Origin of the sequence: Nocardioides jensenii JCM 1364 = NBRC 14755, from assembly GCF_001552535.1 — a bacterium.
Taxonomy (GTDB): domain Bacteria; phylum Actinomycetota; class Actinomycetes; order Propionibacteriales; family Nocardioidaceae; genus Nocardioides; species Nocardioides jensenii.
Genome location: NZ_BCRJ01000039.1, coordinates 1 through 56847, shown reverse-complemented (window position 1 = coordinate 56847; position 56847 = coordinate 1). Strand labels below are relative to the sequence as shown.

Sequence of the window (56847 nt, the reverse complement as noted above, 5' to 3'; positions counted from 1 at the left end):
CGGATGCCCGCCGCTGGGTGGCTTCGGCGTGCCGTGAGCTCGAGCGCTCCGACCTGGTCGACAGCGCCGAGCTGGGCGTCTCCGAGCTGGTCACCAACGCACTGCTGCATGGCGACCCCCCGATCCAGGTCCGGATCCGGGGCACCCGGCGGCACCCCCGCATCGAGGTGCTCGACGGGTCCCGCACACCACCGGCGCCCAACCACCGGATGACGCACGAGGACGAGCTGCTGGCCACCATCGGCCGTGGGCTGGGCATGGTGGCGATGTCGTCACACGCCTGGGGGGCCGAGCTGCTCGACGACGGCAAGGTGGTCTGGTTCGAACCCGCCGACGAGCCGGTCGAGGAGCCCAACCTGGCCGGTCAGGTCTACGTCTCCAACAGTGCGTCCACCGGTCGTCCTCCCCGGGTGCGCATCGGCGACGGTCTCGTCATCGACTACCCCTCGTTCCCGATCGACCTCTATGTCGAGTGGCGGCGCCACTTCCGCGACGTACGCCGTGAGCTGCGGCTGCTGTCCCTGGCCCACGAGGAGGACTACCCCGTGGCCAAGACGCTGACCGACCTGTTCGCCCGGTTCGGCGAGGAGGTCCAGCAGACCCTGGGCATCGACGAGATCCATCGCGCCATCGACGCCGGTGCCCGCACCGCCTCGATCCGGTTGGTGATCGCGCCCGAGGCCTACCGGGTGGTCGAGCAGATGATCGACGTCCTCGAGCTGGCCGACTCCTTCTGCCGGGCCGAGCGGATGCTCTCCCTGGCCTCCACCGACCAGCAGCGCCGCTTCCAGAGCTGGTTCCTCGGCGAGCTCGTCCGCCAGAGCGGCGGCGCCTCGCCGCTGCCCTGGCTGGGCACGCAGAGCGTCGATCGACCCGAGCACACCATCCGTTGAGTCGCCCGCCCCTCACCCCCGCGCACGTCGCGGCCGTCGCCCTCGGCGGCGCCCTGGGCGCCAGCGCCCGTTGGGGTCTCTCGGATCTCGTCCCCGACGGTCTCGGCTTCCCGTGGACCACGTTCGCGATCAACGTCACCGGGTGCCTGCTCCTGGCGCTGCTGCCGGCACTGGCCGTCGTACGCCGTCACCCGGTGCTGCCGCTGTTTCTCGGCACCGGGGTGCTCGGCGGCTACACGACCCTGAGCACCTACTGCGAGGAGGCCCGTGCCCTGGTGGCCGACGGCTCGACCGGGATGGCCGGCGCCTACGTGCTCGGCACACTGGCCGCGGCGATGGTCGCGGTCGAGTTCGCCCACCGCTGGTCGACACCGGCGGCCCAGCAGGAGTTCGACGACGAGGAGGGCGACGAATGACCGTGCTCCTGGTCGCCCTCGGGGCCGCCGTCGGAGCGCCGCTGCGCTACGTCACCGGGCACGTCCTCGACCGCGACCTCCCGATCGGCACCCTGCTGGTCAACGTGGTCGGGTCGTTCGCGCTCGGGGTGCTCTCCGCGCTCGGGTTGACCGGCCACACCATGGCCCTGCTCGGCGTGGGCTTCTGCGGCGGCCTCACGACCTACTCGTCCTTCGCGGTGCAGACCTCGCGGCTCGGCGCCCGCCGCGGGACGACGTACGTCGTGCTCACGCTGGTGCTCTCACTGACCGCCTGTGCTCTCGGGTTCGCGACCCAGGCCTGACCTCGGCTCAGGCGTAGCCCAGGCGGTGCAGCTCGGCCTCACCGATCCCGAAGTGGTGCGCGATCTCGTGCACCACGGTGATCCGGACCTCGTCGACGAGCTCGTCCTCGCTCGCGCACATCTCCTGCAGCGGGTTGCGGAACACGAACACCCGGTCGGGCAGTGCACCGGCGTGGTTGGACAGGCGGTCGGTCAGCGCGACGCCGTCGTAGAGCCCCAGCAGGTCGGGGTCGTCCGCGGGCGGCTCGTCCTCGACGAGCACGACGAGGTTCTCCACCAGGGCGGCGATCTCGTCGGGGATGTCGTCGAGCGCCCGGTCCACGAGGGCCTCGAAGCCGCCGCGGTCGAGTTCGACTCCGCGCGGCTCAACCGGTGATTCTTCGTCCGTCACGGTGCCCACGGTAGGGCAACGAAAAAGCGAGGCCCACGCTTGCGCGTGGACCTCGCATCTGCGACCCCGACGGGACTCGAACCCGCGGCCTCCGCCGTGACAGGGCGGCGCGCTAACCAACTGCGCTACGGGGCCAGGTTGTGCTTGCCAGTCTGCACTGGAAGCGCGCTGAACAATAACCCATGCGGGCCGGTGCCACCCAATCGGGCGAAAACCGCTGCTCAACGAGCACCCCCAACGGGATTCGAACCCGTGCTACCGCCGTGAAAGGGCGACGTCCTAGGCCACTAGACGATGGGGGCTGGACTGCCGATACAGCATAGGGGCAGGCGACGGCAGTCACCAAAGCGATGCACGTTTTCACCGAACCCCCGGGTCTGGGGTAATCTTCTCCGCGGCCCGGCCAGGTAGCTCAGTTGGTACGAGCGACCGACTGAAAATCGGTAGGTCGGCGGTTCGACCCCGCCCCTGGCCACCACTCGAAGCCGCGGTTCCCCCGGGACCGCGGCTTCGTTTCATTTCCGGCCCTCCGGGGGCATCGGGCACTCGATGGTGACCCACAGACCCACCCCACGCCCCGCCACCCCGGCCTGGCCCGGGTCCCACCGAGGACCGTCACAGGTCCGGTGCAGGTCCGGTGCAGGTCCGGTGCAGGTCCGGTGCAGGTCCGGAGCAGGCGAGGGTGGCGACATGACGCGATCATCCCGGTCGACGGCGAGCGGCTACCGCGGCTGAGTACGGCCACTCACCTCGGTTGAGTCGCTCGGACGGGGTGGGAACGGCTCGGGAGAGGCAGGGTGGAGTCATGTTCCGATACGCCGATCCCGAGGCCTGCCCCGTGTGCCGCTCCGTCGTCACCGCCGGCAGCACCGGCTGCGCCCAGTGCCGCACCACGTTGACGGGCTCGGTGGCCCTGCAGCTCTTCGCCACTCTCACCCGCGCCGACACGCTCGTGCGGCAGCTGGCCGAGCTCTCCGCGAACTCCACGGTCGCGCGTACGCCGGCTCGCCCCCACGCGGTGGCAGCAGGCCTGTCCGCGCCCGGCCTCTCGTCACCGGGTCTGGCCGGCTCCTTCTCGGCCGACCTGACGCCCTACCCGGCAGCCCCGGCCGCTCCGCGTCGCGGGGTGGGCAGCGGGATGAGCAGCGCCTCCGTGCCACGGATCCTGCTCGGCCTGGGCGCCACCTGCCTGCTCGTGGCCGCGCTGGTCTTCCTGGCCGTCGCCTGGTCGGCGCTCGGCGTCGGCGGGCGGACCGTCGTACTCCTTGCCCTGACCCTGGCTGCGGCCGGCGGAGCCTGGCTGCTGGCCCGCGCCGATCTCCGGGCCGGCGCCGAGTCGTTCACGACCCTGGCCCTGGGGCTGCTCACGCTCGATGTGTTCGGCGCCCGCTCCTCCGGTTGGCTCGGCGAGATCGACCACGACACGTTCACGTTCGTGATCGGTGCGACGCTGGCACTGGCCGGCCTGGGCGGCGCCCACCTGCTGCGCGCCGGGACGGTCGGCCGGCTGATCAGCGCCCAGCTGATCGGCGGCCTGGGCGTGGTTCTCGGCACCGGCGGCCTGACGTCGACGGTGATCAACGGCGAGGGCCGTGGTCTCGACCTGATCGCGGTGTCGGCGCTGGCATGGTTCGTCCTGCAGGTCGGTGCGGCGTGGGGCTGCCACCGCCTCCGACTCCCGATCGCCACGGTCGTGGTGCTGGTGGGAGCCGGCCTGGCCTGGCTGGAACTGCTGGTCGTGGGTCTGATCCGCATCGACGTCCCGCCCACCGTGACAGGTGTCTGGGGAGGGTTCCAGGTGTGGCCAGCCCTGCTCGCAGCCGGCATCGCAGCATCCGTGGCCCTGCCGGTCGGGCCGACCCGTCGGCTTCCCGAGCCCGCCCGAATTGCCGGGGCCGCTGCCGGCGTTGCCCTGGTCACCGCTCTGGCAACACTGCCGGCCGCCGACGAGTCCGGGACGATCGTGACGCTGGTCGCGCTGACCGTGGTCCTGGTCGCCGCTGCCGCCACCACCCTCCTGGCCCGGGCCTGGCGTCCCGTCGTGGCACTGCCCGCGGTGCTCGCCGGACTCGGACTCCTCGGTTCGGCCACGTTCCTGGCCGGCACCGCGCTCGACGCCCTGATGGTCCACGAGGTCTGGACGGTCCGGGCCGGGCATGCGCTCGAGCGTCCGGACCTGGCCTGGCACTGGCCGTTGCTCCTGCCAGTCGCCACCTTCGGCGTCCTGCTCGCGGGATGGGTCACCGTCAACCAGCTGACCGAGGTGTCGCTGCGGCGAGTCGTGGCTCCCGTCGGCCTGGTCGTCGTGGCGTCACTGACCCTGCTGCCGGCGTTGTACGGCGCCCCACTGTCGGTCATGATCGCCCTGTTGCTGGTGACCGGTTTGGCGTTGTCGGCCCTGAGTGCCCGCTCGGCGGTGGAGCTCGGTACGACGGCGCTCGTGCTCGGTGTCCTGACCGCCGGGCTGGCCCTAGTGGCCTCGTTCCAGAGCGAGGGCCTGACCGCGGTCACCACCGGCCTGTCAACCGTCGCGGCGCTCGCCACGACTACGGCGCGACGGCCGCTCGTTCGGCAGCTGGGCGACCTGGCGTTCGCCCCGGTTGCCGCCGTGTTCCTGTGGACCGCCTTGGACCTGGCCGGCGTGGACGCGACCTGGCGGGCGATCCCGGTGCTGGGCGCCCTCGGAGCCTGGGCGGTGCTCGGCGCCCGCCCGGAGCGAGAGCTCCCGGTCGCCCTGGTGGCGGTCGTGACGGTCGCGGTCTCGCTCGTCGAGGGCTCCGGCGTCGCCCAGACCTGGCTCGCCGTCGACCTCACCCTGGCCGCCGTGCTGGCTCATCTCTCCGCGCTGCTGAACGCCCACCGCCGTGGGCTGGGTTGGCTCGGACTGGGCCTGATGGTGGTCGCCCAGTGGGTGCGCCTCGAGCAGGTCGGTGTGGAGACCGTCGAGGCCTACACGCTGCCCCTGGCCGTCGTACTGATGGCTGTCGGCGTGCTCCGCATGCACCTCGGCGCCCGACACGACCGGCTGCCCAGCCCGCGTGCCCTGGGGCCGGGCCTGAGCCTGGCGCTGGTGCCCTCCCTGCTGGTCGCCCTGACCGATCCCGTCTCCCTGCGTGCCGCGCTGCTGGGCGTCGCCTGCCTGCTGGTGCTCGGCATAGGCATCACCCTTCGCTGGTCCGCTCCGCTGGTCGCCGGCGCCACCGTTGGCCTGCTGCTGGTGCTGCGCGAGGCGACGTACGCCTCGGTCCTCCCGCAGTGGGCGCTGATCGGGACGATCGGTCTCGTACTGACCGTGGTCGGGGTGACCTGGGAGAGCCGGATGCGTGACGTGAAGCGGGCCGCCGGCTATCTGAGCCGGCTGCGCTGATCCACTCGTCGGTCCGCGACCGGCATAGGGTGCAGGGCGTGTGGTCGAGATTCGAGGAGGTGCACCGGAGCCGCCCGGTGAGCCTCGTGGGCCGCGAACGCACCAGCGGCTTCGTCGCCCCGTTCGCCGCCATCGAGGTCGAGCTCTCGACCCACGACGTGGCCGGCCGCGTGGTGGCCGGCTTCGGCGCGGAGGGGTTTCGCCTCGAGGGCTGGTACGACGGCGGCCGGCGACTGGCCGGCGTCGACCTGACCGACCCGGCCGGCCACACCAGCCACCACCGCAGCAGGCGACACGGACGACCGCCCACTCCCCCGGACGCCCTCGGCGTCATGCTGACCGGTCGGCAGGTGACCGTCCTGACCCGTCACGACGACGTCTGGACAGCCCGTGGAAAGGTCGAGCTGGACCACGACGTCGACCCGGCCACGCTCTCTCCCGAGGTGGGGTGGCAGCCGCGACAACGCGACCAGGCCTCCCCGGTCGCCCACTGGCGATCCGGCGCGAGCGGGCAGCTCGGCGTACGCGACGTCCACGTGGTGACGCATGCCGACGGAACGCCGTACGAACGCGACGGACTGCTGTTCCTGGCGCTGACCCATGCCGGGCCCGGGTTCTTCGGCACCGGGCGATGCGGGGTGTGGGCCTTCGACCCGACGACGTTCGCGGTCGAGCACCGCAGCGACCTGTGGTTCCGTCGCGAAGGAGTGGTCCGCGGCGACCACGCCACCCACCTGGTCCGCGACGGCGACCGGTGGCTCGTGGCCACCAGCACCTGGGCGACCTTCGACCACGCACCCGAGGCGCAACGCCGGGTCGGGATCACCCTGGCCATCACCGACGCCGACCTGCTCGAGGGCGAGCACGTCCTCGACTCCGCCCCGGTGAGCCTGCCGGACCACGCGCTGCCCCCGCCGGTGGTCGGCACCTGGGACCCGCACCTGGCCCGGATCGAGGGCCACTGGCACCTCGCCTTCGTCGCGGCGCGCAAGTTCTTCGACTTCTACCCGGCACTGGCCCGCGCCGCGGAGCCCGGTCGGCTGGAGGGGTGGCGACTGCTGGGCGCGGCCACCGACCGGCGCGCCACCGAAGGCACGCTGCTGGCCCGCGTCGACGGCGACTGGCGGGTGCTGGCCAGCGACGGACCACAAGGGCGGCGTGGTCAACGTCGCCGCTTCCCGGTCTTCGATCTCGACCTGGCCGAGGTCGGCGCGCTCGAGGCGGACCACCCCACGAACCTGCCCTGGCCCTCGGTGGTCGAGCTCGCCGACGGCTCCGCCCTGATGCTGACCTTCGACGGTACGACGTACGCCGGCGAGCTGCCCGGCTACGGGACCCACGGAGACTTCGTCGTGTTGCGGGCCTCACCTCCCACGGGGCGAACCGAATCGTCGGCCGGAGCATCAGACCTCACGCCAACGGACGACAGACAGGACCGACCATGAACCGCATCACGACGATGGCCATTGCCTCGGCCGCCGTCCTCGGGATCGTCGGCGGCACCTACGCCGCCTCTTCCGGAATCCTCGAAGGCGACGACCAGGGGGCGAAGTCGAGCAGCGGCTCGACCGAGTCCGGGGGCACCCCCACGACCGGGACCGACACGCCGACGGGTGAGCCGAGCACGACCCCGGACGAAGGTCAGTCAAGCGACCAGGCACCCGACAGCAATCAAGGCGAGCTGCTCTACCTCGAGGGCGGAACCCTCCACGACGGCGACACCGAGGTGTTGGTGTCAGGCTTCAAGGTTGCCGACGTGGTCGGCCTCCATCGAGTTGCCGGCGGTTGGCTGGTCGTGGAGTCGCTGAGTCCGCAGGTCCCCGACTACCGAGCCACCTTCGTCGACCCGGACGGCGCGACGACACCGATCGGCGAGCTCTTCGGGCCCTACGACGTCAACACCGACGGCGACTCCCTCGTCGCCAAGTTCAAGGACGCCGACACCTACCAGGTGCGCGACGCACGCTCGGGCGAGGTGACTGACACCATCGGCGTGAAGGCCAAGGGCGACCCCGTCGGCGGAGCCGTCTTCGCCAACCGCGACGACGTGATCACCACCTGGGCGACCACCACCGCTGACCAGACACTGATCGGCTGGAACCTTTACGACAAGTCGCAGTTCAAGGTCAAGGACGGCTTCAACCCAGCCGGCGCCTCACCCCAGGGCGACCTGGTCGCGTCGGTCGAGACGTTGTCGCCGTGGTGCCTGCACGGAGGCGCGGTGATCGGCGAGGACAAGTGGTGGAAGAACTGCGACATCCGTCCGAACGGAGCTCTCGCGCAGTTCAGCCCCGACGGCACGGAGATCCTCGGCATCCCGCAGCAGACCGAGGGCTTCGGTCCCGTGGAGTTCCTGGTCATCGACTCCTCCACTGGCAAGCAGACCGACCTGATCAAGGCACCCGAGCTCGCCGCGACGGCCGAGTGGGCCACCAACGACGCGATCTTCGTGCACGCCTACAAGGACAGCGACTTCAACGGCGGCGTGATCTACCGCTGCACGCTCAAGGGTGAGTGCGAGGTCGAGGTCGACTCGGACCGGGCCGTCGTCCTCGGCTCAGCCGGCTGATCGACCCGTCGTGAGTTCGACGAACTCACGACGGGTCGGCCCGAACTCACGACGGGTCGACGAACTCACGACGGGTCACTCGTGGGTGCGCAGCAGCGGTCGGACCGCGTTGCGGGCCGAGTGGATGCGTGACTTGATCGTGCCCAGCGGGGTGTCGAGCAGCCGCGAGATCTCGTTGTAGTCGAGCTCCTGCACGTCACGAAGCACCAGCGGCTCGACCAGCTCCGGGTGCGTCGACCCCAGCACCTCGAGGGCCTCCAGCAGGTCGAGCCGGCTGCCGGCGATCACGCTGGTGGTGCGCGGGTCGGCATGCACCGGCATCTCGTCGGTGGGCCGCTCGGCGGCCCGCCGCTTGAGGCTGCGGTAGGTCGACCGCGCGCTGTTCGAGGCCACCGAGTGCAACCAGGTGGTGAACTTGCTGCGGCCGTTGAAGGTGTGGATCTTGGTGGCCACGAGCAGCAGCACGTCCTGGGCTGCCTCCTCGGCGTCCTCCGGATAGAGCAGCATCCGGCCGCAGATGCGGCGTACCCGCGGTTGGATGCCCGCGAGCAGGTCCTCGAGCGCCTCACGGTCACCGGCCGCAGCGCGGACGGCCAGCTCCTCGAGGTCGGGCGGTTCGGCGGTGGTGCTGGACATGCGTTCCCCCTGAAGGCTCCCGGACGGCTTCGTGCGGCACAATACCCATCGTGTCCCTGCCAGAGCGCCTCGGTCGTCTCCAGCGGGTGGGCCGCATCGGTGTCGGTGGGTTCGCCACCGTCTGGCTCTACCACGACGACGAACTCGACTCCGACGTCGCCGTGAAGGCGCTCGCGGAGAACTGGGCCCAGCGCTACGACGTTCGCGACCGGTTCCTGGAGGAGGCGCGCATCCTGCGCCGGGCCGACTCCGACCACGTGGTGCGGGTCTACGACATCGGCGAGGCCGACGGCACGCCGTACTTCGTGATGTCGTACGCCGACCGCGGCTCCCTGGCCACCCTGCTCGAGCCGGGAAGGCCGATGCCGCCGGCACAGGTCATCGATCTCGTCGACCAGGCCGCCGCGGGGCTCTCCGTGCTGCACGGGCACGGTGTGATCCACCGCGACATCAAGCCCCACAACCTGCTGCTCAGCTCACGCGGCGCATCCGTCACCGATACCGGGGCCACCAAGCTGCTGGTCGCCGACCTCGGCGTGGCCAAGGCGATGTTGCACGCCAGCGGCCTGACCCAGGTGGTCGGCACACCGGCCTACATGGCCCCCGAGCAGGCGACCGGCGCACCGCTGGACACTCGCGCCGACGTGCACGCGCTGGGCGCGGTGGCCTACCAGATGCTCACCGGCAAGCTGGCCCGTGAGGGCGGCATCGGCTCGCTGGCCGACGCCAAGGTGCCGGTTGCGCCCTCCGTCCTCGCACCGTTGCCACCGGCGGTCGACAGCGTGCTGGCCCGTGCGCTGGCCGCCGACCCCGAGGACCGCTGGCCGGACGTGGCGTCGTTCTCCACCGCGCTCCGCTCGGCCCTGACCGACCCCTCTGCCCACCGGAGCACGCCGACCACGGCGCGGCAGGCCGCGCCCGCGACCGTCCCTGTGCGCCACGACTCCGAGCCCGGTTCCGGGATGCCCGGCTGGCTGCTGGCCCTGGTCTGCGTGCTCGTGCTGGCCGGCACCTTCGGGGCCGCCTACGGCATCACCGAGCTGGTGCGCTGATCACTGCTCGTTGGATCCGAGCAACTCCATGACCTCGGACTCACGGAAGCGACGGTGGCCCCCGAGCGTGCGGATCGAGCCGATCTTCCCGGCCTTCGCCCACCTGGTCACGGTCTTGGGGTCCACGCGGAACAGGGCAGCGACCTCGGACGGCGTGAGCAGGTTCTCCGCGTCCGACTGGGGGGAGTTCATGAATCCTCTTTCGATGTGAAATGTCCGGTTCACCCGAGAGTTTGCCATAGCCAAACGTCTCTCCCAAGCCGACGGGTCACCGGCGTTTTCGCTGGAGGCGGATGAATTCAATACAGTGGAGTGAGACCTGCGTCACCCTCGCAGGCCCGACCACCGACGGCACCGCACCACCCCCGCGGCGCCACGCACAGAAAGGTCGCCAACCGTGACCCCCACCCCTGACGTGTTCGACTCCGAGCACGAGCAAGTCGTCTTCTGCCACGACGAGCCCAGCGGACTCAAGGCGATCATCGCCGTCCACTCCACCGCCCTCGGCCCCGCCCTCGGCGGCACCCGCTTCTACCCGTACGCCGACACCGCCGACGCGGTCACCGACGTGCTCAACCTCTCCCGCGGGATGTCCTACAAGGCCGCCCTCGCCGGGCTCGACCTCGGCGGTGGCAAGGCGGTGATCATCGGCGACCCGAACACCCTCAAGAGCGAAGCCCTCCTGCGTGCCTACGGACGCTTCGTCGAGTCCCTGAACGGTCGGTACTACACGGCCTGCGACGTCGGCACGTTCAGCGTCGACATGGACGAGATCGCCCGCGAGTGCTCCTACGTCACGGGTCGCACCGTCGCCCACGGTGGCGCCGGCGACAGCTCGGTGCTCACCGCGTACGGCGTCTTCCAGGGGATGCGTGCTGCCGCCGAGGCCACATGGGGCGAACCGACCCTGGGCGGTCGCACCGTCGGCATCGCCGGCGTCGGCAAGGTCGGGCACCACCTGGCCCGCCGCCTCGTCGAGGACGGCGCGTCCGTGGTGGTCACCGACGTCTGGCAGCCGGCCATCGACCGTATCCGTGACGAGCTGCCCGCCGTGACCGTGGTGGAGTCGACCGAGGCACTGGTCGCCTCAGCGCTCGACGTCTACGCGCCGTGTGCCCTCGGCGGGGCGATCACGGACGCCGTCGTCGACGTGCTGTCGGCGACAGTCATCTGCGGTGCCGCGAACAACCAGCTCGCCCACCCGGGGATCGAGAAGGCGCTCGCCGATCGCGGCATCCTCTACGCGCCCGACTACTGCGTGAACGCCGGCGGCCTGATCCAGGTCGCCGACGAGCTCGAGGGCTTCGTCTTCGATCGCGCCCAGCAGCGCGCCAGCGGCATCTTCGACACCACCCGCGCGGTCTTCGAGACCGCACGGACGGACGGCGTACCGCCGGCGATCGCTGCCGACCGGCTCGCCGAACGTCGCATGCGCGACGTCGGTCGCCTGCGCGGCCTCTGGCTGTCCTGAGACACGCCGGTTGAGTGCTCAGGTGATTGCCGAGGCAGCCACCTGAGCACTCAACCCACAGGTGGGTGCGTCAGTCGCGCGAGTCGGACGACCAGTCGTCGTACTCGTCGTCCGACGCTGATTCCGGCGGCTGCTGATTGCTCTCAGCAGTGCTTCCGTGCAGTTCCTGGGCGAGCGCCCCGAAGTCCGTCTCGTGAGTGCGGTACTTCAGGTCGCGTGCGACCTTGGTCTGCTTGGCCTTGGCCCGGCCGCGTCCCATAGGATCGACCCCTTCGCGCGCTTGGCCGGGAACTCACGGCAGTGACGCCGAGACTCCCGGGCTCCTTGGTCTATTTCTCGTGAGGACAACGCTACCCGAGCGGTGGGTGTTCCCGCACACCCAGGTCCATCAAAACCCGATTCCCGCGGGAAAATCACCAACCGGCGTGCTGTCCGACCAGATTCACCGTGCCGTCACCGGCCGCAACCGACCCGGCCACCCAGGCGCGTACGCCGAAGCCGGCCAGCACCTCGATCGCCTTGTCGACGTCGTCGGGGGCGGTCAGGGAGACCATGCCGACGCCACAGTTGAGCGTCTGCTCGAGGTCCGCCTGGGCCACCTCGCCCACCCGGCGGACCAGGTCGAACACCGGCTGCGGCGTCCAGGTGGAGCGGTCGATCGTCGCGGAGAGCTCCGCGGGCATGACCCGGGCCAGGTTCGCGGCCAGGCCGCCACCGGTGACGTGCGACATCGCGTGCGTCTGGGTCTGGTCGGCCAACGCCAGGCAGGCCTTGGCGTAGATGCGGGTCGGCTCGAGGAGCTCCTCGCCGAGGGTGCGGCCGAGCTCGTCGACGTGTCGGTCGAGCTGCCAGCCGGCACCGTCCTTGTTGCCGGCGCCGAGCAGGACGTGGCGCACCAGCGAGTAGCCGTTGGAGTGCAGGCCGGAGGCCTCCATCGCGATCACCACGTCGCCGGGACGGACCCGGCCGGGGCCGAGCAGCTTGTCGGCCTCGACCACACCGGTGGTCGCGCCGGCCACGTCGTACTCGTCGGGGGCCAGCAGGCCGGGGTGCTCCGCGGTCTCGCCGCCGACCAGCGCGCAGCCGGCCTCGACACACGCCTCCGCGATGCCCTTGACGATCGCGGCGATCCGCTCGGGGATGACCCGGCCGGTGGCGATGTAGTCGGTCATGAAGAGAGGCTCGGCACCGCAGACGACCAGGTCGTCGACGACCATGCCGACCAGGTCGAACCCGATCGTGTCGTGCTTGTCCATCGCCTGGGCGATGGCCACCTTGGTGCCGACGCCGTCGGTGGAGGTGGCCAGCAGCGGGCGCTCGTAGCCCTTCAGGGCCGAGGCGTCGAAGAGCCCGGCGAAGCCACCCAACCCGCCGATCATCTCGGGACGGCGGGCCTTCTCGACCCAGCCCTTCATCAGGTCGATGGCGCGGTCAGCGGCCTCGATGGAGACGCCGGCCTCGGCGTACGCCCCGCGTGCGGACTCATCGGTGGGCTGGTCGGTCACGTGGCTTCCCTTTGCTTTCTGATCGCCGGCGCCGAGTGGCCGGCGTCGAATGGCTGGCGTGCGTGCTGGGTCAGGGACGCTCGAGCGCGTCGTTGGCACCGAACCCGGTCAGCGAGGTGGCCAGCCCCTCGGCCTCCACCTCGATCGGCAGGATCGACGGCTCGAGCAGGCTCTTGCCGAGGTGCTCGGGGTCGGGCAACGGCACCGGGTAGGTTCCGTCGAAGCAGGCCCGGCAGAGGTGGTCCATCGGGACTTCGGTCGCCTCGACCAGCTCCTCGAGCCCGATGTAGGCCAGCGAGTCGGCGTCGATCGAGCGACAGATCTCGTCGGTGGAGAGGCCGTTGGCGATCAGCTCGGCACGGGTCGCGAAGTCGATGCCGTAGAAGCACGGCCACTTCACCGGCGGGCTCGAGATGCGCACGTGCACCTCCTTGGCCCCGGCCTCACGCAACATGCGGATCAGCGCGCGCTGGGTGTTGCCGCGCACGATCGAGTCGTCGACGACCACGAGTCGCTTGCCCTCGATGATGTCGCGCAGCGGGTTGAGCTTGAGCCGGATGCCGAGCTGTCGGATGGTCTGGCTGGGCTGGATGAACGTGCGGCCGACGTAGGAGTTCTTGACCAGGCCGACGCCGTAGGGGATGCCGGACTCCTCGGCGAAGCCGATCGCGGAGGGAGTCCCGGACTCGGGAACCGGGATGACCAGGTCGGCGTCCGCCGGGAACTCCCTGGCCAACCGGCGACCGATCTCGACGCGCACACTGTGCACGCGCTGGCCGGTCATGCGGGTGTCGGGGCGGGCGAGGTAGACGAACTCGAACAGGCAGTGCTTGGGCGCGGCCTCGGCGAAGGTGCGCGAGCGCAGGCCGTCCTCGTCGATGATCACCATCTCGCCGGGCTCGATCTCGCGGATGAACGAGGCGCCGACGATGTCGAGGGCCGCGGTCTCGGAGGCGACCACCCAGCCGCGCTCCAACCGACCCAGCACCAGCGGGCGGATGCCTTGGGGGTCGCGGGCGGCGTACAGCGTGTTCTCGTCCATCCAGACGAAGCAGAAGGCTCCCTTGACCTGCGGGAGCAGCTCCATCGCCTTCTCCTCGACGGTGCTGTCGGGGTGGTGGGCGAGCAGCGCGGTGACCACACTGGTGTCGTTGGTGGCGGCCTCGGGCTTGCGCACGTGCAGGTCGAGCTCGCCGTCGAGGCCGGCCAGGTCGTCGACCATCTGGGCGAGGTCGGCGGTGTTGGTCAGGTTGCCGTTGTGGGCCAGGGCGATCGAGCCGTGCGCGGTGGGCTGGAACGTCGGCTGGGCGTTGGTCCACGTGCTGGCGCCCGTGGTGGAGTAGCGGCAGTGGCCGATCGCGAGGAAGCCCTTCAGCGCCTCGAGCGTCGACTCGTCGAAGACCTGGGAGACCAGGCCCATGTCCTTGTAGACGAGGATCTGGCGGCCGTTGCTGACCGCGATGCCGGCCGACTCCTGCCCGCGGTGCTGCAGGGCGAAGATGCCGTAGTAGGTGAGCTTGGAGACGTCCTCACCGGGGGCCCAGACGCCGAAGACGCCGCAGGCGTCCTGGGGACCCTGGTCCTGGGGGTCGAGGGCCATGGTGAGGCGACCGTCGCCACCCTTGCGCATGCTGCTGGGCTGGGGCACGACCCAAGTCTAGGTGCCGCCGGCACGACGCGCAGAATCGACCGAACTGTGGCGCCGCCCACCCTCGCCCTATCCTTGCGGTTCGGGGAGGGACACATGTCAGACGGGAGCACCACCGGGCCGTCCGGCCGGGACGACCAGGTCGGCTTCGAACGTATTCTGTCGGGCGCCTGGTCCGAGCAGGTGCTCGAGGACTCCATGCGGATCATCGCCGAGGGCGTGTGCGAGCTCGCCGGCTTCGGCGTCGCCGCACTGTCGGTGCTGCGCGAGAACGGAGACCTCGAGGTCGTCGCCGTCGCCGGGAACAAGGACGCCGAGGCCACGTTGCTGGGCACCACCCTGCGCCGCTCCGAGTTCGACCAGGCCCTGGCCGACTCCGTCGGGTGGGGCACGTTGCGGTTCGTGCCGCACGAGGCGGTCGCCGGGCGCAACGACGGCCTCGGCTGGATCCCGGACTACACACCCTTGGAGCACGCCGACGCGTGGCGCCCCCTCGACCTGCTGTTCGCGCCCCTGCTCGACGATGACGGCGCCCTGCGCGGAGTGCTCTCGGTCGACCTGCCCCTCGACGGACTACGCCCCGGCCCCCGGCAACAGACCCTGCTCCGGCGGTACGTCGACATCTCCTCCCGCGTCGTCGGGGCGTTGCTGGAGCGCGAGCGCGCCGCCGAGCAGCTGCGCCTGGCCAAGGCCTCCCGTCGGATCATGCGCGTGGCCAGCGGCGAGCTCTCGCTCGACCAGCTGATCGCGGTCGCCCGCCCCGAGATCATCACCGGGTTCGAGGCGCAGGGCATGTGGCTGCAGGCCTTCGACAACTACGGCCGCGGACCCAACACGATCTATTCGACCGACGACCGCGCCGTCGTGCTCCCTCCGGCGGTCGTCGAGATCGCCAACGCCACGGCCGGTGACGCCTGGGCCGCCGGCGAGGTCGTGGTCATCTCACCCGAGCGTCCCGACGCCGGTGTCCTCACGGCGCCGCGCCGCGCCGCGATCCTCGACTACCTCGCCACGATCAACGTCGCCACGGCACTGTTCGTGCCGCTCGGTGCCGGCGACGAGTGCCTCGGCCTGATGACGCTGACCCGCAACCCGGGCTCGCGCGAGTGGAGCGGCGCCGAGCTGCAATGGGCCCGCGAGGTCGGCCAGGACCTCGGGCGGGCCGCCTTCAACGCCCGCACCTTCGAACGCGAGCGACGCCTGCTCGAGGAGGTCCGCACCCTCGAGGCCTACAAGAGCCAGCTGATCTCGACGATCACCCACGAGTTCCGGGCACCACTGACCGGCATCCTGGGCTACCTCGAGCTGGTCGAGGACGCCGACGTCGACGCCGACACCCGAGGCGCACTCAACGTCGTGCAGCGCAACGCCCAGCGCCTCGAGGGCCTCGTGGTCGACCTGCTGCTGCTCTCCCGGGTCGGCGATCCGCACCGGCCGGTGAACGCCTCGCCGGTGCCCCTGCGCCAGCTGGTCGACAACGCCGTCGAGCTGATGAGCCTGGAGAGCGGACGCCGCGGCCTCAAGGTCGAGGTGGTGGCCCCCGATCCGGTGATCGCCACCGGCGAGGCCCCCGAGCTCGACCGGGTGTGCCTCAACCTGGTCAGCAACGCCGTGAAGTACTCCCGCCAAGGCGGCACCGTCACGATCACGCTGACCGCGTCCACCGACGGCCCAGCCGCGGCCACCGTCACGTTGGCCGTCCACGACGACGGGTTGGGCATCTCGGAGGAGGACCGGGAGGGACTCTTCGGCGAGTTCTTCCGCTCCACGAACCCCGAGGCCCTCCAGCAGCCCGGCACCGGGCTCGGCCTCGCGATCGTGCAACGCATCGTGCAGCGGCACGGCGGCCGGATCGAGGTCGACTCCAGGCTCGGCGCGGGCAGCACGTTCACGGTCACTCTGCCGGCCAGCCCGACAGACGACTGACCGGCCGCTCGACTACATCGACTGCTCGCCGGCGCGGATCGCCTCACGGATCCGGGTGTAGGTGCCGCAGCGACAGATGTTGCGGATGCCGTCGAGGTCGGCGTCAGTCACCTGACGACCTTCGTCGCGCGCTCGTCGTACGACCGCGACCGCGGCCATGATCTGCCCCGGCTGGCAGTAGCCGCACTGGGCGACGTCGCGCTCGAGCCACGCCTCCTGCATCGGGTGCAGCCCGTGGGGGCCGCGTTGGTCCTCCGGTGCGGTGTCGGGCAGCCCCTCGATGGTGGTGATCTCGTCGTCGTCACCGACCTCGCCGACCGGCACCGAGCAGGGGTTGAACGCCTTGCCGTTGATGTGCGACGTACAGGCCTTGCAGACGTTGATGCCGCAGCCGTACTTCGGGCCGGTGACCCCCAGCAGGTCACGCAGCACCCACAGCACGCGGACGTCGTCAGCCACGTCGACCGTGACCTTCTCGCCGTTGAGGACGAAGCTCTGTTCAGGCATGGTCGGATCCTTCTCCTCAGTAGGTGTGGTCGAGGCCGTCGGTCGGTGACTGCGGCACGGGTGGGACCCGTGGCTTCTCCTCGAAGGAGATCTCGCCGTGGTTGATCGGGAACTCGGTCGGCACGGTGCCGGTGGCCCGGGCGTAGGCACAGGCGACCGCGGCGAAGCTGGCCGCGACGCCGGCCTCCCCTGCACCACCCGGCTGGTCGGAGGACGGGGGCATCACGATCACGTTCACCTCGGGCGGCGTGTTCCACTGCCGGGTGTAGAAGTAGTTGTCCCAGCTGCCCTCCATGAAGTGGCCCTCACGCAGGTGCAGACTCGAGGTCAGGGCCAGCGCGATGCCGTCGTTGATGCCGCCCTGCATCTGGGCCTCAAGCCCTCGTGGGTTGATCGGCAGGCCCACGTCGACGGCGTACGTCACCTTGGTGACCCGGGGCCCGGTGACCGCGTCGCGGACCTTCCGGTTGACGGTCTCGGGCCGGCAGTCGATCTCGACCAGACAGGCACTGACTCCCTTGTACTCCTTGTGGATCGCGATGCCCTGGGCGGTGCCGGCCGGCATCGCCTTGCCCCACTCGCCAACCTCGGCGACCTTGTCGAGCACCCCGCGCACCGCCTTGATGCGCAGCATCTTGCGGCGGAACGTGTAGGGGTCGAGCTTGGCCTCCTTGGCCAGCAGGTCGACCATCAGCTCGTTGGCGCAGCGCACGTCGGGTGAGTAGATGTTGCGCATGCTGCCGGTGTTGAACCGGCCGTCGGTCTCGGCCAGGGTCTGCAGCACGACCCCGAAGTTGTAGGGCACCTCCTGGGTGAGCGTGAAGATGGTCTCCGCGAACCCGAGGTTGCCCAGACCCGCCGGGAGGTCGGCGGCCATCGCGGTGACGATCTCGCCGAGGCCGTGGCGGAAGTCAGTCTCGACACTGGTGTGCGACTGGTGGAAGGCCAGCACCTCGTTGCCCAGCAGGCTGGCCCGCACCCGCGAGGTGGCCATCGGGTGGGCGCGGCCGACCCGGGCGTCGTCGGCCCGGTGCCACATCAGCTTGACCGGCTTGCCGATCGCCTTGGAGGCCTTGGCCGCCTCGAGCGCGGCGTCGTGGAAGAGACGGCGTCCGAACGAGCCTCCGGACTGCACTACGTTGACCTCGACGTCGGCCTCGCCGAGGCCCAGCTCCTTCGCAATCGCCTGCTTGGCGATGATCGGTGACTTCAGCCCCGCCCAGACGGTGGCCTTGCCGTTGCGTACGTCGGCCACGGCCGAGTTGGTGTCCATCGCGGAGTTGCTGCGGAACCAGAACGTGAAGTCGGCCGAGACCGTCTTGGCCAGCGGGTTCTTCGGCAGCGCCGGCATCGGCAGCTCGGCCTTCTTCAGGCGCGTGAGCACGCTCGCGTCGGACTCCCCCGCGACCGGGCCGTCCTGCCAGCGCACCTTGAGCGCGCGGACCCCGTCGATGGCCTGACCGAAGGTCTCGGCGCGCACCGCCACCCCGGTGTCGATCAGTGCGACGTCGGTGACGCCGGCCAGGGCGAGCACCTCGGCCTTGTTCTCGATCGCCAGCGGGATGCCGTTGAGCGTGGGCGCCCGGCAGATCATCGTCGGCAGCGCGTCGGGCACCTGCAGGTCGGTGGTGTAGGTCTTGGTGCCGGTGACCGCGTCGATCGCGTCGATCCGGTTCTGCGGCGTACCGACGATGCCGAACCCGGCGCTCGACTTGAGGTCGACCTCGACCTTCTTCGTGGTCGGGCTGGCCGCCTTCCTGGCCAGCTCGCCGTAGGTCACGCTCGAACCGTCGGGTGCCTCGATGACGCCGCCCTTGGCGACCAGGTTGCCGATCGTGTCGCCGAGCAGGATCGCGGCCGCCTTGAGCAGCTCCAGCTTCGCGATCGCCGCCGCCACCCGGATCGGGGTGTAGGTCGAGATCGTGGTGTTGGAGCCGCCGGTGAGCTGGTTGAACAGCAGCTCGGGCCGGGCCGGCGCCAGCGTGATCCTCACCTTGTCGAGCGGCAGCTCCAGCTCCTCGGCGATGATCATCGCGGTCGAGGTGGTGATGCCCTGCCCGACCTCTGCGCGGGGCAGCGCGAAGGAGGCGGTGCCGTCCTCGTTGACGCTGATCGCGATCAGGTTCGCCGTCGGCATCGCGGCATGGGTGAGCAAGTCGTTGAGGTCGTAGAGCTCGGGTATCGAGGGGATCGTCGGGATCGTGGCCTCCGCGGGGGAGGCGAACAGGCCCAGGTCGGCGGCCGCCATCAGCGTGGTGCCACCGAGCACGTAGCCGAGGAAGTGGCGGCGGCTCGTGCCGCGCGAGTCGTCGGCGACGGCGGATCCGTCGACGGCTCGTGTGTCCTCTGTGTGGGGGCTTGTCGTGCCCGAGTGCTGCGACATTGCGGGAGTCCTCCTCTGTGCGGGCTCCGGTCCCTCAACCGGGCTCCCGCACGGGGTGAGCTCCCTCCCTGCCGTTCATTGTGCGCACAGCCGTGATGTTTCGGCACGTACCAGCGTCCAAATGTTGGAGGCCGGCCTCGTCGTCGACCCACGGCACCCGTGCCACCGAAGCGTCCTCAGGTTTCGACGCGCGAAGATCCTGAGGACTCTCCGGTGAAGGTACGGGGTGGGCTCAGTCGGCCAGGTTGGCCAACAGCAGCGCCTCGGCCACGCAGACCCGCTCGAACTCGGCCAGGTGCAGGCCCTCGTTGGCGCCGTGGGCGCGGGTGTCGGGGTCCTCGACACCGGTGACCAGCACGCTGGCCTGCGGGAAGGCCTCGAGGAACGCGGCGATGAACGGGATGGACCCGCCGACGCCCATGTCGACCGGTGCGGTGCCGTCCCAGGCCTGGGTGAACGCGTCGCGGGCCACGTCGTACGCCGGCCCGGTGGCGTCGATCTGTGTCGCCTCACCGGTGTCGACGATCGTGAACGTGTGCTCCGCGCCCCACGGCACGTTGGCCCCGACGTGCTTGCGTAGGCACTCCGCGGCGTTGGCGGTGGTGTCGCCAGGCGCGACGCGCAGGGAGATCTTGGCCCGGGCCGCGGCGACCAGGGTGTTGCTGGCACCGTCGACCTTGGGCGCGTCGAGACCGGTGATGCTCAACGAGGGCTTGGTCCACAGGCGCTCGACGGCGGTGCCGGTGCCGATCCACTCCAGACCGGGCACGGCACCGGACTCGGCACGCAGACGCTCCTCGGGGTAGTCGACGTCGGCGGCCGGGCCGGCGTACAGGCCCTCGACGGCAACGTTGCCCTCGTCGTCGTGCAGAGAGGCGATCAGGCGGCTCAACGCGATCAGCGCGTCGGGGGCCAGCCCGCCCCACATGCCGGAGTGGACAGCATGGGTGAGCGTGCGGACCTCGACGTCGGCGCGGACCAGGCCACGCAGGCTGGTGGTCAGGGCCGGGACGCCGATGTCCCAGTTGCCGGAGTCTGCGATCACGATGACGTCGGCCTCGAGCTGGTCCTTGAACTCGTCGAGGAAGGCGGGCAGCGAGTCGGAGCCGACCTCCTCCTCACCCTCGACGAAGACGACCACGTTGACCGGGAGCTCGTCGCCGAGGACGCGCAGCGCGGCCAGGTGAGCGGCGATGCCCGCCTTGTCGTCCGCGGCGCCGCGGCCGTAGAGCCGGTCGCCCACCTCGGTGGGCTCGAACGGCGCGGTGTTCCACTCGGCGTGGTCGTTCTCGGGCTGGACGTCGTGGTGCGCGTAGAGCAGCACGGTCTTCGCGCTCGCCGGGTCTCCCGCGGTTGCGCGCTTCTTCGCCACCACGGCGGGGGCTCCCCCGTCGGCGCTGAGGATCTGCACGTCGAAGCCCTCGGCGGCGAACAGGTCGCGGGTCTTCTCGGCACTGCGCTGCACCTCGGCCGCTCGCGCCGGGTCGGCGCTGACGGACTCGATGCGGACGAGGTCCTCGAGGTCGGCCCGGATCGCGGGCATCAACTCGGTGAGACGGGAACGGATGGCGTCGATCGATGTCATGCGCAGCACACTAGCGCCGCACGCGTCCGCGCTCTTGTGCGGTGGTGCTGACGCTTCGCCCGTCGTACGCCGCGTGTGGAGCGACCGTGACCCCGCGTTGCACGCGGGCGGGGCCAAGGCGGCGTACGGCGGCGACCAGAGGCTTGCTCGCGTAGTGGTAGGCCACCCCGACGGCGAGCGAGGCGAACAGCGCCAGCCACGGGTGGTCGACCTCGAGGTGCGGGTAGACCTGCCAGTGCGTCAGGTAGACCGCCAGGGAGCTCGTGGCCAGCACACCGACCAGCCACGCGGCAGCCCGGGGCAACCGGACCGCCGGGATCCACAGGCCGACCAGCAACCCGGCCCAGACCACGCGTTCGCGTGAGGGTTCGCCGAAGAAGTCGATCACGGCCAGGACGCCGAGCACGCTGACCAGAATCCGTTGCGGCAGCGAACGAGCCCGCGCGGCCAGCCAGCCCAACGCCACGCACCAGACCACGACCGGAGCCAGGTAGTGGTCGAGGTCGTCGGCGGTCCAACCGGTCAGTGTGCAGCGCAGCGCCATGGCAGCGGCGAAGAAGGCCAACGCGAAGCCGAAGGGGTGCCGGGCCTCGAGTCGGCGTACCCGCGGAGACGTGAAGAGCACCGCCACCCCGGCCAGGATCCACACCAGGCACTCGAGGAACCAGAACCGCCACCGGTCGTCCCACGTCTCCGAGCCGAACGCCCAGTTCAGGAAGGCCACGGTGCTCAGGTCATAGTCACCGAAGAGCACCGTCACCGCACCGATCCACAGCACGCTGGGCAGCAGGATCGCGACCAGCGCCCAGCCCATGCGGGCCGGCGTGGCCCTGGTCGTCCCGGCGCCGAGGTGGAAGCGGGCCAGGTTGTAGCCGGCCAGGATCAGCAGCAGGTGGGCGCCGCCGGTCAGGTCGAAGAGCTCGACGTGGGAGCCGACGATCAACACGGTCGAGACAGCCCGCAGCAGGACGGTCGTGTCGAGGGAGGTGCCCCACCTGCTGCGAGTCCCGGCTCCCCCTGCGATCTCACGAATCGGTAGGTGGTGCCAGTCCGGCGGCAGCGGGTCGACCCGCTCCCCCAGACGCACCGACATCTCGACGAACGACAGCGAGTCGGCGCCCAGACCGGCGAAGCTGTCGTCCGCGGTCACGTCGTCGCGGTCCAGCACGCGGGCATAGAGCTCGCACAGGTCGGCGACGTCCACCCCCTGCGGGGCGGGGTCGTTGCCACGAGAGGCAGCAGCCAGCTCGCCCAGCCGCCGGTAGTCGACCTTGCCGCTGGGCGTGCGTGGCAGCGCGGCGACTCGACGCACGCTCACCACCCAGGTGGGTACGCCGCACAGGCCGGCGGCCAGCTCGCGGGCCGGTCGTACGTCGCGTCGACGTGTGACGAACACGTCGATGCTGCCCTCGACCCCGACACACCGGGCGGTGATGCCGTGCGCGGCGAGGTGCGCCTCGATGTCGTCGAGGTTGACCCTCAGCCCGAACACCTTGGTGAAGCGACTGCTGCGGCCGACCACCTCGAACAGGCCGTGCGGCAGCTCGCGGGCCAGGTCGCCGGTGCGCAGCTCACCAGGCATGGCGTCGAGGGCCAGGTCTCCGGGGTGCTCGGCGTACCCCATCATCACGTTGGGCCCGGCGTAGACCAGCTCGCCGATACCCCCGCCCGCACCCTCGACGGGTTCGAGCCGGAGCGAGCCACCCGGGACGGCACGGCCGATCGCCTGTGGCCACGCCTCGGCGAGATCTGGCGGGAGGTAGGCCATCCGCGCGGTGGCCTCGGTCTGGCCGTACATCACGTAGAAGTCCCAGCCGGCGCGACGGCCGGCGCGGTGGTAGCCGCGCACCCGCTCGGCCTCCAGCTTGCCGCCGGCCTGGGTGACGTAGCGCAGGCGGGGCAGGGTCCGGTCGGCGAAGCCGGTGTGGTCGAGCAGGTCGAAGGTGTGCGGCACCCCGGAGAGGCCGGTGACGCCGGCCCGCTCGAACAGCTCCCAGAAACAGTGGTCGACGACGGAGGTCTCGGTGAGCGCGACGGCCGCCCCGACGCTGAGGTGGCTGTGCAGGACGGAGAGGCCGTAGCAGTAGTGCAACGGCAGGCTGGTGATGCCGCAGTCGGCGTCGGTGAGGCCCAGGTAGTCGGCGATGCTCGCCGCGTTGCTGGTCAGGTTGTCCTGCGAGAGGCGCACCAGCTTCGGCGAGCCGGTCGACCCGGAGGTCGAGAGCAACAGCCCAAGGTCGGGGTGCAGGTGGTGAGTGCTGCCGGTTCGGCGTACGTCGTCGACCGCGCCGCCCTCCGGCGGGCAGCGCACGACGATGTCGGGGTCCCACGCGCGGGTCACCGCGGCCAGGGTGTCCCCGGACCCCGGGAGCACGGCCACCGGGCAGCCGGCGGCGAGCGCGGCCAGGTAGGACACCACGAAGTCGACGGTGTTGGCGCCGCTGAGCAGCACCAGCCGTCGGCAGTCGAGCCAGGCCTCCGCCCGCGCGGACACCCGGTCCGCCAGCTCGGCGTAGGTGACCTGCCCGTCAGCGGTGACCAGGGCGGCCCGGTCGCGGAACCGGGCGAGGTCACCGAAGGGATGGCGCAGAGGAGACGGGGCGGATCCGGTGATCGTCATGTCGCACGCTCGAAGACCGTGGCCGCGCCGTCGACACTGATCCGGACCCGCTGCCCCTCGCCCGGCACACGATCGCCCCGGACCCGGCAGAGCACCTCGTGGTCGCCGACCGACAGGTGCAGGCAGGCGTCGTGACCGTAGAAGTCGAACCCGGCGACCGTCGCCTCGACCTCGCCGGCCTCATCGAGGCGTACCTGCTCGGGGCGCACGAAGAGGCCGACGTCGCCGTCGGCCTGCCCCGAGACCGGGAAGCTGCCGATGACGGAGACGGCAACGCCGCCGGTGATGGTGGCCGGCAGGACCGACCCACTGCCGACGAAGGAGGCCACGAACGGTGTGGCGGGGCGGGCATAGACCTCCAGGGGTGCGCCCACCTGGACCACGCGCCCGGCCGACATCACCGCGACCACGTCGGCCAGTGACAAGGCTTCGTTCTGATCGTGCGTGACCAGCAGGGCGGCCGCCCCGGTGGCCCTGACCGCGCGGACGACGGCGCGCCCTGTGGCCTCGCGCAGCGATGCGTCGAGGGAGGAGAACGGCTCGTCGAGGAGCAGCAGGGAGGGCTTGCGAGCCAGGGCGCGGGCCACGGCGACGCGCTGCTGCTGGCCACCGGAGAGTTCGTGCGGCGAGCGCCGGGCCAGCGTCGGGTCGAGGCCGAGCAGCTCGAGCAGCTCACCGATGTCGGCCTTCCGGCGTTCAGCGCGGTCCAGCCCGAACGTGATGTTCGCGGCAACGTCCAGGTGCGGGAAGAGCGCCCCCTCCTGGGGGACGTAGCCGACGTTGCGGTGGCGGGTCGCGACCTTCGAGCGACCCTCGACCAGCACCGGTCGATCGCCCAGGATGACCTCGCCGGCGTCACCCGGCATGAACCCGGCGATGGTGCGCAACAGGGTCGTCTTGCCGCAGCCCGACGGGCCGAGCACGGCCAGCACCTCGCCGTCCGCGATGGTCAGGTCGACCCCGGCCAGGGCGCGAACCGCTCCGAAGCTGCGGGTGAGCCCGCGTACGTCGAGGACACTCATGCGGGGTCCCCGGGCAAACCGGAGCGCAGCGAGGATTTGTCTGGGGTGCTCATGCGGGGTCCCCGGGCAAACCGGAGCGCAGCGAGGATTTGTCTGGGGTGCTCATGGTGTGACCGGCCTTCCGGGGCGCTGCCCCTGCGTCGTACGGCTAAGGAGGTAGACCGCCGGCATCGAGATCACGATCATCAGCAGGGCGTACGGCGCCGCGGCGCCGTACGCGAGGGCCGAGGACTGCGACCAGAACTCGGTGGCCAGGGTCTGGGTCTCGAGCGGCGCGAGGAGCAGTGTGGCGGTCAGCTCGGTGCAGATGGCGATGAAGACCAGGGCCGCGCCGGCGCCGATGCCGGGCATCACGATCGGGACGGTGACCCGCCACGTGGTGGCCACCCCTCCCAGGCCCAGGGACCGGGCGACGCTCTCCAGGACCGGCGGCGCCTGCTCCAGCGAGGCGCGCACGCTGACCACGGCCCGCGACATGAACATGATCAGGTACGCCGCCACGAGCACGATCGCGGTCTGGTAGAGGCCGGTGGCGTATTCGATGGTGACCGTGATCAACGCCAGGGCGACCACGATGCCGGGGAGCGCGTTGGCGGTGTAGGTGCTGCGTTCGACCAGGGTGCCGGCCAGCGACTGGTGGCGTACGACGAGCAGGCCGACGGGCAGTGCCAGGACGACTGACAACAACGCACCCACGGCGGCGTACGACACGGTCGTGATCGCGGTGGGCACGAGCTGGTCGAGCCCGTTGCCGGTCGAGGAGCCGACCTGCATCCAGTGGACCAGGCTGTAGATCGGCACGCCCAGGGCGAGGCCGGTGACGGCGACGGGCACCACCAGGACCGGCCACCGCAGACCGCCGAGAGGTGCCCGGTCGGCGGTGCGCGGGCTGCCGCTGCTCGTGCGCGCATAGCGGCGTCGGCCGCGCAGCCGCAGCTCGACCAGCAGCACGACGAGGCACAGCAGCACCAGCACGGCGGACGACAGGTGGGCGGCGGGGCCGTTGAACGTGGTGTTGAACTGGTCGTAGATCGCGGTGGTGAAGGTCGGGAAGCGAAGCGTCTTCAGGGCGCCGAACTCGGAGAACATGTGCAGTGCCACCAGGAGCGATCCGCCCAGGATCGCCGGGCGCAGCTGCGGCAGCACGACCCGCACGAACGTGGCCGCGCGGGTCAGGCCCACGGAGGCGGCGATCTCCTCGTGGGCGGGATCGAGGCCGCGCAGCGCAGCGCACACCGGCAGGTAGACGAACGGGAAGTAGGACAGCGTCACGACCATCACTGCCCCGCCGAAGCCCTCGACGGCGTGGGTCAGCGAGACCCAGCCGAAGCCGTTGACGAAGGCGGGTACGGCGAGTGGCGCGGTCAGGAGCACGTGCCACAGGCCGGCCAGCGGAAGATCGGTCCGGACCACGAGCCAGGCGCAGGCGACGGAGACCACGATGCTGGCCGCGACACAGGCGACCATCAGGCCGAGGGTGTTGCGCAGCAGCATGCCGATGCGTGGGCGGAACAGCTGCTCCCTGGCGACGCCGGGATCCACCGTGGCGGCGTACTGCACGACGTGGAGGAGCGGGATCAGCGCGAACAGTGCGACGGCGACTCCGATGAGCAGGAGCGCCACGGGTGCCCCGTCGTGCACCCGCCGCGACATGCGAGGCGGATCGACGGTGGTGGTCATCAGATCAGTCCGGCGCCCTGCATCAGCTCGATGACCTTGGGCCCGTTGAGCTTCGAGACGTCGACCGTGGGCGGCTCCAGCTCGCCGAACGGCTTGACCAGGGGCTCGAGCTCCGCCGCCGGGTTGAGCGGGTACTCCAGCGCGTAGCTGTCGGCCAGGGCCTGCTGGCCGGTCTTGTCGACCAGGAACTTCACGAACTCCTGGGCGTCCTCCTGCTTGTCGCTGGACTCGAGCACGCCGGCGCCGGAGACGCTCACGAAGGCGCCCGGGTCCTGGTTGCCGAAGAAGTAGAGCTCGGTGTTCGAGCTGTTCTCGCCGGACTCCTTCTGGTCGCGGTACCAGTAGTAGTGGTAGGCGATGCCGGTCGGCGTCTCGCCGTCGTTGACCGACTGCATCACGATGTTGTTGCCGTCGTAGACCTCGCCGTTCTCGGCCAGGCCCACCAGCCACTCCTTGGTGGCGTCCTCGCCCTCGAGCTCGAGCACGGCGGAGACGATGGCCTGGAAGTCGGCGCCGGTCGGCGAGAAGGAGACCTTGCCCTTCCACTCCGGTTTCGCGAAGTCGAGGATGCTCGTCGGCAGGTCCTCGGGCGCGATGTCGTCCTTGTTGTACATCACCACGGTGGAGCGGGCCGCGAAGCCGGTCCAGCTGCCGCTGACCGGACGGAACTGCTTCGGGGTCAGGGCGAGCGTGTCGGCCGGGAGCGGCGAGAACAGGCCCTCGGACTCGACCAGGGACATCGCCGGAGAGTTCTCGGTGAGGAACACGTCGGCCGGCGAGGCCTCCCCCTCGGTCACGATCTGGTTGGCCAGCTCGAAGTCCTTGCCGTTGCGCAGCTTGACGTCGATGCCGGTCTCGTCCTCGAAGATCGGCACCAGCTCCTCGAGGAGCTCCTCGTGCTGGGCGTTGTAGACGGTGATCGAGGGTCCGTCGTCCTCACTGCAGGCGCTGAGCAGGCCGCTCAGCAGGAGCAGGGGTACGGCGGCGGCGACGAAACGGGGCGACATGGCATTCCTCACGACTAAGGTTCGGCTTACCTTAATCCTAAGTGTGAGTGATGTCCGAAATATCAGGTGGTCGCTCCGTGGCCCCTGCGCCGAGCCCGGGCGAGGCTCAGACGGTGGCGCGGTACTCGGCGAGGAACTCCGCGATCCGACCGATCGCCTCCTCGAGCATCGCGACGTCGGGCAGCGTGACCAGCCGGAAGTGGTCGGGGGTGGGCCAGTTGAAGCCGGTGCCGTGGGTGACCAGGATGTGCTTGGCGCGCAGCAGGTCGATCACGAACTCCTCGTCGTCCTTGATCGGGTAGACGTCGGGATCGAGCCTGGGGAAGCAGTAGAGCGCCCCCTTCGGCTCGACCGAGCTGACGCCGGGGATGTCGTTGAGCAGCTTGTGGGCCAGCATGCTCTGCTCGTAGAACCGGCCGCCGGGGCCGATGAACTCCTCGATCGACTGGTAGCCGCCGAGCGCGGTCTGGATCGCGTGCTGGGCCGGCACATTGGCACACATGCGCATGTTGGCGACCAGGGTCAGCCCCTCGAGGAAGTCTCCGGCCAGGTGCTTGGGACCGGAGACCATCAGCCAGCCGGCGCGGTAGCCGCACACCCGGTAGGCCTTGGACAACCCACTGAACGTCAGGCAGAGCACGTCGTCGCCGGTGTAGGCGGCGGTGTGGTGGTGCGTGGCGCCGTTGAAGAGGATCTTCTCGTAGATCTCGTCGCTGAAGATGACCAGGTCGTGGCGGCGGGCGATGTCGACCAGCGCCTTGACGGTCTCCTCGCTGTAGACCGCACCCGTCGGGTTGTTCGGGTTGATGATGACCAGGCCGTGGGTGTTCTCGGTGATCTTGGACTCGATGTCCTCGAGGTCGGGCATCCAGTCGTTCTCCTCGTCGCACAGGTAGTGCACGGGAGTGCCGCCGGACAGCGAGACCGCACCGGTCCACAGCGGGTAGTCCGGCGCCGGCACCAGGATCTCGTTGCCGTCGTCGACGAACGCCTGCAGCACCATCGAGATCAGCTCGGAGACCCCGTTGCCGATGAAGATGTCGTCGACGTGGGCGTGCTGGAGACCACGGGACTGGTAGTACTGAGCGACCGCGGTGCGGGCCGAGAAGATGCCGCGGGAGTCGGAGTAGCCCTGCGCGTCGGGCAGGTGGTGCACCATGTCGGCCACGATGGCCTCCGGAGCCTCGAACCCGAACGGTGCCGGGTTGCCGATGTTGAGCTTGAGGATCCGGTGGCCCTGGGCCTCCAGCCGCTGTGCCTCGACGAGGATCGGCCCGCGGACGTCGTACCGGACGTTCTTCAGCTTCTGGCTCTGCTTGATGGTGCGCATGCCGCATTCTCGCAGGAGGGTGACCGCGGCGTCGCGCGGGTTTCGTCAGGTGACGACGTTGCGCAGCGGCTCGCCCGCGACGTGCCGTTGCAGCTGGTCGCGCACCAGGGCCGCGATCCGGGGCGGCATCGCGGTGGTGCCGCCGGCCATGTGTGGGGTGATCAGGACGTCGGGCGACTGCCAGAGCGGGTGGCCGTCGGGGAGCGGCTCGGGGTCGGTGACGTCGAGGGCGAACCGAAGTCGTCCGGCGTGAGCGAGGACCGCGTCGGTGTCGACGGTGGGGCCGCGACCGACGTTGACCACGAGGGCGCCGTCGTCGAGACCGGACAGGAACGCGTCGTCGACCAGGGCCTGCGTCGCCCGGTTGTGCGGCAGCACGTTGACCACGACGTGGGTGCCGGGGAGCAGGGCGGCGATCTCGTCGATGCCGTGCACCTGACCGACCAGGTCGTCGGGCTGCTCACGACGGCGGGAGGCGACCCCGGTGACGACCGCCTTCGCGGCGACCATCCGCTCGGCGATGGCGCGGCCGATCGAGCCGTAGCCCAGGATCAGCACCCGACTGTCGGCCAGCGAACGACGCACGGGCATCGGCGTCCAGGTGCCGTGGGCGCGCACGGCCTCCGGAATGCCGCGCAGGGCTGAGATGGTCAGGCCCAGGGCCAGCTCGGCGGTGGCGTCATCGTGGACGCCGGTGGCGTTGGCCAGGGTGACGCCGTCCGGGATCCGGCCCAGCACCGCGTCGTAACCGGCGGACTGGAGCTGCACCACGCGCAGGTTGGGGAACCGCGCCACGTCGTCCACCCCACCGGGGCTGGTCGGGTAATCGGCGACCAGCACCTCCACCTCGGCCGCCCGGTCGCCCGGGTCGCCGACGAGGACGTCGACGCCGTCGACCGGCCCCACGTCCTCACGAAGCTCTTCGGTGGGCAGCACTGCGACGATCCCGGCCATGGATCCACCGTAGTGGGCCGACGACGCGCTCAGCCCAGCGGCAGGTGGGGCGTGAGGTCGGCCCGCTCACCACTGGCGCGCACCCGGCCGTCGTGCTCGGCCTCGGCGAACGCCAGCTCGCCGGTGGCCAGGGCGATCCAGGTCTCGGCGTTCAGCTCGACGACCGCTGGCGGCGTACCCCGGGTGTGGCGGACGCCGGGGATCACCTGCACGGCGGCGTACGGCGGCACGCGGACCTCGACGGAGTTGCCGGGGGCGCGTTGTTGCAGCAGCGCCAGGAAGTGCTTGGTCAGCAGCCTCAGATCGGCGCGGTCCGGTGCGTCGCGACTCCCCCGCCACCGGGCCACTGCGGCATCGACGGCGGCCTGGTCGGCGGGGACGAGTTGTTTGGCCACGGGTCCATACTCCGGTGTCGGCTCAGGGGCGGACCGAGCGGGCCATCCGGGTCGCGTTCGCGGCGACGGCCTCGACGAGCTCCGGCGGCTGTTCGACGGTGAAGTCGGCGGGAACCGACCCGAGCACGGCCAGTGGCCAGAAGAAGTCGTCGACCTGCATCTTCATCAGGGTGGTCTCACCGTCGCTGGACAGCTCGGCCCATCTGCCGACGACAGCGGCCACGACCTCCAGCGGGGCCACGAACCGCACGCGGACGTCGTACCGGCGCGGGATGGACTTGAAGCCGGCCCGGACGAAGGCGAGCTCGTCGTCGGCGGGCAGGTCGCGCGGCAGGAAGCGGTTGCCGGTCAGCTCGACCGCGCCGATCCGGTCGACCCGGAAGCTGCGCCAGTCGTCGCGGCCGCGGTCCCAGGCGACCAGGTACCACCGCCGCCCGATCGAGACCAGCCGGCGCGGCTCGACATGGCGCTGGGTCTGCTCGGCTGCCTTGGCGGTGTAGCCGAACCGCACCGTCTCCTGGTCGCGGCACCCCTGCGCGAGGGTGGTCAGCGTGGTCGCGTCGATGCTCGGGCCGTACGACGGGGCGGGCACGGTCTGGGACTTCAGCGCGTCCATCCGGCGACGCAGCCGCGGCGGCATCAACGAGATCACCTTGGTCAGGGCCTGCAGCGAGGTCTCCTCCATGCCGTCGACGGCTCCGGCCGCGGCGGTGCGCAGGCCGACCGCGATGGCGACCGCCTCCTCGTCCTCGAGGAGCAGCGGAGGAAGGGTCGAGCCGACCTGCAGCTGGTAGCCCCCGGCCACGCCACGAGCCGCGTCGACGGGATAGCCGAGCTCGCGCAGCCGGTCGATGTCGCGGCGCAGGGTGCGCGCGCTGACCTCGAGCCGGTCGGCGAGCTCGCCGCCGGGCCAGTAGCGGTGGGTCTGCAACAGGGAGAGGAGACGCAGCATCCGGGCGCTGGTGTTCATGTCGTCCAGACTAATTCTGATAGCGGTCAGGAAGTGGCCTGAATCTCCGGAATCGTCTCCGTCATGACCACACACACGATGACCGGACCCGTGATCGCGACCCGGGGGCTGACCCGGCACTTCACGACACGCAAGCACACGGTCGAGGCGGTTCGCGGCCTCGATCTCGAGATCGGCCAGGGCGAGCTGGTCGCCTTCCTCGGCCCCAACGGCGCGGGCAAGTCCACCACCCTGCGGATGCTCACCACGCTGATCCCGCCGACGTCCGGCACCGCCACCGTCGCCGGCCACGACGTGGTCTCCGGGCAGCGCGAGGTACGCCGGGCGATCGGCTTCGTCGGGCAGGGCAACGGCGCCGGGCACGTCCAGCGCGGCCGGGACGAGCTGGTCAGCCAGGGCCGGGCGCACGGGCTCTCCCGCGCCGACGCCCACGCCCGGGCCGACGAGCTGATCGAGGACCTCGACCTGTCCGCGGTCGCGGACCGCAAGGTCTCCACGCTCTCCGGAGGCCAGCGCCGGCGCCTCGACATCGCGATGGGCCTCGTGCACCTGCCCCGGGTGCTCTTCCTCGACGAGCCCTCGACCGGGCTGGACCCGCAGAACCGGGCCAACCTGCAGGCCCAGATCGAGCGGCTTCACGCCTCGACCGGGTCCACGATCGTGCTGACCACGCACTACCTCGACGAGGCCGATGCGCTGGCCGAGCGGGTGATCGTGATCGACCACGGCACCGTGATCGCCGACGACACCGCACAGTCGCTGAAGTCCGGACTCGGTGACCTGCTCACCATCGGACTGGTCGACGACATCGACGCCACCGTGGCCGCCGAGCAGGCGGCCCGCATCGACGGCGCGGTCGTCGAGCGCGACCACGACGTGGTCACCGTGCGGGTGGCCGGCGGGCACGAGATCGCACCCGGACTGCTCGTCGAGCTGGACCGTCGTGGGATGGCCCCCCGCAGCATCGAGGTCGCCCGCCCCACGCTCGACGACGTGTTCCTCAACCTGACCGGGCGCAGCCTGCGCGAAGCACAGGAGCAGGCGGTTGGCGCCACCGACGGCTCGACCACGACCGACCACTCGAACCACACGGAGGAAGCAGCATGAGCACCGCAGTCCTGACCCCCACCCCCGTCCGGCAGACGACGCCGGACAGCCCGGTCAACGGATTCTGGGCCGACACCTGGAACGTGATGACCCGCGAGCTGAAGCCGGTGCTGCGCGAGCCGGCGTCGGTGCTCTTCGCGATGGTGCAGCCACTGGTCTTCCTCGGGCTGTTCGCGCCACTGCTCCCCGAGACTCCCGACGGCTCCGCGCTGCAGTGGTTCGTGCCCGGCATCGTGGCGATGACCTGCCTGATGGGCGCCTCCTTCACCGGGGCCAACCTGACCAACGAGATGCTCACCGGGTCGCACGAGCGACTGCTGGTCTCTCCGTTGAGCCGCTCGTCACTGCTGGTCGGGCGGGCCCTGAAGGAGGTCGTGCCGATGCTGATGCAGACCGCGATCATCCTGCTGGTCGTCACACCGTTCAGCTTCGACCTGCACCTGGGCGGCGTACTCGTCGGCGTCGTCATCCTGTCGCTGTTCAGCATCGGTGTCGGCGCGTTGTCGTTCGCCCTGGCCCTGGCCTCGAGGGACAGCGAGTGGGTCTTCTGGACCGTGCAGCAGACGCTGATCTTCCCGGTGCTGCTGCTGGCCGGCATCCTGCTGCCCCTCGACGGTGCGCCGCGGTGGCTCGAGATCGCCTCCGACCTCAACCCGCTGACGTACGTCGTCGAGGCCGTGCGGGAGCTCTTCGCCGGCAACTACCCGATCGACACGATCGCCGCCGGGTTCGCGGGCTCGGCCGTCGTGGCGGCACTCGGCGTCTGCATCGGCCTGCGGGCGATGCGCAACTCCTCCTGACGGCGTGGCTCGCGTGGGAGGGTCAGCGGGAGACGAACAGGAGCTCGCGCTGCACGAGTGCCTGGTAGAGGAAACCGTCCCGGTTGTCGTCGGCGGGCGTGACCGAGACGGTGACCACGGAGTCGTCCGTCTCGACGTCGTCGACCGACAGGTAGTCGCTGAACGGCGTCTGCGAGACCACGCTGACCCCCTCGCGGTAGGTCTTCTCCAGCACCTTGGCACCATCGGTCGCGGCGTCGTCGGACTCGAAGTGGTAGGCGACGTGAACCTCCGCCTTGCCGTCGTCGACCGCCCAACCGATGCCGACCGCGTCGAACGGGTCATCGGGCACGAAGCCGTCGATCTGCTCCGAGAGTGCCTTCAGCTGTTCCGGGCTCGCCTGGGAGCCGAGCGCGGCCGCCGGGTCCTGCCCACCCTCGACGTGGGTCAGCACTGCTGAGACCACGTCCTCGTCGTCGAGCGCACCGGCGACCGCGGCCAGGGCGTCGTCGTCGGCCAGGGTGTCCCCGCCGTCGAGCCAGGACCGGACGGCGGGGGTCGACGTGCCGAGCGCGATCCGGTCATCCTGCCTGGCCAGCCGGGTGGGCACGCCGAGTGGGTTCGTGGCGTTGACGGAGGCCAGGTCGTTCTCGAAGTCCTCGCCCTCACGGTCGGTCACGATGCCGTCCTCGACCTCGGTCAGGTCGCCGGAGAGCGTGTCGTCGTCGAAGTCACCGGTGACCACGGCGAAGCGGCCGGGCGGCACGGAGAGCTCCACGAACGAGTCGACGTCCAGGACGGACCACCCGAGAACGCCGGCGAAGTCGTCGGGCGACGCGCTCTGCAGGTTGAAGGACTCCGGGAGGGGAACGAAGCCGGGTGCGGGTCGATCAGAGGCGCCGTCGGTCAGCGCCATCAACCAGGGTGTCGTCCCCTCGCGACTGCCGTCGGTGGGGAACTCCACACCGGCCGCCTCGGTCGCAGCACGCAGGTCGGCGGTCTGCACCAGGACCTCGCCCTCCACGGCGGAATCGGGGATCTCGGCGAGGGCGGCCCGCACGCTGTAACCACTGGAGAGCGGCGCGGCCTTGTCCACGTGGTCGGAGTCGTCCGAGTCGTCGGAGCCGGAACAGGCCACCGTCAGCGCCAACGCGCCCGCGGCAAGGCCGATCAGCACAGGTCGATTTCTCATGTGCCCACGAATTCCCACCTGGCGGGCGGCCAAACCCTGTGGGTCAGCCCAGCGCGGCAGGGAGGGTCGCGACCCACGCGGCGCGGATCTCCTCGACGGGGACGTCGAACAGCGTGTCTCCCGCGGGACCCTCGACGGAGATGCCGGCGCCGCCGGTGCGGCCGAGCGGGGTCAACGGCACCCCGTGCTTCTCGGCCAGCGCGACCAGCGCGTCGGCCGAGGCATCCGGAACCGTGACGATCGCTCGGGCAGCTGACTCGGCGTACAGGTCGACGAACGCGTCGCCCTGGACGGCGACCGCGGCGCCGATGCCGTTGCGCAGTGCGGACTCGGCCAGCGCGACGGCGAGACCACCGTCGGAGAGGTCGTGGGCGCTGGTGACCAGGCCGACCGCCTCGACCAACAGCTGACTCAGTGCCTTCTCGGCGGCCAGGTCCACCAGCGGTGGACGCCCACCGAGGTGGCCGTGCACGACGTGGGCCCACTCGGAGCCGGAGAGCTCCTCCCGGGTGGCACCGAGCTGGAAGATGCGCTCGCCCTCGACCTCGAAGCCGGTCGGCGTACGCCGGGTGACGTCCTCGATCACGCCGAGCACGGCGACCACCGGGGTGGGCAGGATCGCGGTCTCGCCGGTCTGGTTGTAGAGGCTGACGTTGCCGCCGGTGACCGGAATGCCGAGCTCGAGGCAGGCGTCCTTGAGACCGCGGCAGGCCTCGGCGAACTGCCACATCACGTCGGGGTCCTCGGGCGAGCCGAAGTTCAGGCAGTCACTGATCGCCATCGGCGTCGCGCCACCGGTGGACACGTTGCGGTAGGACTCGACCAGCGCCAGCTGCGCGCCGGCGTACGGGTCGAGCTTGGCGAAGCGGCCGTTGCAGTCGGTGGAGACCGCGACCCCGAGGTTGGTCTGATCGTCGACGCGGATCATGCCGGAGTCGGACGGCTGGGCGAGCACGGTGTTGCCCTGCACGTAGCGGTCGTACTGGTCGGTGACCCACGACTTGTCGCACAGGTTCGGCGAGGCGATCAGCTGCAGCAGGGTCTGCTTGAGCTCGTCGCCGGTCGCGGGGCGGGCCAGCTTCTCGGCACCGTCGGCCTGGAGGGCGTCCTGCCAGTCGGGGCGCGCGAACGGCCGGTTGTACGTCGGCCCGTCGTGGGCCACCGAACGCGGCGGCACGTCGACGACACGCTCGCCGTTCCAGTCGATCTCGAGGCGTCCGGTGTCGGTGACCTCGCCGATCGCGACGGCCTCGACGTCCCACTTCTCGCAGATCGCCATGAAGGCGTCGACGTCGCCGGGCTCGACGACGGCCATCATCCGCTCCTGCGACTCGCTCATCAGGATCTCTTCCGGCGAGAGCGTCGAGTCGCGCAGCGGCACCTTGTCGAGAGAGCAGCGCATGCCGCCGTCACCGGCGGAGGCCAGCTCGGAGGTGGCGCACGAGAGTCCGGCGCCACCGAGGTCCTGGATGCCGGCCACCACACGAGCCTGGAACAGCTCGAGGGTGCACTCGATGAGCAGCTTCTCCATGAACGGGTCGCCGACCTGGACGCTCGGCCGCTTGGCCGGACCGGTCGACTCGAAGGTCTCCGAGGCGAGGATGGAGACCCCGCCGATGCCGTCGCCGCCGGTGCGGGCGCCGTAGAGGATTACCTGGTTGCCGACGCCGGAGGCCTTGGCGAGGTGGAGGTCCTCGTGGCGGAGGACGCCGATGGAGAGCGCGTTGACCAGCGGGTTGCCGGCGTACGTCTCGTCGAAGACGACCTCGCCGCCGATGTTCGGCAGGCCCAGGCAGTTGCCGTAGCCACCGACGCCGGCCACGATGCCGGGCAGCACGCGGTGGGTGTCGTCGGCGTCGAGCGGGCCGAAGCGCAGCGGGTCCATCACGGCGACCGGTCGGGCGCCCATGGCGAGGATGTCGCGGACGATGCCGCCGACGCCGGTCGCGGCGCCCTGGTAGGGCTCGACGTACGACGGGTGGTTGTGCGACTCGACCTTGAAGGTGACCGCGTAGCCCTGGCCGATGTCGATGACGCCGGCGTTCTCGCCGATGCCGGCCAGCATCTTGCCGACAGGAGTCTCCTGAGGGATCTCGCTGAACTGCTTGAGGTGCACCTTGGAGCTCTTGTAGGAGCAGTGCTCCGACCACATCACCGAGTACATCGCCAGCTCGGAGCTGGTGGGCCGACGGCCGAGGATCTCGCGGATGCGGTCGTACTCGTCGGCCTTCAGGCCGAGGTCCGCCCACGGCTGCTCACGCGTGGGGTCGGCGGCGGCGACAGCGACGGTGTCGAGGACAGGGCGGGAAGTCTCAGGCACGACGCACATCCTAGGGCCGGTGGGCCGACGACCGTTCGGGGCACTCGGCAGCGAACCTGACGATCCGGTCACACCCCCGCTGACCTGCACGAATTACAGATTTGTAGTTCAACCGAACCACTGTTACTGCTGTGACTTGTGTGGTTAGGGTGACGCAGTTCCTTCCCCCTTGGAGACCCTCATGAGCCCCCAATCCCAGACTCGCTCGCGACTGCGAAGCCTCGTCGCCAGCGGCCTCGCCGCCACCCTCGCCGGCTTCGCACTGACCTCCCTCGCGGCCCCCGCGCACGCGGCCAACCGGGTCACCCCCGGCGACTTCACCGGCTACGGCTTCGACCAGTGCGTCGCCCCGACCCAGGCGAAGATGAACGCCTGGATGGAGCACTCCCCGTTCTCCGCGGTCGGCATCTACATCTCCGGTGAGTCCCGCGCCTGCCGCAGCCAACCCAACCTGTCGAAGAGCTGGATCAGCCACCAGCTCGCGAACCGCTGGGTGATCCTGCCGATCACCCTCGGGCCGCAGGCCGACTGCCTCGACCGGTTCCCGCGCTACGGCACCGACGAGACCATCAAGCCGAGCAGCTACAAGAGCTACCAGGCCGCGCGTGGACAGGGCCGTCGCGAGGCCGACAAGGCGGTCGCCGCGGCCAAGAACCTGGGCATCGTCCCGGGCAGCACGCTGTGGTACGACCTTGAGGGCTTCAACCACACCATCACCTCGTGCCGCGAGTCGGCGATCTACTTCCTGCACGCGTGGACGGGTCGACTGCACGCCCTCGGCTACGTCTCGGGGGTCTACTCCAGCGCCGGCTCGGGCATCAAGATGCTCGACGACGCGCGGGTCGACCGACCGGGTCGCTTCACCCTTCCCGACCGGATCTGGATCGCCCGGTGGGACGGCCGGGCCAACACCTCGACCAACTACATCCGTGAGGACGGCTGGCAGCCGCACAGCCGGGTCAAGCAGTACCGGGGCGGCCACAACGAGACGTGGGGCGGCACCACGATCAACATCGACAGCAACTTCCTCGACGTCGGCAAGGGGTCGATCGCAGGGCGCCAGGGGCTGAGCTGCCGCGGCAAGGCCAACATCAACCTCTCCTCGTTCCCCGCGTTGAACAGGCGGCTCGCGCCGTCGAACGTCACGGCGGTCAAGGCCCTCCAGTGCCAGCTGACCCACGTCAAGCTCTACTCGGGCGCCATCACCGGCAGGTACGACGCACCCACGATCGCCGCGATCAACGCCTTCCAGCGCCAGCGCGGCATCCGCGTCTCGGTGACCTGGACCAAGCGCAGTTGGGTGATGCTGAACAGCACCGGCAACTACCGCACCGTCAAGCGCGGTCACACCGGCCCTCCGGTTCGGTTGGCGCAGCGGGCACTGACCGCGGCCACCGGACGCTACGTGCCGGTGACCGGAGTCTTCGACGCCCGCACCGAGTCCGTGATGAAGCTGTGGCAGCGCAACCTGCGCAGCTCGGACACCGGTGTGCTGAACCGGGCGGCCTGGGCACGGCTGCGCGACGGACGCTACTGAGCCTGGTCGGGTCGTCGGCAGGTCAGCTTGCCGGCGGCCCGACGGTCAGGGCAACGGCGGTGAGTACGCCGACCGCGACCAGCCCGGTCAACGCACCGGCCACGGGATTGCGCAGCACCCAGGCGGTGGGCTTCTCGAGCTGGCCCGTGGGCTGTTCGGCCCGAAGCCGCCACGTGGAGTCGAGGGCGCCGGCCTTCTCGGCATGGCGATCGAACCACACCGTCATGAACGGCGGGACGGCGCTGACCAGGCCGAGCGCGAGACGGCCGAACGTCCACTTCTGGTCGATCCAGACCACGACCGTGGTCAGGCAGTAGGCGACGAAGACGACGCCGTGGACCATGCCGAAGATGCGGACGCCGAGCTCGGTCGTCTCGGTGACGTACTTGAGGAACATGCCGACGAGCAGCAGTGCCCAGGTGACCGCCTCGGCGATCGCGACCCGGCGGAACAGGGCCAACGGGCTCATGCGAATGTCTTCTCGACCAGGCCGGTGAAGAAGCCGAGGCCGTCGGTGCCGGGGCCGCAGAGGTCCTCGATCGCGTGCTCGGGGTGCGGCATCAGGCCGACCACGTTGCCGGCCTCGTTGGTGATGCCGGCGATGTCGCGCAGCGAGCCGTTCGGGTTGCCGTCGAGGTAGCGCGCGACGACCCGTCCCTCGCCTTCGAGGCGGTCGAGGGTCTCGGTGTCGGCGACATAGGAGCCCTCGCCGTTCTTGAGCACGATGGTGATCTCGGCGCGGTCGTCGTACGACGAGGTCCAGGGGGTGCGGTTGTTCTCGATGCGCAGGCGCTGGTCGCGGCAGACGAACTTGCGGTGGTCGTTGCGGATCAGCGCACCCGGCAGCAGGTGGGACTCGCAGAGGATCTGGAAGCCGTTGCAGATGCCGAGCACGGGCAGCCCCCTGCCGGCCGCGGCGATGACCTCGGTCATCACCGGCGAGAAGCGCGAGATCGCCCCGCACCGCAGGTAGTCGCCGTAGGAGAAGCCGCCGGGAAGCACCACCGCGTCCACGCCCTGGAGGTCGTGGTCACCGTGCCAGAGCGCGACCGCTTCGTTGCCACCGAGGCGCACGGCGCGCTGGGCGTCGACGTCATCGAGGGACCCGGGGAAGGTGACGACTCCGATCTTCATCAGGCGCGGCGCTTTCCGGGAGCCGCGTCGCCCTCGATGTGGATCGCGTAGTCCTCGATCACCGGGTTCGAGAGCAGGGTCTCGGCGATCTTGTGCACCTCGGCCAGCCTCTCCTCGGTGACCTCACCGTCGAGATCGATCTCGAACCGCTTGCCCTGACGGACATCGGCGACACCGTCGAATCCCAGTCGAGGCAGTGCGCCGTGCACGGCCTTGCCCTGGGGGTCGAGGATTTCGGGCTTGAGCATGACGTCGACGACGACACGGGCCACGGGAGGCTCCTTGGTGCAAGGGGTGCGGGGAACGCGCCCAGTCTAGAGCCCGCACTGTTGACGGCGTGGGGCACCATGGAGTCATGCCAGCTCCCACTCCCGCCAACGCGAGCGGGCTCGCCCTCGAGTTCCCTCAGTCGCTGGCCGTCTACGACAAGTACGCCGACGCCCAACGGGCCGTCGACTTCCTCTCCGACGAACAGTTCCCGGTGCAGAACTGCCTGATCGTCGGGACCGAGCTGAAGCAGATGGAGCGGATCACCGGACGGCTCACCACCGGCAAGGTCGCCCTGGCCGGTGTGCTGTCGGGGGCGTGGCTCGGTCTCTTCGTGGGGCTGATCTTCTCGCTGTTCGGTGACGGCAACGTCCTCGCGATGATCGTCTCGACTGCGCTGATGGGCGCCGTGTTCGGCCTGGTGTGGGGGTTGATCGGCTTCGCCAGCACCCGCGGACGGCGCGACTTCTCCTCGATCAGCGCCGTCGTCGCCACGAAGTACGAGGTGCTCGTCGAGCACAAGCACCTGCTGAACGCGCAGGAGATCCTGCGTCGTCTGCCCGGCGCACTGCCGAACCCCTTCGAATGACCCGGTCCTTCGCCTGACCCGCTCACTCCTCCTCGATCAGCGGATCGCCGTACCACGGGGCGGCGGACTCGGAGGTGCTCTCGCCACCAGAGGTTCCCGACGAGTCGGTCTGGGCGCCGAGCACGGCAGCCGCGATCACACTGGCGCTCGCCGTGAGCCCGGCGGTCATCAGGACGGTACGGCGGCGCTTGCGGGGAGCAGGAGGAGTCGTCATGTCGGTGAGCGTTGCTCGCATTTCTGGGGAAACCCTGAGCACAGCGTGTGATCAGCGCATGTTTCCGGACCCCGTGGGGCACAGTGGCGCGGTGACTCCGGACCGCCGCGCCCTCGCCACCGTCGCTCTCGCCTGCCTGCTCCTGACCGGCATCGCGGCCTGCTCGGAGCCGGAGGCGACGGACCCGGCCGTCTCCAGCCGCGGGCCCGCCGCGGCTCCCGCGCCGTCTGGCACCGCGCTGAGCGAGGCCGACCGCACCGAGGCTCTCGCCCAGGCGAGCTCGGGACTCGAGGCGGTGCTCAGCCATGACTACGCGGCCTACGACGACGTCCTCGACGAGGCGGCACCCTTCCTGAGTCCGCGACTCGCCTCCGAGCTGGAGCAGCTGCACGAGAAGACCGACCAGCAGGTGCGGAAGAGTCGCACCTCCACGGAGTTCACAGTCGTCGACAAGGCCGTGATCACCGGAGCCGGGGACACGATCAAGCTGCTGGTCTTCGGCAACCAGGTGAGGCGTCCGAAGGGACAGAACCCACGGCTCGAGGCCGTGACCCTGTTCGTGACCATGACCGAGACGAACGACGAGTGGTTGATCGAGGACCTGGAGGGCGACGGCCCGGTCACCGACCCTGATCCCGATCCGGAGCGGGCCGAGGTGGCCGACGCCGCGAGCGAGTTCGCCACCGCGTTCAACAACATCGACCACCGCACGATGGACACCGACACCGAGAAGGTGACGGAGCTGTCGACCGGTCGCTTCCGTGAGACCTACACCGAGGGACTGCCCAGCCTGAAGAAGCTCCTCCGCGCGAACCGGAGCGTCATGCAGGCCGAGGTGACCGCGGCCGCGGTCAAGGACCTCTCCGGCGACCGCGCCACCGTCCTGGTCGCCACGACGGGCACCGTCACGAACAGGACCGCGCGCAAGCCGGTCGACCGCACCCAGCGGCTCCTCGTCTCATTGGTCAACGAGGACAGCGCGTGGCTGGTCGACGACCTGACCTACGTCAGCTGAGTTCGCGCTTGAGGATCTTGCCGGTCGCGGTCATCGGCAACGCGTCGACGTACTCGACGATGCGTGGGTACTTGTAGGTGGCCATCTGCTCCTTGCCCCACGCGATCAGCTCGGCCTCGGTGGTGGTCGCCCCGGGGTTGCGGATCACGAACGCCTTGATCTCCTCGCCGTGGCTCTCGTGGGGGACGCCGATCACCGCCGCCAACGAGACCGCGTCGTGGGTCATCAGCACCTCTTCGATCTCACGCGGATAGACGTTGAAGCCACCGCGGATGATCATGTCCTTCGAACGGTCGACGATGTAGTAGTAGCCATCGGCGTCCTTGCGACCGAGGTCGCCGGTGCGGAACCAGTCGTCGTGGATCGCCTCGGCCGTGGCGTCGGGGCGGGCGTAGTAGCCCTTCATGATGTTCGGCCCCTTGACCGCGATCTCGCCCACCACGTCGTCGCCGGGCTCGAGCTCGTTCCACTCGGCGTCGATCAGCTTCATCTCCACACCAGGGATCGGTACGCCGATCGAGCCGACGCGCACCTCGCGTCCCCAGGGCGAGAAGCTGGCCACCGGCGAGGTCTCGGAGAGGCCGTAGCCCTCCAGGATGGTGACTCCGAACTTCGCCTCGAAGTCCTTGTGCACCTCGACCGGCAGTGCCGAGCCGCCGGCCGCGGCGACCCGGAGGTTCTTGGCGATGGCCGAGACGTCGACGCCGTCCTCGAGGGCACCGAGGAGCCCCCAGTACATCGTCGGCACCCCGGCGAAGAAGGTGACCTTCTCCTTGAGCATCAAGCCCAGGGCCGCCTGGGCCTCGAAGCGCGGCAGCATCACGACCGTGCCGCCGAACGCGAAGGCCCCGTTCTGGATCACGGTCTGCCCGAACGAGTGGAAGAGCGGCAACACGCACAGGTAGGTGTCGGGACGGTCCACCTCGGCGTCGAAGAGCTCCTCGGACGCCGTCGCGTTGGAGTGCATGTTGCGGTGCATCAGCTCCGCGCCCTTGGGCTGTCCGGTGGTTCCGGAGGTGTAGAGGATCACCGCCGTGTCGTCGGCCTCGGTGGCGACGGTCTCGAAGACCGGCGACTTCCCGGCCAGCGCCTGGCCCAAGGTCTCGACGCCCTCGATCGGCGACCCCGCCGCGGGGTCCGCGGTGATCACGAAGAACCGCGTGCAGCCGGGCGTCTGCTCGAAGCCGACCGAGCCCTCCTGCGCCATCGGCAGGTCGGGGGTGCCCTCGAAGCAGAAGTACGCCACCGCGTCGGAGTCGTCGAGGTGGTAGGCGATCTCGCGGCCCTTGAGCAGCACGTTGAGGGGGACGACCGTCGCGCCGGCCTTGAGGATGCCGTAGTAGACGATCGAGAAGTACGGCAGGTTCGGGCAGCTGAGCGCCACCTTGTCGCCCGGCTGCACGCCACGCTCGACGAGCAGGTTCGCCACCTGGTTGGCGGCGCCGTTGACTTGCGCGTAGGTCAACCTCGTCTCACCGAGGATGATCGCGTCGCGATCGGCGTACTTGCGGGCGGAGTCGTCCAGGAGCGAGGCGAGATTCAGCATGCGCAAAACCTAGCCTGCCGGTGTGCGCCCCGTCACAGACACGTCTCCGATTCCGGACCGGATCACTGGACGCCGGAACGAACGAGCTCGACACCCTTGTTGGCCAACTCGTCAGCACGCTCGTTGCCCGGGTCACCGGCGTGACCCTTGACCCACACCCAGTGCACCTCGTGGCGGTTGACCTGCTCGTCGAGGGCCTGCCAGAGCTCGACGTTCTTGACCGGCTTCTTGGCCGAGGTCTTCCAGCCGTTGCGCTTCCAGCCAGCAATCCACGACTTCATGCCGTTCATGACGTACGTCGAGTCGACGTGCAGGGTGACCTCGCACCGCTGGGTCAGCGCGGTCAGTCCCTCGATGACGGCCTGCAGCTCCATCTGGTTGTTGGTGGTCAGCGGCGAGCCGCCGAACAGCTCCCGCTCGTGGCCGCCGGAGCGCATCCACGCCCCCCACCCCCCGACTCCGGGGTTGCCCTTGCAGGCCCCGTCGGTCCACATCTCGACGACGGGCAGGGCGGTGGTCGCGGCGGCCTCACTCATGCCGCAGACCCTATCCAGCAGCAGTCACGGTCGAACGCTCGGCTGACCGGGTGGACAGCCGGGGCCCGACCGCGGCACCGCATCACGACTCCCCTGGAGCCACGTGACCGGGACCGTGCACCGGCCCACGCAGGTCGCGACGAAACCGTGCGGTCGCGTCCTCAGCCCTCGAGCAGCCGGGCGGCCCGGCGCAGGTCGTCACGCGCGGCCACCGGGCCGATGCGATCGAGTGCCCAGCCGAGCGGACGACGCCAGCCTGGTGCGTGCGTCGAGGCCGTGGCCCGCACCGTCGTACCGGCACCGCTCGGGAGGAACTCGAGGACGAGGTCGACGACCAGCCCGTGCCACCTGCCCTGCTCGGCCCACCACATGCCCGGCTCGAAGCCGGTGACCTCCATGCGGGGACGCACCCCCGGCCAGGTCACGTCGATCCACCGGGTGCCCACGCCGTACGGCGGCTCACCGGCGAGCTCGATCCCCCGCAGGCTGGCCTGCCAACGGGGCCGGTTGCGCAGATCGGCCAGCCACGCGAACACCTCCGCAGGTGGCCGGGCGACATCGACGTCGAGGTTGAACGTCACCAGGTGTTGCCGGTCAGCCGCTCGTAGGCCTCGATGTACTTCGAGCGAGTCAGCTCGACCACCTCGTCGGGCAGCACCGGTGGCTGCTCGCCCGAGGTGCGGTCCCACCCGGAAGCCGGTGAGGTCAGCCAGTTGCGGATGACGTCCTTGTCGTAGGAGGGCTGCGGACGGCCGGGCTGCCACTCGTCGGCCGGCCAGAACCGTGACGAGTCGGGGGTGAGCACCTCGTCGGCGAGCACGATCAGGCCGTTCTCGCGGCGACCGAACTCGAACTTGGTGTCGGCCAGGATGATCCCTCGGTCGCGGGCGATCGCCTCGGCGCGGCCGTAGATGTCGAGAGTCTGGTCGCGCAGGGCCGCGGCATCCTCGGCGCCGATCGCGGCGACGACCGCGTCGAAGGAGACGTTCTCGTCGTGGTCGCCCACCTCGGCCTTGGTGGCCGGTGTGAAGATCGGCTCGGGCAGTCGGCTGCCGTCCTCGAGGCCGGCCGGGAGGGCGATGCCGCACACCTCGCCGGAGTCGGCGTACTCCCGCAGACCGGAGCCGGTGAGGTAGCCACGGGCGACGCACTCGACCGGGAACATCTCGAGGCTCTCGCAGATCACGGCTCGCCCCTTCACCGACTCGGGAACATCGGTGGAGACCACGTGGTGGTCGGCGCCGAGCTCGTCGAACCACCACAGCGACATCCGGGTGAGGATCTCGCCCTTGTCGGGGATCGTGGAGCTGAGCACGAAGTCGTAGGCGCTGATCCGGTCACTCGCCACCATCAGCAGGTGGCCGGCGAACTCACCGGCATCGATGCCGTAGAGGTCGCGGACCTTGCCGGAGTGCAGGTGCGTGGTGCCGTCGATGGCGGGCGCTTCCGGGATGTTCAGCATGGCCCGAGCCTATCGGCGCTCACCGGTGCAGCCACCACGACATCCGTCCGGTGATCCATGGCAGGAAGATCGCGACCATCCGCTTCCAGCGCGGCGGTGCCGGTGGGGGCGGCTCGGCCGCGGTGCCGTCGTACGTCGTGGCCGGCCGGGCGGACCCACCCGATCCGAGCCTCGTGCCCCGGCGAGCACATGGCAGGCTGGGTCCATGCCGCAGACGAGTGAAGAGATCTACGCCCGCGTCGTCGCAGCCGTCGACGAGAGCGGGCGGCTGCCGATGCCGCCGGTCGGCGAGTGGGACATCTTCCCCTGGGAGCTGGTCGACGGCGCGCTGCAGCCGAAGGTGCTCACCCCTCCCGTCGCTGTCGAGGAGCCGCGCAACGGAGAGGGCGGGAAGCCCTGCTGGACCTGCGCCGAGGGCAGCGACGAGCTGGTGATCTGGCGCAACGAACACTGGAAGGTCACCCGCGGCAAGGCGCCGACCGGGCTTCCGCTGATGCTGTGGCTGCACCCGGTCGAACACCTCGACGGCGATGACCTCGACGAGGAGATGGCCGCCGAGTACGGGCAGCTGCAGGTGCGCCTGTCGCGGATCATGGCCGGGTTGCCCAACATCGGACGGGTCCACGTCTGCCGTTGGGGCGACGGTGGCGCCCACCTGCACCTGTGGTTCATCGCGCGGCCCGACCGGTTCCCGATCATCCTCGGCAGCATGGCGGTCGAGTGGGACGAGATGCTCCCACCCGGGCCCGAGGACGTGTGGCACGCCGACTGGACCGAGGTGGCCCGCAAGCTGGCCACCCACGAGGGCGAGGCCCTGGTCTGAAACGGGGCCGATAGTGTCAGAGGCATGCCCGTCGTGAAGATCAACGCCATCAACGTCCCCCCGCAGGCTCATGCCGAGCTCGAACGGCGCTTCGCCGCCCGAGCGGGAACCGTGGAGAGCTCCCCCGGGTTCCTCGGCTTCCAGCTGCTGCGTCCCACCGCCGGCGAGGAGCGCTACTTCGTGGTGACGCAATGGGAGGACGAGGAGTCCTTCGCCGCCTGGCGCGACGGAGACGCCCGCGCCGCCCACTCCGGGGAGCACGGCAAGCCGGTGGCCTCCGGCGCGGACCTGTTGGAGTTCGACGTCGTGATGGACGTCAAGCCCGCGACCTGACCTGGCGAGCCCGCACCGAACACGAAACGGGCCGCGACACACCGGTACGTCGGTGTGTCGCGGCCCGTTGTCCGTTCCCGCGCTGCCGCCGAGGAGCTAGACCGGGTCGGAACCGCCGCTCCGGTCGGCCGACTGCGCGCGGTCGACCGCGTCAACGTCGTCATCCGACTCGGTCTCGGGGACGGGCTCGGCCTCCTCGATCGCGATCACGAAGTCGTCGCCATGCTCGGTGACACCGGTGACCACGGCGTCGTGCACCGCCTGACGGGCATATTCCGAACGGACGATCAGCGGGTCGTGGGACAGGTCCTTGACCAGCGAGACGCACAGGCCCACCATCACGAAGACGAACGGCACCGCGGCGACGATCGTGATCTGTTTCAACCCGTTGAGGGCCTCGTCTCCACCGACGAGCAGCATCACCGCTGCGACGGCACCGGTGGCCACGCCCCAGAAGATGACCGGGAGCCGCTTGGGCTCCAGGGCGCCGTGCTGGGAGAGCGACCCCATCACGATCGAGGCCGCGTCGGCGCCGGACACGAAGAAGATGCCGACCAGGATGATCACCAGCACCGTGGCAATGGTCGAGAACGGCAGCTGGTCCAGAGTGTTGAACAGCTGGGCCTCGGCCCCACCCGTGAAGACGGCGTCATGGTTCTTCGGGTCGCTCTCGAAGAGCATCTGGAACTTGATCGCGGCGCCTCCGAAGATGGCGAACCAGACCAGGCTGACCATGCTCGGCACCAGCAGCACACCGGTCACGAACTGACGGATCGTACGGCCTCGCGAGATGCGCGCGATGAACATGCCCACGAAGGGCGTCCACGAGATCCACCAGGCCCAGTAGAAGACCGTGTAGAAGGTCAGCCAGGACTCGGTGTAAGCGCCCTGGCCGTTGACCCGGCCGGCCATCTGCGGCATCAACTGGCCGTATTCGGCCATGGCGCTGGGCAGGAAGTTCAAGATGAACATCGTCGGGCCGACGAAGAAGACGAACAGGGCCAACACCAGGGCCAACACCATGTTGATGTTCGAGAGGTACTGGATCCCCTTGGAGACACCCGAGACCGCGGAGAGGATGAAGCAGATCGTCAGGAAGACGATGATGCCGACCAGAACGGCGTTGCCGATCTCGTTGATCCCCCCGACGATCATGACGCCCTCCTTGATCTGCAGGGCACCGAGCCCCAGGGAGGCGGCCGACCCGAACAGGGTGGCGAAGATCGCCAGCATGTCGATGACCTTGCCGATGGGGCCGTGCACGTGCTTGCCGAGCAGCGGCTCGAAGGCCGAGCTGATCAGCTGCAGACGGCCCTTGCGGAAGACGCCGTACGAGATGGCGAGACCGACCACGGCATAGATCGCCCACGGGTGCAGGGTCCAGTGGAACAGCGTCTGGGCCATCGCCTGTCGCGCGAGCTCGACCTGATCGGCATTCTCGGTGCCGGGGATGCCAGCGGGCTCCTTCGGGTTGGTCGCGTCACCGGCGAAGAAGGTGAGCGGCTCGCTGACGCCGTAGAACATCAGGCCGATGCCCATGCCGGCGGAGAACATCATCGCGATCCACGACGAGGTCCGGAACTCGGGTTCGTCGCCGTCGCGGCCGAGCGGGATGTGGCCATACTTTCCGAGGGCCAGCCAGATCACGAAGATCACGAAGCCCGACGCGGTGATCACGAAGAACCAGCCGAGGTACTCCATCGTCCAACTGAGCGCATCGGAGGACGACGAGTTCAGGGACGCCGTGCTGACGAAGCCCCAGATCAGGAAGCCGATGGCGATCGCGGCGGTGACACCGAAGACGACCTTGTCGAGCTTGGAGGTGTCCTGGGCCGCCTCCACCTCGGCAGTGAAGTCGAGGGCAGGGTGGGGTTGGTCCACACCTTCGGAAGCGGAGTGCGGTGGATCTTGCTGGGCTGTCACTGTGGAGTGCGCCTCCTCGACGTAAGGGTCAAAACCCATTGACCGTTTCAGGTTGCCAGCGATGACGCAACCTGTGACGAGGCTCCGATCACATGGTCAGAGGATGTCGCCGGGGGCGTAGGCCGCCGCCTCGGGGTGCTCGGCGACCACGTCGGCGATCCGGCGTACGACGGCCTGGGTCTGCTCCACCGCCGCACCCGTGAAGGCGATCGGATCGGCCACCAGGGCGGCGATCTGGTCCTTGGTGAGGCCCAACCGCTCATCGGCGGCAAGCCAGTCGAAGAGGTCGTTGGCGGCCAGCCCCTGACGCATCTCGAGGGCCACGGCGACCGCGTTCTCCTTGATCGCCTCGTGAGCGGTCTCACGCCCGACGCCGTTGCGCACGGCACTCATCAGCACCTTGGTGGTGGCCAGGAACGGCAGGTAGCGGTCGAGCTCGCGCTGGATCACAGCCGGGAACGCACCGAACTCGTCGAGCACCGTGAGGAAGGTCTGGAACAACCCGTCGGCGGCGAAGAACGCGTCGGGCAGGGCCACCCGGCGTACGACCGAGCAGGAGACGTCGCCCTCGTTCCACTGGTCACCGGCCAGCTCGCCGACCATGGAGAGGTGGCCGCGCAGGATGACGGCGAGGCCGTTGACCCGCTCGCACGAGCGGGTGTTCATCTTGTGGGGCATCGCCGAGGAGCCGACCTGGCCCTCCTTGAAGCCCTCGGTGACCAGCTCGATGCCGGCCATCAGCCGGATCGTGGTGGCCAGGTTGGACGGGCCGGCGACCAGCTGCACGAGGGCGGAGACGGCCTCGAAGTCGAGCGAGCGCGGGTAGACCTGGCCGACGGAGGTGAGCACGTTGTCGAAGCCGAGGTGGGCGGCCACCCGGGACTCGAGGTCGGCCAGCTTGGCGGCGTCGCCGTCGAGCAGGTCGAGCATGTCCTGGGCGGTGCCCATCGGGCCCTTGATGCCGCGCAGCGGGTAGCGGGCCAGCAGCTCCTCGATGCGGGTGATCGCGACCAGCATCTCGTCGGCGACGGTGGCGAAGCGCTTGCCGAGAGTGGTGGCCTGGGCCGCCACGTTGTGGGAGCGGCCGGCCATCACGGTGGTCTCGTGCTCGGTGGCCAGCCGGGCCAGCCGGGCCAAGGTGGCGATGCCGCGGTCGCGGAGCAGCTCGAGCGACTGGCGCACCTGGAGCTGCTCGACGTTCTCGGTGAGGTCGCGAGACGTCATTCCCTTGTGGATGTGCTCGTGGCCGGCCAGCGCGCAGAACTCCTCGATGCGGGCCTTCACGTCGTGGCGGGTGATCCGTTCACGGGCGGCGATGGAGTCGAGATCGACCTGGTCCACGACCTTCTCGTAGGCCTCGACGACACCGTCGGGCACGTCGATGCCGAGGTCCTTCTGGGCCTTGAGCACGGCGATCCAGAGCTGGCGCTCGAGCACGATCTTGTGCTCGGGGGACCAGATCGCGGCGAGGTCGGCGGCGGCATAGCGGGTGGCGAGGACGTTGGGGACGGTCACGAGGCCAGATTCTCCCACGGGTGGCGGGACCTCCCGAATCATGCGCCCGGGCGAGAGACAGTCGCGCACGGTCATCCGCAGGATCAGTCGCGTGCGGCGGCACCCTCGACCACACCGAGCGGTTCGGCGGCGATGTCGCTGCGACGCTGCATGCCCTCGAACGTGATCAGGTCGGCAGCCGCATAGGCCCGCGCCCGAGCGTCGTCGACGTCATAACCCACGGCGCGTACGGCGAGCACCCGGCCGCCGGCGGTCACCAGCGATCCGTCGACGATCGCCGTCCCCGCATGGATCACGTCGACATCGTTGACGCCGTTGGCCGCACCGACACCGGTGATCACGTCACCCTTCGACGATGACTCCGGATAGCCGGCGGAGGCCAGCACCACGGTGACGCAGGCGTCGTCACGGAAGGTGGGGGCGGGCACCTCGGCGAGCCGGCCCTGGGCGGCAGCGAGCAGCAGCTCGCCCAACGGCGACTCGAGCGTGGCCAGCACCGGCTGGATGTCGGGGTCGCCGAAGCGCACGTTGAACTCGATCACCTTCGGTCCGGCCTCGGTCAGCGCGAGCCCCACATAGAGGCAGCCGCGGAACGGCGTACCGCGGCGAACCATCTCGTCGAGGGTGGGCTGCACGACGGTCTCGAGCACCGTCGCGGCGAGGTCGCCGGGCGCCCAGGTGAGCGGGGTGTAGGACCCCATCCCGCCGGTGTTGGCGCCGCGACCGCCGTCGAAGATGCGCTTGAAGTCCTGGGCCGGGCGCAGGGCGTGGGCGGTGGCGCCGTCGCAGACCGCGAACACCGACACCTCGGGACCGTCGAGGAACTCCTCGACCACCACGGTGCCGCAGGTGGCCGCGTGGGCCAGGGCCTCGTCGCGATCGCCGGTGACGACCACTCCCTTGCCGGCAGCCAACGCATCGTCCTTGACGACGTACGGCGCCCCGAACGCGTCCAGCGCGGCCGCGGCCTCATCCGGGGTCGTGCAGGTGAGCGAACCGGCGGTCGGCACACCGGCCGCGGCCATCACCTCCTTGCTGAACGCCTTCGATCCCTCGAGTCGCGCGGCGGCCAGGGTCGGCCCGAAGCAGGTGATGCCCCGTCCGGTCACCGCATCGGCGACTCCGGCGACCAGCGGCGCCTCCGGTCCGACGATGACCAGGTCCGCACCGATCTCGACGGCCAGCTCGGCAACGGCGGCACCGTCCATGGGGTCGACCGCATGGAGGGTGGCATCGGCAGCGATGCCCGGGTTGCCCGGCGCCGCGTGCACCTCCGTGACCCCCGGGTCGTTGGCGAGTGCGAGAACGAGGGCGTGTTCGCGGCCGCCGGTGCCGATGACGAGAGTCTTCACGGGCGGTGATCCTACCGACCGCTCACCGCGTGGTGCATGGGCGTCTGCGGGATCCGCGTGAGGCAAGATGGGCCCGACATGTTGACTCCTGGCAGCAATTTCGGGCCCTACCGCATCGAGTCGCGGCTGGGCTCTGGCGGCATGGGTGTGGTCTTCGCTGCCACGGACACCCGGCTAGGCCGGCGCGTGGCACTCAAGGTGGTCTCCTCCAACCTCGCCGGGGACCCCGGGTTCGCCGCCCGCTTCCAGCGGGAGGCCTCGATCCTCGCCCGGCTCGACTCGCCGCACATCGTGTCGATCTTCGAGCACGGCGAGCACGACGGCTCGGCCTACATCGCCACCCAGCTCGTCGGTGGCGGCGACCTGGGCGCCCTGTTGCGGAGCCGCGGTCCGCTGCCCCGCCCGGCAGCGGTGGCACTGGTCGGCCAACTGGCCGAGGCGCTCGACGACGCCCACCGCAGCGGCATCGTGCACCGCGACGTCAAACCGGCCAACGTGCTGGTGCGCGATCCCGATGCGCCCTCACTGTTCACCTATCTCTGCGACTTCGGTATCGCGCAGGCCGGCGACCTGCCCGGGCAGCACGGTCAGACCGCGACGGGTGCGGTCGCCGGGTCCTGGGCCTACCTCTCCCCCGAACGACTCAACGGCGCCCCCGCCTCCCCGGCCAGCGACATCTACGCCCTCGGATGCGTGTTGTGGGCGTGCCTCACCGGTGATGCGCCGTACGCCGGCTCGGACCTGCAGGTGGCGCAGGCGCACGTGAACGCTCCGGTGAGACAACTACCCGGGGTCGACGCCCGCCACCTCAACACCGTCCTGGAACGAGCGATGGCCAAGGACCCGACCCAGCGGTTCGCCAGTGCCGGCGAGTTCCGCGCGGCCCTCCTGGCCGACGGGCCGCGACCCCTGCCACCACCTGCTCCACGGAGGCCACGCAAGGGCGGTGCCCTGATCGCGGCCTGCGCCGCACTCGTGATCGCCCTGGGTGTCGGGGGCGCCGTGTGGGCGATCGCGCAGAACGACGACGACAGCAACCCCGGTGCCGACGACCCGAGCAGCGGTGCGACCTCGGACACCCCGGCGACCGACACGACCACCGAGACGACCAGCGCCACGACGGATCCCACCGACACCGATGAGCCGGGGTCGCGAGCCGCCGTTCTCACGGACGCGATCGTCGCCCTGTTCCCTGCCGGGACCCCCGAAGATCCGAAGGCCCACACCTGGAGCGTGACGCAGGGCAACATCGTCGACGGCATGCCCCGAGACCTCGACCCGAGCGAGTGGGACATCGCCACCCAGTGGACCGTCGACAGCAGGAGCAAGGACTACTCGGTCAGCCTGCGGGTCTCCCACATCCCCTCGGACGACAAGTACGCCCTGACCGCGACGTGCAAGGACCTCAACAGCGAGCTGTCGGCCTGCCGGCTGCTCACCGCCGCCGACGGCACCGTCGCCCTCGAGACCTGGTTCCACATCGACGGCAGCACCGAGCTGTCGCACCGGGTCTCCATTCCCGGCGACCTGACCACCGGACGGCCGGAGATCTCCGTCGGGGAACGGATCCAGCGAGTGCCCGCATCCGCTGCCATCGACAAGCTGAAGTCCAAGGTGCGCATCACGGGCGACACCCTGCTCGCCACCGCACAGAACCCCGACCTGCTGTTCCCCCGACCGGACACCGAGCCGCCGCTCCCGAGCTACTACGCCTGCATCAGCGACCCACAGCACCCGCCGGCCGGGTGCCCTGACGGACTGTGACCCGAAGCGCGACATGAACCTCAACTCCCCCTCACCCGGCAGTCGTTTCGGGCGCTACCTGATCGAAGAGCGCATCGGCATGGGCGGCATGGGCGTGGTCTTCCGGGCCACCGACACCCGGCTCAACCGCACGGTCGCGTTGAAGGTGATGGCCGGCCGCCTGCACGGTGACGACGAGTTCACCCAACGCTTCGAGCGCGAGGCCGACGTGATGGCCAGGCTCGACTCCCCGCACGTGGTGACCATCCACGACCACGGCGTCGAGGACGGCGTCCCGTGGATCTCCACCCAGTTCGTGCGCGGCGGTGACCTGGGCGACGTGCTGCGCGACGAGGGCCCACTGCCGCTGACCCGCGCCGCCACGCTCTGCGCCCAGATCGCCGGAGCGCTCGACGACGCCCACCGCGCCGGCGTCGTGCACCGAGACGTCAAGCCCACCAACGTGCTGCTGCGCGACCGCGGATCCGAGCCCTTCGCCTACCTGTGCGACTTCGGCATCGCCCACACCGGCACCACCGGGTTGACCCGGACCGGCGGCGTCGCCGGCAGTTGGGCCTGGTTGGCTCCCGAACGCACCAAGGGCGATCCGGGCACCCCGGCCTCCGACATCTACGCCCTCGGCTGTGTGCTGTGGGCGACGCTCACCGGTCACGCGCCGTACGGCGGCTCCGACGTCGAGGTGGCCCTGGCCCAGGTGCAGCAGCCCGTGCCCCAGTTCGTGGGCGACGACGCGGTCACGGCCCGGGTCAACGCGGTGCTGGCCCGGGCACTGGCCAAGAACCCGGGTGACCGCTACGCGACCGCCGAGGAGTTCCGCACCGACCTCCTCTCGCTCACCCGGTTCGGCGACCGAGCCCTGGTCGCGCCCGCCCCCTCGACCACCGTGCCGACCGACACCGGCACCGCCGTGCGCTCCGGCACCGGCGGCGCGCCGCATGCCCGGCGTGGGCGTCGGCGTTGGCTCCCGGTCGCCGTCGCGGTCGCCCTGCTCGCCGCCGCCGGTACGGCGTACGCGGTGTGGCAGAAGGACGACGAGCCCGGCGACTCGGATGAGCCGGCAGCGATCCTCGGTGACGTGGACGGAGACGGCAAGGGCGACGTCCTCGTCCGTTGGTACAACTTCGGCGACGCCTACAAGGAGGGTCGCGACTTCCTGTTCACCTCCGACGGCACGAGGTTCGGCACGCCGGTCCGCCGCACCCAGACCGAGGGCCTGAGCGTGAGCGGAGACGTCGACGGTGACGGCCTGGTCGACGTGGTCGGTGTCGACGAGAACCTCGAGACGAACGCGCTGTCCGCGGAGATCCTGGCCGCCGACGGCACTCGCTCGGAGGCGGAGTTTCCGAAGAAGGCCAACCGTGAGGAGGCCTATCCGCTGTTGGCCGATGTGAACGGCGACGGCCGCGACGACCTGGTCCTGTCCTACGGCCGGGACCCCGACGCCGCCCGGACCGACCTCATCGTCGAGGTCGCGCTCAGCTCCGACGAGGGATTCACCGATCCGGAGCAGTGGGGTGTGGTGCCGGGCTGGTTGGACTACAGCGAATACCTCAGCGCCGGAGACATCGACGGCGACGGCGACGCCGACCTCGTCCTGCGTCGACTGCCCAGGCCCACCAAGGACAGGCCGCACCTCACACCGCAACTGCAGGTCATGATCTCTGACGCCGACTCCTTCGGCACCGCCAGCTCGCGACGCGCGGTGACCGGCGACGAGGAGTACTCCTCGCCCCTCGAGGTCGCCGACGTGGACGGCGACGGCACCGACGAGATCGTCGTCCACGCCACCGCGAAGTCGAGCACCCTGCAGGTCTTCGAGGTGGAGGACGGCGAGGTCTCGGCCGGCGTCACCTGGGCGAACGATCCCGGCGCAGACCCCGATGAGGGCAGCAACCGCATGATCACCTCCGACGTCAACGGTGACGGTCTCGCCGACGCGGTCCTCCTCCACACCGCCGAGGGCGGTGCGGTCACGATCGACGTGGCGACCTCGACCGGGACCAGCTTCAGCGAGCCACGCCGCTGGGCCGCACCCGAGTGCCTCAACAAGGACTGCAAGGAGTCCTGGCACATGATCGGACGGGCGCTGTGACCCCACCGAAGGTCGGCCAGGAGTTCGGCCGCTACCACCTCGACCGACTGCTCGGCCGAGGTGGGATGGGCATGGTCTTCCTCGCCCACGACACCCGACTCGGCCGCGCGGTCGCCCTCAAGGTGATGTCGGCCGAGCTCGCCGGGTCAGAGGAGTTCCTGGAGCGGTTCCACCGCGAGGCCGATGCCCTGGCTCGCCTGAACTCGCCGCACATCACGCAGATCTTCGAGCACGGCGAGCAGGACGGCGTCCCGTTCATCGCCACCCAGTTCATCGCCGGCGGGGACCTCGGTCAGCTGGTCGACCGGCGTGGCCCGATGCCGCCGCCGATGGCGGCCGCCGTCGCCGCGCAGATTGCCGCGGCCCTGGACGATGCTCACCGCGCCGGCATCGTGCACCGTGACGTGAAGCCGGCCAACATCCTGGTCCGCGACCCCGACCACCCCAAGCAGCAGGCCTACCTGTGCGACTTCGGCATCGCGCAGACCGAGCAGGAGGGCCTGACCATGGCCGGCGGTGTGGCCGGCACCTGGGCCTACCTGGCCCCGGAGCGCTCCCTCGGGGCTCCGGCCACTCCCTCGAGCGACATCTACGCCCTGGGCTGCCTGGTCTGGGCGGCGGTGACCGGGCAGCCGCCGTACTCGGGCACCGACGTGCAGGTTGCGCTCGCGCATCGCAACGCCCCGGTGCCGCAGTTCAACGGCACCGACCCTGCTGCCCGACTGCTGAACCGCATCCTGGCCGGCTCGATGGCCAAGGACCCGGCCCGGCGCTATCCGTCGGCCGACCTCATGGCCCGCGACCTGCGTGCCCTGGCCGATCTCGCACCTGCCGGCTTCGACGCCTCCGACGTCGACACCTACGCGCCCAGGGTGACGACGCCGCGTCGCCGTCGTCGACGCTGGCTGCCGGCGCTCGCGGCCCTGCTCGTGCTGGTTCCCCTGACCGGGGCCGGCATCTGGTGGGCCACCGGCGACCACGGTGCGGACCAGCCGACGGCGAAGCCGTCACCGAGCACACCCACGACGCCTCCCGAACCCGAGGCGATCGTCGGCGACCTCGACGGAGACGGGTACGGCGACCTCCAGCTGCTCGACTTCGACACCGCCCCCCGCACGATTCTCTTCTCCGGTGCCGCCGACGGCCAGGTTCGTGGGCCCGACGCCGGCACCGGGTCCGTCTCGACGCTCCGGGCGGACTTCGACGGCGACGGCGCGGACGACACCGCGGAGGTCAAGTCGGCCGTCATCTTCGTCACGTTCGCCACGGGCCGCACCGCGGGCTACCGTATCGACGGAGTGGACCCCACAGGCAGCCTCACCGCCGCCGGCGACTTCAACGGTGACGGTCGTGCCGACTTCATGTTCGGCGCCGCACCGGACTACGACGCACCCCTCCAGCTTCGGGTGGCACTCAACCGGGGCCGGACCTTCACCCGAGCCGTCGACTGGGGCACCGCTCCGCTCGAGTCCGACGGCAAGACATTGGCGCTCGGGGACTTCGACGGTGACGGCGACGACGACGTCGCCGGTGTGGTCGCGGGTGGGCAGAGCTTTGCCGGCAAGCGCATCGAGTACGACGGCCGCATCGCCATGCTGACCTCCACCGGCGGGCGCTTCGTCCCCTCGACCAGAGCTCCGCGGGTGGACGGGTCGTCGCGCGACATCGCCCTGGCCGCCGTCGACAACGACGGGGACGACGTCGCGTCGCTGGTGGTCCGTGTCCCCGACTACGAGACCTCCGACGTGCGCATCTGGACCCCGGACGGCGACGACGGGTTCGCCCGTGGCCCGCGCATCCGGGACCCCAAGGACCACGGCGACGGGGCGATCCTGGTCGCCTCCGACGTCAACGGAGACCGGCGCACCGACATCGTGATGGTGCCCGAGGTGGACGGCCGCGCCGAGATCCGTGTCGCTCTCGGCAATGACACCGGCTTCGACCCGTTCACCCACTGGGTCTCCTGCCCTGACTGCGGCTACAGTCCCGACGCCTTGGACGAGATCGCATGACCCCCGGCACCGTGGGCGCGAGGTTCGGCCGCTACCGCATCGAGCGTCAGCTCGGCAGCGGCGGCATGGGCGTCGTCCACCTGGCCACGGACACCGAGCTGAACCGCACCGTGGCGCTCAAGGTGATGTGGCCGCAGCTCGCCTCGGACACCAGCTTCCGGGAGCGGTTCGCGCACGAGGCGGCGACCCTGGCCAGGGTCGACTCGGCCCACATCGTGTCGATCTTCGACCACGGTGTCCACGACGACACCGTCTACATCACCACCCAGTACGTCGACGGTGGCGACCTCGGGGCGCTGTTGCGCAGCCGCGGCCCGCTGCCCCCGCAGTTGGCCGCCCGGATCTGTGCCCAGGTCGCCGACGCGTTGTTCGACGCCCACCGGGCGGGAGTGGTGCACCGCGACGTGAAACCTGCCAACGTCCTGCTCCGTTCTGCGGACTCGACGGAACCGCATGTCTATCTGTGCGACTTCGGCATCGCCCGCACCGGTGACAGCCTCGGTCTGACCGTGACCGGGGCGGTGGCCGGCACCTGGGCGTGGCTGGCCCCCGAACGCAGTCAGGGCTCCCCCGGCACCCCGGCCAGTGACATCTACTCACTGGGGTGCCTGCTGTGGGCCTGCCTCAACGGCGGAGCATCGCCGTTCACCGGCACCGACATCGACGTGGCCCAGGCCCACCTGAA

Annotated in this window: 50 protein-coding genes and 3 tRNA genes (1 of these 53 only partly in view); 21 read left to right on the top strand and 32 right to left on the bottom strand. The window is 70.2% G+C overall.

What is annotated here, in order from left to right:
- The 3 genes in view from NJ4_RS10140 to NJ4_RS10130 are tightly spaced (each overlapping or abutting the next) and all read left to right on the top strand, a layout consistent with a single transcriptional unit that may run on beyond the window.
- Positions 1-893, top strand: partial view of an ATP-binding protein gene (locus tag NJ4_RS10140; protein WP_281178292.1) — the 3' portion only. Its footprint begins 97 nt before the window's first position; 893 of the gene's 990 nt are visible here — the last part of the coding sequence; the start codon falls outside the window, past its left edge; the stop codon is at positions 891-893.
- On the top strand, positions 890-1309 hold the full coding sequence (locus NJ4_RS10135) for a fluoride efflux transporter FluC (protein ID WP_082748364.1): 420 nt from the start codon (positions 890-892) through the stop codon (positions 1307-1309). The genes NJ4_RS10140 and NJ4_RS10135 overlap by 4 nt, the downstream gene beginning before the upstream one ends.
- Entirely contained in the window at positions 1306-1632 is a 327-nt protein-coding gene (locus NJ4_RS10130) for a fluoride efflux transporter FluC (protein WP_067433928.1), read from the top strand. The genes NJ4_RS10135 and NJ4_RS10130 overlap by 4 nt, the downstream gene beginning before the upstream one ends.
- Before the next feature lie 7 nt (positions 1633-1639).
- Here the strand turns inward: NJ4_RS10130 and NJ4_RS10125 are convergent, their stop codons facing one another.
- The 3 genes from NJ4_RS10125 to NJ4_RS10115 all read right to left on the bottom strand — a co-directional run bounded on the left by NJ4_RS10125 (position 1640) and on the right by NJ4_RS10115 (position 2325).
- Positions 1640-2023, bottom strand: a complete 384-nt coding sequence (locus NJ4_RS10125; RefSeq protein WP_067434056.1) for a metallopeptidase family protein — start codon at positions 2021-2023, stop codon at positions 1640-1642.
- 61 nt (positions 2024-2084) lie between these two features.
- Positions 2085-2158, bottom strand: a tRNA-Asp gene (locus tag NJ4_RS10120).
- A 94-nt stretch (positions 2159-2252) separates the two neighbouring features.
- A tRNA-Glu gene (locus tag NJ4_RS10115) sits at positions 2253-2325 on the bottom strand.
- A gap of 99 nt (positions 2326-2424) precedes the next feature.
- Between NJ4_RS10115 and NJ4_RS10110 the strand changes: the two genes are divergently transcribed.
- From NJ4_RS10110 to NJ4_RS10095, 4 genes are all read left to right on the top strand, one after another.
- Positions 2425-2501 (top strand) — tRNA-Phe (locus tag NJ4_RS10110).
- 327 nt (positions 2502-2828) lie between these two features.
- Positions 2829-5390 (top strand): SCO7613 C-terminal domain-containing membrane protein, encoded by a 2562-nt coding sequence (locus NJ4_RS10105; protein ID WP_067433925.1) that lies wholly within the window; start codon positions 2829-2831, stop codon positions 5388-5390.
- Positions 5391-5428: 38 nt separating this feature from the next.
- Positions 5429-6835: a hypothetical protein gene (locus NJ4_RS10100; protein ID WP_174524596.1), complete on the top strand. Its 1407-nt coding sequence runs from the start codon at positions 5429-5431 to the stop codon at positions 6833-6835.
- Complete coding sequence (locus NJ4_RS10095; protein WP_067433919.1) at positions 6832-7959, top strand: hypothetical protein; 1128 nt, start codon at positions 6832-6834, stop codon at positions 7957-7959. Before NJ4_RS10100 ends, NJ4_RS10095 begins: the two co-directional genes overlap by 4 nt.
- Positions 7960-8034: 75 nt before the next feature.
- Here the strand turns inward: NJ4_RS10095 and NJ4_RS10090 are convergent, their stop codons facing one another.
- Positions 8035-8595, bottom strand: a complete 561-nt coding sequence (locus tag NJ4_RS10090; protein WP_067433916.1) for an RNA polymerase sigma factor — start codon at positions 8593-8595, stop codon at positions 8035-8037.
- A 50-nt stretch (positions 8596-8645) separates the two neighbouring features.
- On the opposite strand from NJ4_RS10090, the gene NJ4_RS10085 reads away from it, so the two are divergent.
- Entirely contained in the window at positions 8646-9647 is a 1002-nt protein-coding gene (locus NJ4_RS10085; protein ID WP_067433913.1) for a serine/threonine-protein kinase, read from the top strand.
- Here the strand turns inward: NJ4_RS10085 and NJ4_RS10080 are convergent, their stop codons facing one another.
- The gene (locus NJ4_RS10080) at positions 9648-9839 is read right to left on the bottom strand and encodes a BldC family transcriptional regulator (RefSeq protein ID WP_067433910.1); all 192 of its coding nucleotides are present in this window, start codon (positions 9837-9839) and stop codon (positions 9648-9650) included. It lies immediately after the preceding gene.
- A gap of 205 nt (positions 9840-10044) precedes the next feature.
- Between NJ4_RS10080 and NJ4_RS10075 the strand changes: the two genes are divergently transcribed.
- Positions 10045-11118, top strand: coding sequence for a Glu/Leu/Phe/Val dehydrogenase dimerization domain-containing protein (locus NJ4_RS10075; RefSeq protein ID WP_067433907.1), 1074 nt, complete (start codon positions 10045-10047; stop codon positions 11116-11118).
- Between the two features lie 70 nt (positions 11119-11188).
- Here NJ4_RS10075 and NJ4_RS10070 read toward each other — a convergent pair whose 3' ends face one another.
- The 3 genes from NJ4_RS10070 to purF form a co-directional block, all read right to left on the bottom strand.
- On the bottom strand, positions 11189-11377 hold the full coding sequence (locus NJ4_RS10070) for a DUF3073 domain-containing protein (protein WP_067433904.1): 189 nt from the start codon (positions 11375-11377) through the stop codon (positions 11189-11191).
- A gap of 154 nt (positions 11378-11531) precedes the next feature.
- Positions 11532-12623: a phosphoribosylformylglycinamidine cyclo-ligase gene (purM, locus tag NJ4_RS10065; protein WP_067433901.1), complete on the bottom strand. Its 1092-nt coding sequence runs from the start codon at positions 12621-12623 to the stop codon at positions 11532-11534.
- A gap of 70 nt (positions 12624-12693) precedes the next feature.
- Positions 12694-14253, bottom strand: coding sequence for an amidophosphoribosyltransferase (gene purF, locus NJ4_RS10060; protein WP_067433898.1), 1560 nt, complete (start codon positions 14251-14253; stop codon positions 12694-12696).
- Positions 14254-14367: 114 nt separating this feature from the next.
- Here purF and NJ4_RS10055 point away from each other — a divergent pair, with 114 nt between their 5' ends.
- On the top strand, positions 14368-16197 hold the full coding sequence (locus NJ4_RS10055) for a sensor histidine kinase (RefSeq protein ID WP_067433894.1): 1830 nt from the start codon (positions 14368-14370) through the stop codon (positions 16195-16197).
- Positions 16198-16209: 12 nt separating this feature from the next.
- Here the strand turns inward: NJ4_RS10055 and NJ4_RS10050 are convergent, their stop codons facing one another.
- The 11 genes from NJ4_RS10050 to NJ4_RS10000 form a co-directional block, all read right to left on the bottom strand.
- Positions 16210-16704 carry a (2Fe-2S)-binding protein gene (locus tag NJ4_RS10050; RefSeq protein ID WP_067433892.1) on the bottom strand — a complete coding sequence of 165 codons (495 nt, stop codon included), beginning with the start codon at positions 16702-16704 and terminating at the stop codon, positions 16210-16212.
- A gap of 16 nt (positions 16705-16720) precedes the next feature.
- Positions 16721-19087 carry a molybdopterin cofactor-binding domain-containing protein gene (locus NJ4_RS10045; protein ID WP_082748359.1) on the bottom strand — a complete coding sequence of 789 codons (2367 nt, stop codon included), beginning with the start codon at positions 19085-19087 and terminating at the stop codon, positions 16721-16723.
- A gap of 232 nt (positions 19088-19319) precedes the next feature.
- A complete protein-coding gene (locus NJ4_RS10040; protein ID WP_067434050.1) occupies positions 19320-20672 on the bottom strand; it encodes a dipeptidase in 1353 nt (450 codons plus the stop codon).
- A gap of 10 nt (positions 20673-20682) precedes the next feature.
- Positions 20683-23292 carry an AMP-binding protein gene (locus NJ4_RS10035; protein WP_067433889.1) on the bottom strand — a complete coding sequence of 870 codons (2610 nt, stop codon included), beginning with the start codon at positions 23290-23292 and terminating at the stop codon, positions 20683-20685.
- The gene (locus NJ4_RS10030) at positions 23289-24314 is read right to left on the bottom strand and encodes an ABC transporter ATP-binding protein (RefSeq protein WP_067433886.1); all 1026 of its coding nucleotides are present in this window, start codon (positions 24312-24314) and stop codon (positions 23289-23291) included. The genes NJ4_RS10035 and NJ4_RS10030 overlap by 4 nt, the downstream gene beginning before the upstream one ends.
- 102 nt (positions 24315-24416) lie before the next feature.
- Entirely contained in the window at positions 24417-25994 is a 1578-nt protein-coding gene (locus NJ4_RS10025; RefSeq protein WP_217996819.1) for an ABC transporter permease, read from the bottom strand.
- Positions 25994-27001 carry an iron ABC transporter substrate-binding protein gene (locus NJ4_RS10020; protein WP_067433883.1) on the bottom strand — a complete coding sequence of 336 codons (1008 nt, stop codon included), beginning with the start codon at positions 26999-27001 and terminating at the stop codon, positions 25994-25996. Before NJ4_RS10020 ends, NJ4_RS10025 begins: the two co-directional genes overlap by 1 nt.
- Positions 27002-27107: 106 nt before the next feature.
- Complete coding sequence (locus NJ4_RS10015) at positions 27108-28331, bottom strand: pyridoxal phosphate-dependent aminotransferase (RefSeq protein WP_067433880.1); 1224 nt, start codon at positions 28329-28331, stop codon at positions 27108-27110.
- A 45-nt stretch (positions 28332-28376) separates the two neighbouring features.
- Positions 28377-29285 (bottom strand): 2-hydroxyacid dehydrogenase, encoded by a 909-nt coding sequence (locus NJ4_RS10010; RefSeq protein ID WP_067433877.1) that lies wholly within the window; start codon positions 29283-29285, stop codon positions 28377-28379.
- 29 nt (positions 29286-29314) lie between these two features.
- Entirely contained in the window at positions 29315-29680 is a 366-nt protein-coding gene (locus NJ4_RS10005; protein WP_067433874.1) for a sterol carrier family protein, read from the bottom strand.
- Between the two features lie 22 nt (positions 29681-29702).
- The gene (locus NJ4_RS10000) at positions 29703-30650 is read right to left on the bottom strand and encodes a helix-turn-helix transcriptional regulator (protein ID WP_217996818.1); all 948 of its coding nucleotides are present in this window, start codon (positions 30648-30650) and stop codon (positions 29703-29705) included.
- 63 nt (positions 30651-30713) lie between these two features.
- On the opposite strand from NJ4_RS10000, the gene NJ4_RS09995 reads away from it, so the two are divergent.
- A complete protein-coding gene (locus tag NJ4_RS09995; RefSeq protein ID WP_245644526.1) occupies positions 30714-31757 on the top strand; it encodes an ATP-binding cassette domain-containing protein in 1044 nt (347 codons plus the stop codon).
- Positions 31754-32557 carry an ABC transporter permease gene (locus NJ4_RS09990; protein WP_067433870.1) on the top strand — a complete coding sequence of 268 codons (804 nt, stop codon included), beginning with the start codon at positions 31754-31756 and terminating at the stop codon, positions 32555-32557. Before NJ4_RS09995 ends, NJ4_RS09990 begins: the two co-directional genes overlap by 4 nt.
- Positions 32558-32579: 22 nt before the next feature.
- Here the strand turns inward: NJ4_RS09990 and NJ4_RS09985 are convergent, their stop codons facing one another.
- Together NJ4_RS09985 and purL are read right to left on the bottom strand one after the other, a co-directional pair.
- On the bottom strand, positions 32580-33728 hold the full coding sequence (locus NJ4_RS09985; protein ID WP_157551028.1) for a hypothetical protein: 1149 nt from the start codon (positions 33726-33728) through the stop codon (positions 32580-32582).
- A 43-nt stretch (positions 33729-33771) separates the two neighbouring features.
- On the bottom strand, positions 33772-36057 hold the full coding sequence (gene purL, locus NJ4_RS09980; protein ID WP_067433864.1) for a phosphoribosylformylglycinamidine synthase subunit PurL: 2286 nt from the start codon (positions 36055-36057) through the stop codon (positions 33772-33774).
- A 172-nt stretch (positions 36058-36229) separates the two neighbouring features.
- Between purL and NJ4_RS09975 the strand changes: the two genes are divergently transcribed.
- Positions 36230-37585: a glycoside hydrolase domain-containing protein gene (locus tag NJ4_RS09975; RefSeq protein ID WP_067433861.1), complete on the top strand. Its 1356-nt coding sequence runs from the start codon at positions 36230-36232 to the stop codon at positions 37583-37585.
- A 22-nt stretch (positions 37586-37607) separates the two neighbouring features.
- Here the strand turns inward: NJ4_RS09975 and NJ4_RS09970 are convergent, their stop codons facing one another.
- The 3 genes from NJ4_RS09970 to purS are packed head-to-tail and all read right to left on the bottom strand — an operon-like array spanning position 37608 to position 38991.
- Positions 37608-38054 carry a DUF3817 domain-containing protein gene (locus tag NJ4_RS09970; RefSeq protein WP_067433858.1) on the bottom strand — a complete coding sequence of 149 codons (447 nt, stop codon included), beginning with the start codon at positions 38052-38054 and terminating at the stop codon, positions 37608-37610.
- Positions 38051-38719: a phosphoribosylformylglycinamidine synthase subunit PurQ gene (gene purQ / locus NJ4_RS09965; RefSeq protein ID WP_067433855.1), complete on the bottom strand. Its 669-nt coding sequence runs from the start codon at positions 38717-38719 to the stop codon at positions 38051-38053. The genes NJ4_RS09970 and purQ overlap by 4 nt, the downstream gene beginning before the upstream one ends.
- Positions 38719-38991, bottom strand: a complete 273-nt coding sequence (gene purS, locus NJ4_RS09960; RefSeq protein ID WP_067433852.1) for a phosphoribosylformylglycinamidine synthase subunit PurS — start codon at positions 38989-38991, stop codon at positions 38719-38721. The genes purQ and purS overlap by 1 nt, the downstream gene beginning before the upstream one ends.
- Before the next feature lie 83 nt (positions 38992-39074).
- Between purS and NJ4_RS09955 the strand changes: the two genes are divergently transcribed.
- On the top strand, positions 39075-39575 hold the full coding sequence (locus NJ4_RS09955) for a general stress protein (RefSeq protein WP_067433849.1): 501 nt from the start codon (positions 39075-39077) through the stop codon (positions 39573-39575).
- A 22-nt stretch (positions 39576-39597) separates the two neighbouring features.
- Here the strand turns inward: NJ4_RS09955 and NJ4_RS09950 are convergent, their stop codons facing one another.
- On the bottom strand, positions 39598-39789 hold the full coding sequence (locus tag NJ4_RS09950) for a hypothetical protein (protein WP_157551026.1): 192 nt from the start codon (positions 39787-39789) through the stop codon (positions 39598-39600).
- A 91-nt stretch (positions 39790-39880) separates the two neighbouring features.
- Between NJ4_RS09950 and NJ4_RS09945 the strand changes: the two genes are divergently transcribed.
- Positions 39881-40804 (top strand): hypothetical protein, encoded by a 924-nt coding sequence (locus NJ4_RS09945; protein ID WP_157551024.1) that lies wholly within the window; start codon positions 39881-39883, stop codon positions 40802-40804.
- Here NJ4_RS09945 and NJ4_RS09940 read toward each other — a convergent pair.
- The 4 genes from NJ4_RS09940 to NJ4_RS09925 all read right to left on the bottom strand — a co-directional run bounded on the left by NJ4_RS09940 (position 40797) and on the right by NJ4_RS09925 (position 44348).
- The gene (locus tag NJ4_RS09940; RefSeq protein ID WP_067433842.1) at positions 40797-42350 is read right to left on the bottom strand and encodes a long-chain-fatty-acid--CoA ligase; all 1554 of its coding nucleotides are present in this window, start codon (positions 42348-42350) and stop codon (positions 40797-40799) included. The genes NJ4_RS09945 and NJ4_RS09940 overlap by 8 nt on opposite strands.
- A gap of 62 nt (positions 42351-42412) precedes the next feature.
- Complete coding sequence (gene rnhA / locus NJ4_RS09935; RefSeq protein ID WP_067433840.1) at positions 42413-42886, bottom strand: ribonuclease HI; 474 nt, start codon at positions 42884-42886, stop codon at positions 42413-42415.
- A 161-nt stretch (positions 42887-43047) separates the two neighbouring features.
- Complete coding sequence (locus NJ4_RS09930; protein ID WP_067433838.1) at positions 43048-43467, bottom strand: SRPBCC family protein; 420 nt, start codon at positions 43465-43467, stop codon at positions 43048-43050.
- On the bottom strand, positions 43464-44348 hold the full coding sequence (locus NJ4_RS09925; protein WP_067433835.1) for a phosphoribosylaminoimidazolesuccinocarboxamide synthase: 885 nt from the start codon (positions 44346-44348) through the stop codon (positions 43464-43466). Before NJ4_RS09925 ends, NJ4_RS09930 begins: the two co-directional genes overlap by 4 nt.
- Before the next feature lie 205 nt (positions 44349-44553).
- Here NJ4_RS09925 and NJ4_RS09920 point away from each other — a divergent pair, with 205 nt between their 5' ends.
- Complete coding sequence (locus tag NJ4_RS09920) at positions 44554-45171, top strand: hypothetical protein (protein ID WP_067433832.1); 618 nt, start codon at positions 44554-44556, stop codon at positions 45169-45171.
- 24 nt (positions 45172-45195) lie between these two features.
- Positions 45196-45504 (top strand): antibiotic biosynthesis monooxygenase family protein, encoded by a 309-nt coding sequence (locus NJ4_RS09915; RefSeq protein ID WP_067433829.1) that lies wholly within the window; start codon positions 45196-45198, stop codon positions 45502-45504.
- A gap of 96 nt (positions 45505-45600) precedes the next feature.
- Here NJ4_RS09915 and NJ4_RS09910 read toward each other — a convergent pair whose 3' ends face one another.
- From NJ4_RS09910 to purD, 3 genes are all read right to left on the bottom strand, one after another.
- Positions 45601-47427: a BCCT family transporter gene (locus NJ4_RS09910; RefSeq protein WP_245644524.1), complete on the bottom strand. Its 1827-nt coding sequence runs from the start codon at positions 47425-47427 to the stop codon at positions 45601-45603.
- Positions 47428-47523: 96 nt separating this feature from the next.
- Positions 47524-48942 (bottom strand): adenylosuccinate lyase, encoded by a 1419-nt coding sequence (purB, locus tag NJ4_RS09905; protein ID WP_067433823.1) that lies wholly within the window; start codon positions 48940-48942, stop codon positions 47524-47526.
- An 83-nt stretch (positions 48943-49025) separates the two neighbouring features.
- Positions 49026-50294, bottom strand: a complete 1269-nt coding sequence (gene purD, locus NJ4_RS09900; protein ID WP_067433820.1) for a phosphoribosylamine--glycine ligase — start codon at positions 50292-50294, stop codon at positions 49026-49028.
- Between the two features lie 78 nt (positions 50295-50372).
- Between purD and NJ4_RS09895 the strand changes: the two genes are divergently transcribed.
- From NJ4_RS09895 to NJ4_RS09880, 4 genes are all read left to right on the top strand, one after another.
- Positions 50373-52058 carry a serine/threonine-protein kinase gene (locus NJ4_RS09895; protein ID WP_169799238.1) on the top strand — a complete coding sequence of 562 codons (1686 nt, stop codon included), beginning with the start codon at positions 50373-50375 and terminating at the stop codon, positions 52056-52058.
- A 13-nt stretch (positions 52059-52071) separates the two neighbouring features.
- Positions 52072-54150, top strand: a complete 2079-nt coding sequence (locus NJ4_RS09890; protein WP_067433814.1) for a serine/threonine-protein kinase — start codon at positions 52072-52074, stop codon at positions 54148-54150.
- The gene (locus tag NJ4_RS09885; RefSeq protein WP_067433811.1) at positions 54147-56162 is read left to right on the top strand and encodes a serine/threonine-protein kinase; all 2016 of its coding nucleotides are present in this window, start codon (positions 54147-54149) and stop codon (positions 56160-56162) included. The genes NJ4_RS09890 and NJ4_RS09885 overlap by 4 nt, the downstream gene beginning before the upstream one ends.
- Positions 56159-56847 (top strand): serine/threonine-protein kinase (locus NJ4_RS09880; RefSeq protein ID WP_157551022.1); only part of this gene is annotated, 689 nt, incomplete at its 3' end. The genes NJ4_RS09885 and NJ4_RS09880, both read left to right, overlap by 4 nt.

Excerpts from the sequence above, each read along its gene's own strand:
- rnhA (WP_067433840.1), bottom strand. The coding sequence starts at position 42,886 with ATGAGTGAGGCCGCCGCGACCACCGCCCTGCCCGTCGTCGAGATGTGG.
- NJ4_RS10105 (WP_067433925.1), top strand. The coding sequence starts at position 2,829 with ATGTTCCGATACGCCGATCCCGAGGCCTGCCCCGTGTGCCGCTCCGTC.
- NJ4_RS09920 (WP_067433832.1), top strand. The coding sequence starts at position 44,554 with ATGCCGCAGACGAGTGAAGAGATCTACGCCCGCGTCGTCGCAGCCGTC.
- NJ4_RS10090 (WP_067433916.1), bottom strand. The coding sequence starts at position 8,595 with ATGTCCAGCACCACCGCCGAACCGCCCGACCTCGAGGAGCTGGCCGTC.
- NJ4_RS10000 (WP_217996818.1), bottom strand. The coding sequence starts at position 30,650 with ATGAACACCAGCGCCCGGATGCTGCGTCTCCTCTCCCTGTTGCAGACC.
- purQ (WP_067433855.1), bottom strand. The coding sequence starts at position 38,719 with ATGAAGATCGGAGTCGTCACCTTCCCCGGGTCCCTCGATGACGTCGAC.
- purF (WP_067433898.1), bottom strand. The coding sequence starts at position 14,253 with ATGCGCAAGGGTGGCGACGGTCGCCTCACCATGGCCCTCGACCCCCAG.
- NJ4_RS09995 (WP_245644526.1), top strand. The coding sequence starts at position 30,714 with ATGACCACACACACGATGACCGGACCCGTGATCGCGACCCGGGGGCTG.
- NJ4_RS09955 (WP_067433849.1), top strand. The coding sequence starts at position 39,075 with ATGCCAGCTCCCACTCCCGCCAACGCGAGCGGGCTCGCCCTCGAGTTC.
- NJ4_RS10020 (WP_067433883.1), bottom strand. The coding sequence starts at position 27,001 with ATGTCGCCCCGTTTCGTCGCCGCCGCCGTACCCCTGCTCCTGCTGAGC.
- NJ4_RS09985 (WP_157551028.1), bottom strand. The coding sequence starts at position 33,728 with ATGAGAAATCGACCTGTGCTGATCGGCCTTGCCGCGGGCGCGTTGGCG.
- NJ4_RS10035 (WP_067433889.1), bottom strand. The coding sequence starts at position 23,292 with ATGACGATCACCGGATCCGCCCCGTCTCCTCTGCGCCATCCCTTCGGT.
- NJ4_RS09970 (WP_067433858.1), bottom strand. The coding sequence starts at position 38,054 with ATGAGCCCGTTGGCCCTGTTCCGCCGGGTCGCGATCGCCGAGGCGGTC.
- NJ4_RS10010 (WP_067433877.1), bottom strand. The coding sequence starts at position 29,285 with ATGGCCGGGATCGTCGCAGTGCTGCCCACCGAAGAGCTTCGTGAGGAC.
- NJ4_RS10045 (WP_082748359.1), bottom strand. The coding sequence starts at position 19,087 with ATGTCGCAGCACTCGGGCACGACAAGCCCCCACACAGAGGACACACGA.
- NJ4_RS09950 (WP_157551026.1), bottom strand. The coding sequence starts at position 39,789 with ATGACGACTCCTCCTGCTCCCCGCAAGCGCCGCCGTACCGTCCTGATG.
- purL (WP_067433864.1), bottom strand. The coding sequence starts at position 36,057 with ATGTGCGTCGTGCCTGAGACTTCCCGCCCTGTCCTCGACACCGTCGCT.
- NJ4_RS10130 (WP_067433928.1), top strand. The coding sequence starts at position 1,306 with ATGACCGTGCTCCTGGTCGCCCTCGGGGCCGCCGTCGGAGCGCCGCTG.
- NJ4_RS09975 (WP_067433861.1), top strand. The coding sequence starts at position 36,230 with ATGAGCCCCCAATCCCAGACTCGCTCGCGACTGCGAAGCCTCGTCGCC.
- NJ4_RS09990 (WP_067433870.1), top strand. The coding sequence starts at position 31,754 with ATGAGCACCGCAGTCCTGACCCCCACCCCCGTCCGGCAGACGACGCCG.
- NJ4_RS09925 (WP_067433835.1), bottom strand. The coding sequence starts at position 44,348 with ATGCTGAACATCCCGGAAGCGCCCGCCATCGACGGCACCACGCACCTG.
- NJ4_RS10030 (WP_067433886.1), bottom strand. The coding sequence starts at position 24,314 with ATGAGTGTCCTCGACGTACGCGGGCTCACCCGCAGCTTCGGAGCGGTT.
- NJ4_RS09890 (WP_067433814.1), top strand. The coding sequence starts at position 52,072 with ATGAACCTCAACTCCCCCTCACCCGGCAGTCGTTTCGGGCGCTACCTG.
- NJ4_RS10070 (WP_067433904.1), bottom strand. The coding sequence starts at position 11,377 with ATGGGACGCGGCCGGGCCAAGGCCAAGCAGACCAAGGTCGCACGCGAC.
- NJ4_RS10025 (WP_217996819.1), bottom strand. The coding sequence starts at position 25,994 with ATGACCACCACCGTCGATCCGCCTCGCATGTCGCGGCGGGTGCACGAC.
- NJ4_RS10015 (WP_067433880.1), bottom strand. The coding sequence starts at position 28,331 with ATGCGCACCATCAAGCAGAGCCAGAAGCTGAAGAACGTCCGGTACGAC.
- NJ4_RS10080 (WP_067433910.1), bottom strand. The coding sequence starts at position 9,839 with ATGAACTCCCCCCAGTCGGACGCGGAGAACCTGCTCACGCCGTCCGAG.
- NJ4_RS10095 (WP_067433919.1), top strand. The coding sequence starts at position 6,832 with ATGAACCGCATCACGACGATGGCCATTGCCTCGGCCGCCGTCCTCGGG.
- NJ4_RS10055 (WP_067433894.1), top strand. The coding sequence starts at position 14,368 with ATGTCAGACGGGAGCACCACCGGGCCGTCCGGCCGGGACGACCAGGTC.
- NJ4_RS09915 (WP_067433829.1), top strand. The coding sequence starts at position 45,196 with ATGCCCGTCGTGAAGATCAACGCCATCAACGTCCCCCCGCAGGCTCAT.
- NJ4_RS10040 (WP_067434050.1), bottom strand. The coding sequence starts at position 20,672 with ATGACATCGATCGACGCCATCCGTTCCCGTCTCACCGAGTTGATGCCC.
- NJ4_RS10050 (WP_067433892.1), bottom strand. The coding sequence starts at position 16,704 with ATGCCTGAACAGAGCTTCGTCCTCAACGGCGAGAAGGTCACGGTCGAC.
- NJ4_RS09895 (WP_169799238.1), top strand. The coding sequence starts at position 50,373 with ATGTTGACTCCTGGCAGCAATTTCGGGCCCTACCGCATCGAGTCGCGG.
- NJ4_RS09940 (WP_067433842.1), bottom strand. The coding sequence starts at position 42,350 with ATGCTGAATCTCGCCTCGCTCCTGGACGACTCCGCCCGCAAGTACGCC.